This window comes from Segetibacter sp. 3557_3 (assembly GCF_004354985.1).
In the GTDB taxonomy this organism is placed as follows: Bacteria; Bacteroidota; Bacteroidia; order Chitinophagales; family Chitinophagaceae; genus Segetibacter.
In genome coordinates this window covers 346029-403699 of the sequence record NZ_SMSK01000003.1, presented here as the reverse complement: position 1 = coordinate 403699, position 57671 = coordinate 346029, and the positions used below count along the sequence as shown (strand labels likewise).

Genomic DNA, 57671 nt, shown 5'->3' with positions numbered 1-57671 from the left:
ACTCATACAAGGCTTTCCTCTTTGATACTCCATAATCGTGACCTTCCTGCGGGAGGTGAACATTCTTAACTACCGCACCGCTACCGTAAAAACCATAGGTGCGCTGTAAGAAAGGAAATTCATTTTGCGGTACATGCTGGGTCCAGTCTTTTCCATCTGAGATCACGAGTTGCGGTCTTGGAGCCGCCATTGCTGCAATCTCTACATTATTGGTTCCGTTTCCGCAAAGGTGAACCCCCATCCCACTTTCACATGGGCATCCACCGCTATGATACGATGAGGTCATCACAACCGGAACGCTAAGGGTAATACGATCGTCAATTGCGGTAACCAACATGGTTTGGCTGCCGCCACCTGAGCCCCCGGAAATGGCAACCCTTTGCGGGTCGGCTTCTTTTAGGCTGAGCATATAATCGAGAATTCGCATGCCATTCAGCGCCTGTATAGTTTGTGCGAGCGCACGTCGATGGTCCTCCGGTTTAAACTGAAGCAGCGATTCGCCCCAGGCAAAAAGGTCGTAACTGAAGGCCATTGCACCCATACGTGCAAGCCCCGCACAACGGTATTGGGCATCCGCACGATAGCGACCATCACCAAAATGCCCATCGGGATTGAGCACAACAGGCACCTTACCCTTAATGGTTGCCGGCTTATACAGTGAGCCGCAGATATATAACCCTGGCAGTGTTTCTATGGCAATGTTCTGAACGGTATAGCCGTCCATTTTGCGAACAGGCGTAACGATCGGTTTAGTGGCCGGAGCAGCCGGTAATGGTGATAAACGCAAGGCATTGCTCAAACAACGCCTTAGTTCGGATTTGCGTTTTTCCCAGGCAGTCTTATCGGCATACAATGTTGCGAGGTAATCAAGCTGTTCCTTACCCTGCTCAGGCGTTTTAAGGTGGTATTGAAAATGCTGCAACTTATATTTACGTTCTCCATCGGGTGCGAAAGTGATGTCCTGCGATCCCAGCACATTCGACATCGTACTTTCAACGTCGTTGCGAAAGCGCCATCCGGCATACGTTACAACCTTGTCTTTCACCAGGTCTTCACTGTACCGGATCTTTACGTCGTACCTTTTTTCAATGTCGGCAAGCACTTCTTTTAAGGGCTTCTTAAACGCATCATCTGAGGTTTGCGCGCGTACCGGCAGACCAGTAGCCAGGAGAGAGGTAAAGGCCAGAACACCAAAAAATCGTTTATTAAAATTCATGATCCGAAGCCAATTAAAAATGTAAAAAGTAAAAAACGTCGACGATAAGACTGTCATTCCCGACCTCCAACATGCTCAGTGTTATTCAACAGTGCAATGGTTCAACGTAAACTCCATTTATATCGCAGATGAAGTATTCATCGTGTTGGCAGTGTTGCAAGTAATTGTCTTTGGCTGTCGTTTAAGTACTAACCCCTAACCTATTTGGTACTTGCTTCTGTTAATTGCCAGTCTCAATTGCTTACTATTAAGACATTGCTTTTTAATTCCTTAAGAAGCAATAGCATGTTTTCATTGGTACATGCTCAGCTCATCATGGTTAATGCTGTACAAGTGAGTGACACAACCGGAGTTGAAAAGCGGCTAGAAGCGGGCGACCAAAAAAAAACAATGTACGCTGGCTTAGCGTTTTTTTGGTAGCGAACGGAATATCTTCTTTCGACATCGTTGTGTCACTCCCTTGTACAATCGGTAATTCTAGTGAGCGCATTTGAAAGGTAGATATCAACTAAATGTCCTTCCCAATACCCAATACCCAATTACCCAACCCCCAATCACGTCTCATATCTCATCTCTCATAACTCATCACCCTAACTAACGCTCAACACAAAAACTAGTATCCCGGATTTTGACCAAACTCAGCCTTATTTAGTAATGCGTCCAGCTCCTGCTGCGGGATAGGCCTTAACCGATGGGTAGGCAGAACCGCAGTAATGTCGGGATTGAGGGTCTTTATGCGTTGTACCCACTGGTCAGGGGTTAAAGAACGCTTGAGATCGAACCACCTGATTTGCTCGCCTGCAAACTCTCTCGCCCTTTCATCGAGGATAAACTGGATATTGATGTCGGCGGCCCTTACCTGCATTGCAGCAGTCTGGTTTACCGGCGCTTTCTTGGCTGCTCTTGTGCGGATAACATTGATGAAGTTAGCAGCCGCCTGGCTATTGCCAAGCCGGAATTCTGCTTCTGCAGCTATCAGATACATTTCTGCAAACCGGATCATGAAGATGTCGTTGAAACCGGGTTGGGAATTGGGTGCGGTTCTGTTTGGATAAGCGAACTTGATCAGCGCAGGCCATGCATTCACACCTGCTATCGTTCCGTTTGCATTGTACATGGTATCGCGATCGAAAACGAGGTATGGCAAGGCAGACTCACCCGAAATGCCGCGCTTGGTAATATAAAGTGCAGTGTCTAAGCCGGGACGCAGAATACGACCTGCGATGTTTGCGTTCTTGCGATGTGTTGCCACATCAGCCGCGCTCCAGATATAGTTGGCAGCCGAATTCGTCAGCCAAACCTCCTGGAAAGAACCCTCATACCTGGCGTCTATGTCTTCGTTGTACATGTCCAACAATGCGCGTGTAGGTTGAAGCCTCCTTTGGTCCGCGCCATATTGCAGACTCTGCACCAATGCACCTATGCGGCTTGCATATTGTGGCAGGTACCACATGTGCATCCGGTTAGCATTATTATCATAGTTGCTGGCAGTATTGCTGGCGGAGTTACTGATGGTGTATAGGGACTCTCCACCGGCCGCACCGACCTTTTTGTTATTGGCGGGCAACCAGAGGTCTGCATAGTTTGGCCAGAGTGCTATTTTAAATTCGGCTGCCCTGTTGATTACTTCCTGTGCTGCATCGCGTGCGCGGGTGAAGTAGGTAGTGGCCTCTGCACCGGTAGAATAATAGGCCCTGGTTAGCAGCACCCTCGCCAACAGACCTGCAGCAGATTTTTTTGACGCACGACTATACTCCAGTCCCCAGTCGTCCTGCAGGGGAAGGTTTTGTTTTGCAAACTCAAGGTCTTCGATTATGACCTTGTAAAAATCTTCGGGTGTACTTCTCGTTGCGGTCATTACTGCACCCTGTGTTTCAGTCGTTCTCAGGCTGGCTCCACCATAAAACTCTACGATGTGCCATAGGTACCATCCCCGCAGGAAACGCAATTCGCCCAAGCGCCTGTTCTTTTCTTCAGCGGAAGGATAAGCGATTGCCTGAATTCTTCCTATGCCCGCATTTGCAAGATTTAGTGCTTTGTAAAATGTAGTAAAAGTATTGGTGTTTGTGCCACTGGAACTTGCAGTTAAGCCCTCGTACCTGGTTATCTGGTTAGCATAACTCGCCTTATTCTGGTTAAACCATAAGTCGGTACCGCCTTCGGTTAACAGTACCGCATCTTCTTTCCCATAAAAGTTTCGCTGATCATTGTAAGCGCCGTTAATTAGGGTTATCATGCCCTCAGGGGTACTCCAGACCGCTTCGGCAGTTGCACCGGATGGGTTGATTTCATCGAGCTTTCTGCATGATGATATGAGTACGGTTGAAGCAATTAAACTTAGTGGGATTATATATTTTTTCATACAGCCTGAATATTAATAATTGAAATAAAACTTCGTAAACCTAAAAACCGAGGTTTAAGCCAAATACAAATTGGCGGCTCAATGGAGAGGATTCTGCGCCACCTCTTTCAGGATCGTAATCTTTAACCAGGTGGCTCTTTGCCCTGGTAAAAACGTTGTTGCCCGTAACATAAAGCCGGATGTTTTCAGCTGCAATCTTGCCTGATATTCTTTTCGGGAAAGTATAACCAAGCGTAATGTTTTTTACTTTGAAATAAGAGCCCTCTACAAACCAGAGTGCCTGGTATGCAGGAATGTCGATAAACCGTTGTCCCTGCCGCGGCCTTGGAAAGTCATTGGTCGGGTTCTCCGGTGTCCAGTAATCCAGGTTTGCCGGACCACTTCCTTCACCGGAAGGGTTATACCGTCCTAAAAATTCAGCATTGATCATTTGTCCATACCTCCAGAAAAGGAAGATACCAAGGTCGAAATTTTTGTAAGTAAAGTTATTCTGGAAGCCAAGTACGAAGTCAGGTACAGTAGAACCAAGATAAGTCCGGTCCTGGTCATTAATTATTGAGTCGCCGTTTACATCTTCGATCATCATTTGTCCGGGCGTGAACCGGTTAGCACCCCACCTGTATCTTGAAGCAAGGTCGGCTTTGTCGGTTTGCCAGATACCCATTTTATTATAAGAGTAAAACGAATTCACCGGGCGACCCAATAACAACGATTGTGTTTCAGGAACGGGGCCGATAATGATCTTTGATGTGTCGGGAAGTTTAGTGATCTCCTCCTTATTTTTTGTGAACGTAATTGTTGAGTTCCACTTGAAATCAGTTCTCACGATGTTCCTGGTATTGAGCGAAAGCTCTACTCCTTTATTTTGAGTTTCACCGATGTTCTGGAGAATTGAACCCTGGGGTCCCAGTCCTGCAGAACGTGGAAGCGGCCTGGTGAAAAGAATACCATTTGTAACGGTGTTATACCATTCGAATGACCCGCTGACACGATTGCTGAATATGCCAAAATCAGCCCCGACGTTTGTGGTTGTAGAAACTTCCCATCCCAGTTCCTTACTACCGGTTAAAGGACGGAATTGATACAGGTTACCACCCACATCACCAAAGCCAATATTTATGCCTGGCGTAATCACACTCTGTGTTCCGTAGACCCGGATGTTGTAGTTACCAGCTTTACCCCAGCTACCCCTAAGCTTCAGGTTTGTCAGCCAATCGGCTTTGCCAATAAATGATTCTTCTGCAAGGTTCCAGCCAACCGCAACAGATGGAAAATAATCCCACTTGTTGCCCGGCGCGAGTCTTGATGCACCATCAGCACGTTGGGTGAGGGTAAGTAAGTATTTGCTCTTGTAACTATAATTAAGCCGACCTGCTACTGCCAGGTTGTTCCATCCCGAATACTCTGAACCTTGCGACCTGTTTTGCTGAGCCGCATTAAGGTTGAAATACCCCTGTGAAGAAAGCAACTGACCTTCACCGGTTGCAAATGAATTATCAGACTCACTTTGAATATAACTTACTATACCGGTTAGCGTAAAGGAGTGGTCAGATACTTGCCTGGTGTAAGTAAGAATATTATCCCAGTTGAAGTACCTGTTGAATTCGTTACGTACTTCGGCGTAGTTGATCCGGCGATCCCGCTGGGTTAAAGAAGTAGCAGAATTAAAAATACCACGCCTGCCGTAGTTAAGTGTTGTTCCCAGGTTGGAGCGTAAAGACAATCCTTTGAGTGGGGTGAGTTCTACGTAAGCATTGGCCATAACGTTTGTTCTAAGCTCATTATCCAGTGCAACCAGGTCGCCCCTTTCATCGGTTAATGGACTTAGTACTTGTGGAACCAGTGGGTATACATTGATATTACCCGCAGAATCGTAAGGGGCACCTAATGGGGCAATGGACAAAGCTGTTGAAAGCGGATCCCTTCTGCGGTTCAAATCAGTATAGGTTACCTGGCTGAGTATACCTGCCTTTGCCCATTTAAATATATTCTGGTCGAGGTTAAAGCGCATGGTAAAACGCTGAAAATCGTTTCGTTTTAGCATACCTTCTTCGTTAAAATAACCCAGTGATAAAAAGGCTTTGGTACGCTCTGAACCACTTCTTATTGAAACAGTATGGCTTTGCTGGGTACCATTGCGGTTGATGAGATCAAACCAGTCGACCCATTGTCCGCGCTGAACTGCATTCCACTCCTCGGCTATAGGGAACAGCTTTGGATCGTCGGCAGGACCGTTCCATATTGGCGCACCTGATGCCGGGTTGCGATACGCTTCTCTTCTAAGCTGGATATAGTCGTCGCCAATTCGTGGCTTTGGAAAAGAGGTATAACCATTGGTTCCATAAAATCCATCATAAGAAACCCGCATTCTGCCGGTAGTACCTTTTTTTGTAGTTACGATAATTACACCATTCGCACCCTGAGCACCGTAGATAGCGGTAGAGGAGGCATCTTTTAAAATGTCGATTGACTCAATATCGTTTGGGTTGATATCGGAGAGGCTACCTCCCTGGAAACCATCGATAACGACCAACGGAGCATTCGGGTTGTTGTCGGTATTATTAGGATCGGGTATAGACCGGGTTCCGCGAACCAGGATATTTGATCCCGCACCGGCACTGCCCGACGACCTGGTAATATCGACACCTGAAACCCTGCCCTGCATTGCTTCGACAGCATTGTGTGTGGGTGTCAGCACAATCTCCTCATTTTTGATCGTGGATACCGCCCCGGTCAGATCGCGTCGTTTTACCGCACCATAACCGATGACCACCACTTCTTCGAGCCTGTTTGCCCCTGCAACCATAAGCACATCGATGGTGTTAAGCGTGCCAATCTTTACTTCCTGTGGTGCATAACCAACATAAGAAAAGGTGATCACGGCATCATTCGATGGCACCTGTATGGAAAAACTTCCATCCGGGGTTGAGGTCACTGAACTGCTCCCGCCTTTCAGGGATACCGTAACACCCGCCAGTGGCTGATGAGTAGTTTGATCCGAAATTTTTCCGATTACCCTTCGTGATTGGCCGTACGAGAAAACTGAAACTAACATGAGCAGTACAAAAAGCGGATACTTTTTGGATAGTGTAGATTTCATAAGTGTAAAGGTATTAAGCATCGTATATCGTGATTGTTCAGGGCCGGGTTAAAGAAGACGAAAATTGTTGAACATGGATTAAAGCCTGTGCTGAAAAAACCAGTCCGTTTTAGGCGGTTGGGGTATTATCTGATCTGGCTGAGCCTGCGTAACTGGTTTAGCGTTGAGGAACTCCGGGCAAGCAGAAATGTACAGGGGCCTATTTGATCTTACGCTCCGGAGCTGTTTTTCTGAAGCATATAATCTGGCCTTATCCATGGTATCGCCGGCAACCACCCGGGCACGTTTGGTCGATGAGCAATTGCGTGCCGTGGCAGCTGGCCGAGCCTGCGAAAGTGCAGATTCTACGGACGATTTTTGTAAATCGTGTATGGTGAGGTTTCGCTGTTGGTCAACAGCCGGAGGAATAGCGGGAACAAGGAAGAAACCCAATGGATAGTTGAGTAAACTTTTCGGTTTCATATGGCGATGTTTTGTAAGCGTTCGCATAGCAACTGCACCGTGCATTACATGCAGGCACATATGGCGATACTATCTTGGGTGCTGCAACCACAATCGTTTTGTACCAGGAAATGTTACAGCATTACCAGCAGTAAAACTAAGAGAACGTGCATCCGTAAAGAATGCATTAAATGACTAAAATAATGGACTATTTTACTGTAGGAGGGTATTGGGTGTTGAGGTATTGGGTATTGAGGTATTCGGTATTGAGGTATTGGGGTATTGGGTGTTGAGGGGTTGAGGTATTGAGGTATTGGGTATTGAGGTGTTGTGTAAGCGGAGAAAGTTGAAGGGTTGGTTGGTAACGAGTTGAAGGGGAAATGGCACGCTGCCCTCACAATTTTAGCGCACAAGCATTACCTGGATCGCGAACGAATTTTTCATTTTGCATTTTACATTTTGCATTCTGGTCTTTACATTTTGCATTTTGCATTCTTGTCTTCGAGTTTATCATTCTACAACCCAGCACGGGCATTTGCTTTTTCAAGCCTATGCGATTCCAGCCAGCCGCTGTACAAGAGATTTTTGTCGATTACAGGTTTTGGAAAAAACAGGCTTGCAACATAACCAACACCAATAACGATCAGGTGGCTGTAAACCCCGAGCATTAATTTATGGTGCGTGAAATTATACTCGCCCATATTTAGCAGTAAGGTTTTGTTGTCGTCAAGTCCAATCCTGGTTGAGGTAAGAAATGCATAGGCGGTAAACAGGATGCAAACGATGATCCCAATGGTCACCCCCTGGCGATTAGCCCGTGCACTAAATAGCCCAAGCAGGAAGATGCCGACAATACCCCCGGAAAAGATCGCGTAAAGGGTGAACACTATTCCCAATACCCCTTCGTCGCCGGTGTTCAGGTAGAGGCCGCCGATGCCTATTGCCAGCAAGCCCGAGAATACGACGATCCATCGGCTGGCACGCAGGTATTCTTTGTCTGAACGGTTAGGGCGCATTTTCTTGTAATAATCCTCAACCCCAACGGCAGCAAGTGAATTGAGATCGGCACTCAGGCTACAGATGGCAGCCGAAATCATGGCCGACAAAATGAAGCCGATTACACCGGTGGGCAACTTGGTCATAATAAAGTAGGGGAAAACGGCATCTGCCCGCATGCCTTCGGGTATAGGCTGTCTCAAATAGTAGACAAACAAAGCTGTTCCGATCAGCATAAACATGGTCCAGATCGGCACCGTCAACAGGATACCAAGCATTGAAGCCCGGATAGCTGCCTTATCGCTTCTCGCCGTTAGATAGCGCTGTACCACGGTTTGGTCGGTACCATATTTTTGTATGGCATAAAAAGCTCCGTTTATCGCCATTACAACAAAGGTGAGCCGGGTAAAGTCCCAGTCGTATGGGCCGAAGCCGGTACGCCCGTTTTCCGATGCAACCCGCCAGACTTCCGCCGGACCGCCATCTATCGAAAACAAGAGTACACAGAAGCAGATGATCCCGCTGGCAAAAAGCATGAAACCCTGGAACACATCCAACCATATGACCGCTTCAATCCCTCCCAACAGGTTTACAATAATAATGACCGCTCCCACAACCGATATGATGACAAAAGTATTTCCACCGGTCATATCCGTTAGGGCGAGGGCGAGTAGGAAAAACACCGTTCCCATACCGGAGAACTGGCGCAATACAAAAGCAAGTGAACTATAGTATCGGGCAAAACTGCCAAAGCGCCGTTCAAAATATTCATACGTGCTTAACCGGATAACCTTCCGGTATAAGGGCACGATGAACCAGATTGTTCCCATAAGCACGATCGGCACCATCAATCCCTGCACGAGTAGTATCCAGTTGGAAGAATAGCCGGTACCGGGGTAACCGAGAAAAGTCACACTGCTAATCAAGGTTGCAAGGAGAGAAATACCCAATGCCCATGATGGCACCCGGTTTTTCGCCAGGAAGTATGTTTCGGTTGTTTTCTGTTGCCGGGCAAACCTGAAACCAAAGGCCAGGGTCACCAGCAAGAGCACTATGATAATGGCGTAGTCGAGAACATGAAGTGTAGGCGTCATATGGCGGAAGAGAAAATGGACGTATGTTGAATGTTAAGTTGTAAATGGAAGCGCAATTTGTCCTATGGAACAGGGCTAAGTCTGCCGGACTACGTTTACCGGGTACAAACGAGTGATTAGATGTTCACTGTATTCAGGGATGAGCTCATGATTGTCGTCGCCTGCACGTTAGGATTTTGGTGGGCGCCACCCCAAGCTGCGCAAGGGGTTGGGCTTTTCGCTATTACTCCGCCACAGGCTAAACCGCATGCCCGCCCGACAAGCCATCCCGGCGGGCCTTCAGCGGGGTAGCCGCTTCAATCCCTGGCGCTTACTCCCCCAAGGCGAATATGAATGATGAACTATAACGATGAACTATGAAATTGATCATAGCGAAGTGAATTCGAAATGAACGAGGACATCACCAGGATAAAGAATGATGAGACATTATGCGGTAATTCGATTGCTATCTAGCTAAGCTTATGAGTTTTGAGTTTTGGCTTTTGACTTCTAACTTTTGACTTCAGACCTCTAAGTCTTGACATTTTACGCCGTTTCTTTTTCCATCTCCCACACCCCTTCCGGCCACTGGTAGCTTCCGGGTTTTACCGTCATATGCATGTCGGTATCACCAATCCGCATGCGTACCACCCCGGGTGCAAGTTCGTTAACCGGGAAAAAGCTGGCATACCCCATCTCGTCGATAATTGCAGCAGCGGTGGCTCCACCTTCAATAATGAGCTCCTTAACCCGTACGAGTTTTAGCACGCGTGCAATGGCCTGCGCTTTTTTTGTTCTGAGGTTTGCTGCAGCGAGGGGTATTCCGCCGGGCAAGGATTCAATGGCGACAATTGCGTAGCCACTCGTTTCGACCAGGTAACGGATGTCGTTGGCCCAGCTTTCAACCATGCCTGGGGTGAAATCCGTACTATTCAGCAGGTCGTCCGGCATATAGCTTACGGGTTTGCCTTTACTGCGCAAGCCTTGTAAAGCATCTCGACTTTTCTGAAATGTTGTTCCTGAAACATACAACCGCGGATTGGCAAACCGTACTGTCGCTGGTTTAACCGCGGCTGGAGTTTGAAGGCGTTTATGCAATATCGCATTGAAGAAACCGGACGCGCCTGCAGCGAAGGTCATCCCAGCCGCGTATTCCGCCCAGCCCGCAAGGTCATGCTCCCCTTCCACCTCGCCAATGATGATCCCGGAGCCGGGGATATCTTCCGCTACACTTTTTACATAAACCTGGTGATCGTCGGCACGCAGCATATCTGTAATCCGCGAGCTCCGGATCGGGAACTCAGGATCGTGCGCGAAACTACTCTGGTGAATAGGTTGGCTTTGAAAATAGTATTCGCCGTTTTTTATGGTCCGGCCCAACAGGGGATTTGCGGCAACTACAACTACCTTCTCCTGACCCAATACATTTAACTGTGCCTCCAGTTCTGCAAGCACGTGCCCGCGTAACACCGAGTCGATCTTTTTGTAAATAAATGTTGGCCTGAGCGCCGCCAGTTGGCGGGTTAAGTTGTGCATGATCTCAACCGCACTTTGCTCATCTGTTGACCGGCTGTCGGTACTGACCACGAAGAGTTCCGTTTCCGGCGATGGGTTGATCAATGTACTCATTTCCACTTTCAAGCCATAACGCAAGCCTATTCCGGCTAACTCTGCCGCACCGGTTAAGTCATCGGCAATTACTGCAATCATCAGGCGGGCGCTTTTGTTTTAGTTCGAAATTTACTTAGTTGAACAGCCGACTCAATGGCGAGCACCATCGCATCAGGGCTTGCAACACCTTTACCCGCTATTTCAAAGGCTGTACCATGGTCTACCGAAGTACGAATGATTGGCAGCCCCATGGTAATATTTACACCTTTTACACTATCCATTTGTTGCTTTTCGGCGTTCCACTTAAAACCGGAAAGCTTAAAGGGTATATGTCCCTGGTCGTGGTACATTGCCACTACTCCACCATAAGCCCCGGTAGAAGCTTTTGCAAAAAGGGTATCTGGTGGAACGGGACCCTCAACATCGTATCCTCGCCGCCTGGCTTCTTCTACTGCCGGCAATATTTCTTCATCGTCTTCGGTACCAAACAGCCCGCTGTCACCCGCGTGTGGATTGAGCCCGGCAATACCGATCTTCAGGTTCGTTTCACCAAGTTGGATCAACCCGTTGCGCAACAGGTGCACCACTTCCAGGATGCGATCCTTTTTCACCAGGTCGCATGCCTGCCTGAGGGACACATGGGTAGAAACATGAATGACCTTTATGTGTTCCTCTACCAGCAACATGGCATACTTACGCGTTCCGGTATAATGCGCATAGATTTCGGTGTGGCCGGCATAGTGGTGACCCGCTTCATTGATCGACTTTTTGTTTATCGGCCCGGTTACTGTAGCGTCAAGTTCGCCATCGAGCGCCAACTCGATAACTTTCTTCACCGCTTCAAACGCGGCATTTCCAGCCATAGCTGAAATTTCTCCAAATACGAGCTGATCTAGATCCACGTTAGCCAAATCGAATACGTCTATAATTCCGTATTCAAATGCGGCATCCCCGACTGCTTTAATCGGGTTGATGGTTGCCTGTAACTGCAACCGGTCGATTATATGCCTGAAAACGCCGGCGTCGCCCACCAACAGGGGACGACAACTATCATAAATTTCACTTCGTAATAACGCTTTAATGGCTATTTCGGGGCCAATCGACGCCGGATCGCCCATTGTTATTCCAATGACTGGTTTTGACATAGTTGGTATTTAAAACTGCACCCCTTCTTTCTGAAGTGTCAGTTGAAGTTCATTAATCAGCAAGCTGCCCTGTTCGGTTGTACCCGGCTGAAGTGGCGGCATCACATGGGTTTCACATAAGCCCTTTTCGTGCATGAGCACCTTTAGTGCCCATAAGGACTCTCCCAATGACCGGCCTTTCTGGTAGAGATCACCAAATACATCGGACAGTCTTTGTAGTTCCATGGCCCTTTTCTCGTCAGCCAATCGTGAAACTTTGGCAAGTTCCTCATAAAGCCCGGGGAACACATTACCGGTACTTGGGATCAGGCCATCACTGCCTTTTAGCAAGGCTACGGCCGACCGACCTGCCCAGCCCACGAAATGGCTAAAGTCCTGGCGGGAGGACCAAAGGTTAATCGACGCTTGTAGCCGTTCGTCGCTACGTTCGGAGTCTTTGGTGCCAACGATGTTGTCATGATAACTAAGCTCATCGATCAATTGCAGGGGAATGGACATATGGGTGGTTGCCGGAATATTGTAGATAATCAGCGGCCCACCTATGGCGTCGGCCAACTGCTCAAAGTACTGCTGCATTTGGTACTCCGACAATGCGAAGTACGATGGCAGTGTAGCAGCAACCACGTCGGCCCCAAGATCAAAGCTTGCTTTTGCCAAGTCTACTGCTTCGTTAAAAACGTTAGCCGATATACCAGCATATAAGATCGTCCCGGGTTTCTTCAACTTTCCCGCCTTTTGCAGATAGTCCTTTTTGACAGGAAGCGGCAATGAGGGTCCTTCACCTGTAGTGCCCAATATAAAAGGGAGCACATTATGTGCGTAAAAATTTTCAAACATGGATTCCACAGCACCGTGATCAAGCGAAAACTCCGACGTTAGGGGTGTAACCGCCGGAATGACAATACCCTGGTATTTTTTGGTGTTCATACTTCCTTGTCACATTTAAGGATGGCAAATCTAGAGAAATTGATTTTCGCTCGTATACCGGACTACGAATAAGTAATTTCCGGCGAATGACGGATCATTCCCAAATTATTACTCAAAGTGAGGTCGGAATATCTGTTGCGCCTGGTACCGTTTCATGCACTTGCGCCTTCACCAAATACGTGTGCTATATACCCCTTGAGACAGCAACTAAAATGCTGACTCATAAATCATTATAGCATCTGCCTCCGTAATTACGCGAGGATTGTTCCGGAGCAAACGTTGTATTTTCAAGGCATCTACAGCCATAGCCTGGATTGCTTCCCGGGGAACCCCGACTTCGCTTAGCCTTGCAGGCATACCGCACTCCCGGATGAAATCATGGATTTTTTCGATGCCTTTTCGTGCTGTTTTTTCGGGGGTTTCATCAGGTGAACAGCCCAGGGCGATAGCAACCTCCGCATATTTCTTTGGCGAAGCCAGCAGGTTAAACTCCATAACATAAGGTAGCAGGAGCGCATTTGAAAGGCCATGCGCGAGGTGAAAAGTGCTACCCAGTGGATACGAAAGGGCATGAACCCCGGCGGTATTCACCGGGCCAAGGCAGAAACCCCCCAGCAAACTTCCCATGGCCACCCCTGTACGTGCCTCTTCGTCGCTGCCATCTTTTACGGCTTTAACCAGGTTACCCCCAATCAACCGCATTCCCTCATATGCATAAAGGTCGATAAAGGGGTGTGCAAAATTATTTGTATATGCCTCAAGGCAGTGTGTAAGTGCATCTAACCCGGTAGTAGCGGTAATCCCCGGGGGAACAGTAAGCGTCAGCAAAGGATCTACATATACCACGTCTGGAACAAGAAACGGACTTATGATCCCCTTTTTCTGGTTGTCGGTTTCATCAACCAGTATTGCATTTGGCGAAACTTCGCTACCCGTTCCTGATGTGGTGGGCATACAGATCAACTTTTTCCCCCGGCTTTTGAGCAAACCAATACCAACGATGTCGCGCAGCGTTTGGGGGTTGCCGATTTGGGCAGCGAGTAGCTTAGCAATATCAAGCACACTGCCGCCACCAATACCAACAACAACATCGGGGTTAAATCCGGAATACTTTTCCAGCAATTCGTTGAATTCGGCAAATGAAGGTTCCTGAACAATCGAGGTATTTACCTCTACTGTCATTCCTGAACTTTCAAGTGCGTTGAACAGGCTTTTTAGCTCATTTAGCAGTGGATCGATCGTGACGACCAGGATGCTGGTAGCGCCAAAAGAGATGATTTCATCCGGGATCCTTTGCAGGCAACCCCGGTCAAAAACGAGCTTACCGGGAAAATGGATACTTAAAGGAAGCATTTAGAAGATTGGTTTCGATTTAGTTAACAAAACAGTCCGGGTTACCCGGCAGGCTCAGCGGCAAACATAGGTACACGTACTGAAAACCTTGCCCGCTTCCATGATGATAATGGAGGTACACAGGTTTGGGTAATAAGGTATTGGGGTATTGGGGTATTGGGTAGGGAGGTATTAGGTATTGGGTAGGGAGCCTATTTGCTTGAATTCTATTTTGTGTCGTTTATGTTTCTGGTATTTAGTAACCAGGGTTTTGGACCAGCTTCGGATCTACCTGGATCTCCTGGAAAGGAATGGGAAAGAGCAGCCGGTTAGGTGTAATGTTATAGGTACTTGCTACAAGGTTTGGATATTGACCACTTGCCTTTAGTGCTGCGCCATATGCTGTCATCACCGGGATTGCGCGTTCGGTCCTCACCAGGTCGAGCCAACGCTTGTTTTCAAAAGCAAGTTCTACTCTTCTCTCCTGCAGGATGATATCGCGTAATTGCGCCTGGTTGGTTGTTGCCACCTGGCCTAACCCCGCACCAAAGGCACGGGTACGCACCAGGTTCAGGAAAGGAAGGGCTTCAGCAGATTTGCCTTGTTCATTTAACGCTTCAGCGAGGAAAAGCAATACTTCCGCATAACGGTACACCGGCCAGTTTTCGTTGGTATTTGCTGCTGAGCCATTTGGCGCAGGCAGGGGCAGGTGAAAATACTTTTTTACAAATGGCTGTGGTACAAAGGTGTTGTTTGCGGTATAGCCATCTGCAATTGATGCCGCCTTTCTTCGGTCTCCCGGCTCAAAGGCTGCTATTAAATTCTGGGTAGGTATGTTCCAGCCACCTATACTTTGGTTGTTGAAAGTAAATCCGGTAATTGGGGACAGGTTGGTGAGATTGGGCATAAACGTATAGGCAAAATTGCTTTGTAATCCAAGATTGCCCGCCTGGTACTGCACCTCGAAAATGGACTCTGCATTGTTCTTATTTGCCGGGTCGAACACCGCATTATAGTCAGGCAGCAATGAATACTCGTTTGACGAAACAATCTCCCTCAACAGGGTTTCAGCAGCAGCCCATTGTTTCTGAACCATGTAAACGTTAGCGAGCAACGTTTTAGCGGCCCCGGAAGTGGCCCTGCCTTTTTCCTGTTGTGCCTTGTTCAGCAGCAGGGGAATGGCATCTTTGGCATCCTGGATGATCTGAGCATATACTTCAGCCTTTGGTGTACGTGCAACTGTTGATCTCACATTGATGATCTCATCAGCACTACCCGCAACAGGAGTAAGCATCAACGGAACGTCGCCGAAGTACTGTACCAGGTCGAAGTAACACAACGCCCTGAGAAAGAGTTCCTGCCCCTTTAGGTTTTTCTTTATGTTTTCATCAAACGTCGCCGCATCAATGCGTGCAAGCACCTCGTTTGCGTAAGCAATAACCCGATAGTTGAAGGTCCATTTGTTTGCGGTTGGCTCAGCGGTAGGGTTATCGATAAAGTCAGCTATTTCTTCCCGAACAAGATTTCCCCGGTTGGTATTGTTGTAAATATAGTGGGTGTTATCTGACCGCATTTCGCCCATGATATACGCCGTATTATAGATATTTCTAAGTGGTGCATAGGTAGCATTTACGGCCTGGGTAAAGTCGGCCTGTGTTTTAAAGAAGTTCGTGGAGCTGATAAAGTTCTCAGGGGCAATGTCGAGAAAACTTTTCTTGCATGCACCCATCGATATGATGAGCAAGCAAGCTATGGCAATAAGTCTCATTTTTTAATGATTTATGTGTTTGGAAAAAAGGGGAACAGGACCTGTTCCTTCAGCAGGAGATATCCCCTAGAAACCCACGTTTAATCCCAGGGTAAATGTCCGTGGTACCGGGTAAGCGCCCTGGTCAAGACCTTGTTGTAAGGGGTCGGAACCGCCGGTGTTGACTTCGGGATTGGAACCCTGGTATTTGGTAATCACCCAGGCCTGCTGGATACTTGTATACAGCCGCAAGCTTTGAAGATACTTTTTGGAAGTAAGCGGGACATTGTAACCGAGTGATATGTTCTTGATGGTTAAAAAGCTGCCATCGGTTACCCATGTTGTATTGGAATTGCGGAAGAGGCCCGTTGTTCCAGCCCGTGTGCTGGGGTAACGTCCATTGCCTGGATTTGCTTCCGATTTCCAGCGATTGGCAACGTCGCGGGTTACATTGAAAACTCCATCAAGGTTGTTGGTATATTCCAGTGCCGTGTTCATAATGTCGTTCCCATACGAACCGGTAGCGACAATAGAAAGATCGAAACGTTTATAACCAAAGCTATTGGTGATCCCAAAAATGAAATCCGGATTAGGATTACCGATTATGGCGCGGTCATCCACTGTAATGACTTTGTCGCCATTCACATCCCGCATTTTCGCTGATCCAACAGCCGAGGTCTGAAACTTAGGTGATGCATCAAAATCAGCCTTGTTTAAATAGATGCCGTCGAATACGTACCCCCACAACATACCAATGGGCTGTCCAACCATGGTGATGTTACGGTTGGTACCGCCGCCGAGGAAGGCGTTAGCCGTACCAAGCTGTTGCACGAGGTTTTTGTTAAACGAAATATTGAAGTCGGTGTTCCAGGTAAATTGGTTCACAAGGTTTTGAGTGCTAAGCTGGAACTCATGGCCCCAGAACTTGATCTTGCCAATATTTGCCTGGAAGCTTGAAAAGCCGGTGAAAGTCGGGACCGGCACATTAAACAGCAGCCCATCGGTGGTTTTTGTATAGTAGTCGTAGCTGAAGTTAATCCTGTTTTTAAATAAGCCGAGGTCAATGCCAAAGTCGAACTGCCTGGTTTTCTCCCATCCCAATGTGGTGTTGGCGAGTGTTGACACCATATTGCCTGGGGCCAGGGTATTATTAAAAACGTAGTTGTTTGTGCTTCCGCTATTGCTGGAACTTACATTAGCGAAGTAGGTATAGTTACCAATATTATTGTTCCCGGTTACCCCATAACTGGTCCGGAACTTTAATAAGGAAACGGATCTAACACCCGCCATAAAACCTTCGTCAGAAATCACCCAACCGGCGGAGACCGATGGAAAGTTCCCCCATTTGTTGTCTGATCCAAAACGTGAAGAGCCATCCCTGCGAATGGATGCACTGAGCAGGTACCGCCCCTTATAGTTGTAGTTAACACGGGCGAGGTAAGACAATAAACTCCACTCCTGTACTTCGCTGGTGGGCGTAAAAGTTGTGGCGGCAGTAAGGGTTCGAACAACATCGTTAGGGAAGTTGGTTGCTGTTACATTGCTGATGTCGTTGTAATACCGTTGCGAAGTAAAGCCCACCAGGGCGTCGAGATTGTGGTCACCAATTGCCCGGCGGTAGTTCAGCGTGTTTTCACTTAGCCAGGTCTGGAACTGGTTGTTGTTAATCGTAAGATCACCCGATGCACGGGGAACCGCCTGGTTAACGGCTGCTGATGTGGACGGGACGAAGTTGTTAAACAGTCGTTGTCCGATCTCGGCATTTATGGACGTTTTAAAGGCAAGGCCCTTTAAGAATTCATATTCGAGAAAGGCGGAGGAAAGCAGCCGGCTGTTTTTTGTGCTCGCATCTGCTTCCTTAGCTACACGATACCAGTTGGGATTTGGTAATGATCCCGGGGACATGGCAGTTACAGGAAGGCTACCATCCGGATTGATTGCAGGTGCCAGTGGCGAAGATACCAGTGCACTTGTAAATAAACTTCCGCTGGCGAATGGACCACCATCGGTTGGCCGGCCGTCGGTAATGGAAAGTACGGGGGCAAGATTTACACCTATCCGAAGTTTATCATTGAAGCGGTAGTCAGAATTTATCCGCGCCGTAAAGCGCTTGTAACTGGAATTGATCAACACCCCTTCCTGGCTAAAGAAGCCGAGGACGGCCGATGTACTAAACTTGTCGCGCCCTGCATTAAGAGTAATGCTATAGTTCTGTATGGGTGCGGTACGGGTAATAAGTTTATACCAGTTGGTGCCCTCACCATATTGATCCGGGTTTTGGTATTCGGCCGGGATTGGAAGGTTGTTTTCCTGCAGCCGCTCTTTCTGAAAAGTGGCGAATTCGCGCGCATTCATTACTTCGGGCACCCCTTTGCCTGGAATTTGCTGGACCCCGTAGAATGCGTTTACACTAATGGTTGACTGTCCTGATTTCGCCCGCTTAGTGGTAATGATTACGACACCGTTGCTGGCGCGCGATCCATAGAGGGAAGTGGACGCAGCATCTTTTAATACGCTGATGCTTTCAATTTCATCCGGGTTGAGGGTGCTAAGGTCTCCCGATATCGGGAAACCGTCAACCACATACAGGGGCTGGTTTCCAGCTGAGATGGAAGCCTGACCACGTATGCGAACGCTCATGCCTTCACCCAGGCGTCCCGTGGTTTGCAAAATTTGGACACCTGCCAGGCGACCCTGCAGCTTTTGGGTGATTTGGGCCACGGGAATGTCCTGGAGTTCCCGGTTGTTGATGGTCTGCACGGCGCCGGTGGATGTTTTTCGCGTGGTATTGCCGTAGGCAACGACCACCACATTACCAACATCCTGCGAGGTGGTGGCAAGTTGAACGTTGATGTTGGTGCGTCCATTTACCGGGATCTCCTGGGTGGCAAAGCCAACAACGCTCACCTGTAGGGTGGCATTTGCAGGGGCGTTAATGGAAAACAAGCCATTTGCATCTGAACTGGTGCCGGAGGTTGAACCTTTGATGACGATGGTTGCGCCTGATACGGGCTGACCTTTGTCGTCGCGTACGGTTCCGGTAACCACAGCAGATTGGGCAATTGCCGAAGTACAGCAAATCAGCCAGGCGATGAGCAGGCAGGTACTTCTGAATACCATGTGGGATTTGAGTTGAACGTTAAATTGTTTCATATAGCGGGATTAATGTTGAAAGAGGAAGGCAATTAAAACGATTATTAGAGGCTTACCCGGTGAACCCGATTCGCGACTCGGATAGCAGTTTCGTGTTTATAGCAATGTAAAAAGCCAAGGCAGGTGAATTTTTATAGTTGACAGATTAGCAAACCCGTTTTCAGGGCTATTAAGGACCCTGCATACATCAAAATCGTGTAAGAGCGATGGACAAACAGGACGCATCTTTCCCAATCCGCAATCCGCTCATTCGTAATTCGCTAATCGGTTTTCTTCAGAGCGGTGGACTAATAGGCTAGGCATCTTTCCCGATCCGTAATCCGTTCATTCGTAATTCGCTAATCGGCTTTCTTCAGAGCGGTCGGCAAATAGGCTACGCACCTTTCAAATCCGCAATCCGCTCATTCGTAATTCGCTAATCGGTTTTCCTCCATACCCAATACCATATACCCATTACCCAAATCCAACCCTGATCAACAGAGATTTATGGCTGAAGGGCTGCGGGATACGGAGGGTTTAGCCACGGCGCCTTCGCGCCGGGGCCGGAGCGAAGCGCAGCCCGGAGAAGCCCGGACCAATGCCGGAACCTGATTCCGAAAGCTGAATGCCCCAACCCATAACTCAGGTGATTTCGGGTAATACCAGTACGTCTTTATCCTTTACCTTATCACTTTCTTTTACCGGGTGCCGGCGCCAGTAGTTGGCCAGTATGGACCCGGAGATATTCATCCATGGACTGAAAACTGCCGCTGCGAGTCCGACGGTGCCGAGCTTGCCCATGCTGCCCGCAAGACCGGAGGCCATTCCGCCATTTTGGAGGCCGACTTCGAAGGCAATGGTGCGTGCTGAATTTTTATCGATTTTGAAGGCGCGACTTAGCCAGTAGCCGAAAAAGTAGCCAGCGGCATTGTGGATGACGGAGGCAAGAAATAGCAGCACCCCGACTTTCATGAGGTTCTCCCGACCCGCGGCAGTGGTAACTGTAGTAAAATAGATGATACCAAACATGGAAATATAAGGCATGAGCTCGTCCAGCTTTGAGAAGCGTTTTGACAACTGGTGGTACAATACGCCGACGAGGATTGCGCCGGCAAAAAAGCCGAGCAGTTCGGCGGATTGGATTGCCGCCGCGCTCAGGTTGGCCTGGAGGAGAGCCCAAAGGCCAAAAGGCAGGGCGAGTAACCAAACCATTGAGGCTATGGTGAAGCCCGCAACAACCCGGTTGCCGCGCGGTGATGCGGTTTTCAGGTAGTCGTGCAACAGCGCAGCGCCAATGGGGACAATCACAATCTTTATGATCTCCATCATCATATCGAGAAAGTGGATTTGTATAAGGGTGCCGGCAAGCAACTTCATGAGCAGCGGTGTAAGGAAGGGTGCCGCAAGGGTTGCCATGGCGGTTACGGTAACGGAAAGTACCAGGTTGGCCCGGGCAATATAGACCATAACGTTGGAGGCAAGACCACTGGAACAGGAGCCGATGAGGATGATGCCAGCGGCAATTTCGCTATCAAACGGGAAGATGCGGGTAAGTAAGTAACCCATTAGCGGCATAATGGAGAAGTGACACAGGAGGCCAATGAACACGCCGCGGCCGGTTTTGGCAAGGCCGGAAAAATCGTGCAGGCTCATTTGAATGCCCATGCCAAACATCACCAGCTGAATGACAATCAGGATGAGCCATTTATTCCGGAGGTCGAAGTCACCCCAGCGGAGGAAAGCGGACGGGAAGAGCATGCCCGCGACAACCGCGGCAATGATCCATGCGGTATACTGGTAGCCTTTTAGCGATGAAATTGCACCGATACCGATGGCTGTGCCGATGGCAAGGACAAGGCCAGCGGTTTTGGATAAAGCGGGCTGCGCTGTGATTAGGCCGGCTAATAATAAGATTAGGGCAAGTGCGGCAATGGCAAGGCAAAGCTTTCTTAAGTTATTCATTGTTTTTAAAGTCGGTTGACGAGGCGTTTAATTCCGTCTTTTAGAACTAGCACATTAAAGTTGATGAGTAAGCCGAGTTTATAATCTCCTAAGCGCATATACGTTAGTGTTTGCGCAGTATGTATGGGGGCGAGTTGGTCGATGCTTTTTGTTTCTATTACCAGTTTGTTTTCGACTAATATATCAATCCGGTAGCCGCACTCAAGTTTTACCTCTTCGAAGGTGATTGGCATAGGCCTTTCTTTCGTTGCGTTCAACCCGGCTTTGAGGATGTTATAATAAAGACATTCTTTGTAAACGCTTTCGAGTAGGCCCGGACCCAGCACTTTGTGTACCTTAATTGCAAGTCCAATTAAGGTATGGGAGAGCTCATTTTCAGTCATTGTTTTTATTTACAATGAAGGGAATGTTGCGGGTAATTGCAACAGTTTTGCTGGTTTAATTTTCCATTCAGCGCTGTGCAGAAAGGCTCCCTTCATTGTTTAAGATATTTACCTAACAGTTTTCGCGGGTATTGTTGAAACTTCTAATAATTGTTTTCTTAGCGGCTTTTGCGGGTCTTTGCTTAGCGTGCCTTTGCGTTTGAAAACCTTTGCAGAGGGAAACGCTAAGGTTGCTAAAACGAGCTCTTTTCTAACGCAAAGGACACCGAGATTTTCGCGAAGAACGCTGAGGTTATATCGTGAGTATGGCCGGGCAAGCAGGCACGCAGAGGAAGCAAGCTTCTGCAAAGCACGCCGAGAACCAGCCCTGCCATTAGGGAAAGTAGAAACCTCTACTTGACTGTTTTCTTAGCGGTCTTTGCGTGTATTTCCTTAACGTTCCTCTGCGTTTAAAACCTTTGTAGGGGGAAACGCTACGGTTGCTAAAACGAGCTTCTTTTCTAACGCAAAGGACACCGAGATTTTCGCGAAGAACGCTAAGCATTTTTGACCAAATTGTTTACAGGATGCAATCTCTTTCATTCAGGAGAGAAACGCAAATGAAGCAACCTTCCACAAAGCAAGCCAACCACTAGCCCCCTTATTGAAAAGTAGAACTTGGAAATGAACCTGTTCTTCTTAGCGGTCTTTGCGTGTATTCCTTTCGCGTCTCTTTGCGTTTAAAAAGCTTTGCAGTGGAAAACGCTACGGTTGCTAAAACGAGCTTTTCTTAAACGCAAAGGACACCGAGATTCTCGCGAAGAACACTGAGGTTATATCGTGAGTATGGCCGGGCAAGCAGCCACGCAGAGGAAGCAAGCTTCTGCAAAGCACGCCGAGAACCAGCCCTGCCATTAGGGAAAGTAGAAACCTCTACTTGACTGTTTTCTTAGCAGTCTTTGCGTGTATTCCTTTCGCGTCTTTTTGCGTTTAAAAATCTTGCAGAGGGAAACGCTACGGTTGCTAAAACAAGCTTCTTTTCTAACGCAAAGGACGCCGAGATTACCGCCAAGAACGCTGAGGTTATGTCGTCGAGCTTGTCGAAGTATGGCCGGGCAAGCAGGCACGCAGAGGAAGCAAGCTTCAACAAAGCACGCCGACAAACAGCCCTGCCACTAGAAAAAGTAGAGACCTCTACTTGACTGTTTTTTTAGCACTCTTTGCGTGTATTCCTTTCGCGTCTCTTTGCGTTTAAAAACCTTGCAGAGGGAAACGCTACGGTTGCTAAAACAAGCTTTTTTTCTAACGCAAAGGACACCGAGATCCGCTACGGCCACTAAGCACTATAATTGACGAAGTTGTTGATAAGTTATGGTTGGGTTCTCTTGTAAGGGACACAGAAATTAGAGGCAAACGAGACTCAGTACTGCTATAATATTCCCGCAAGGTGTTGCACCGCAAGAGGCGGACTTGCAAGAATGGGTACGCGTTTGTCTTCCGGGTTGAGGGTATCAACAACACGGGCCATTGAGGCTTGTGCCAACACAATGACATCCACTTTGCCCGAGAGGTCCTTCAATGCTGCAGCAACCTTGCTGTCGTGGGTTGCAGCATCGCCGCTCATAAGTGCTTCGAAAGCACCCTCGCAGAGTACCGCAGTAAGTTCAATCTCTTTTCCGGCATGGGCTGCACGCCGCTTAACGAGGTCACCCGTAGGACCAAGCGTGGTGGGCAACGTAGCGATGACACCAATCTTTTTACCGGTTTGTACCGCAAGGTCCGCCATAGGCTGATCCACCCTCAAAACGGGTACGTTGGTGAGCGCTGCAGAAGCCTCGACAGCTGCACCAATCGAGGAACAGGTGACCATGATAAAGTCCGCTCCGGCAGCTTCAGCTGAGCCCACATAGTCGACCACCCTTCTTGAAGTTGCAGCCGTGAGCTCTCCCCGATTAATTACGTCTTTGATCAGGCTGTCGTCGACAATGTTAAACACGTTAACGCCGGGTAGCGCGTCTTTACACAGTTGCTGAAATACGGGAACAAGGGTTGCAGAGGTATGTATGAGTCCGAGTGTTTTTGACATGGGAGTTGAGGTATTAGGTATTGGGTAATGGGAAGTAAGTTGATAGGTTGATTGGTTGACTGGTTGATTGGTGAAGAAGTGATAGGGTAAAAGGATGTTTACTGATCAAGTGAAATGGTAATTATTATTGCGTTGATGTGTGGCTTGGTGAACCGGAAACTATACAAAGGCGCCGCGGGCGACCATTTCGAAATAGTCTTCTTTGCCGACTTGTCCGCCTTTGAAATTTACCTCTACCCCATCGCTGGGGGAACCCGGTGCATATGCCCTGCACAAAGGAGCGCCCGGTGACAATGGCGCCGTCATCTCTACCGACTCTATGCCCATTGCACGTGCGGCATAACTGGAGGTATCGCCTCCCGCAAGCACGACGCGCTTTACAGCAGTATTTGTTGCCACCTCCCGAACGATCCGGCCGAGGGCGGTACCAAAAACATAGCCCGTGTCAAAGGCGGGTGTTTGCTGGTTCGAGATCACCTCACTCCCACCAGTATGCACAATAACGCTGATACCCTGTAAGATAAAAGCAGTGGCTTCCTCAACGTATGCGCTAAGGTCCAAATCCGTTTCGTCACCATTAAACAAGCTCGTGTCGATAACCACTTCTTCAAAGCCTTTTGATAGCGCATAGCGTATCTGTGCCCCGCTTACCGGTGAGCAGCTACCTGATGCCACGAGGATCGGTGAAACCACTTCCGGGGTCTCCCATTCATTAGTAGTAGCCAGGAGGTTTTCCGTTGACCAATATGCACCAAGTGCCATTTCCACCCCTGATGAACCCACCGAAAACAGCGCACTTGTTTCATCAGCAAAGGAGTCGATTAGCTTACCGATTGCCGGCATTTGCCGGGGATAAAGTGCATCAACCAGCAGAACTTCGGCACCATTTCCAACGTGATCATTCACCAATTCCCGGAGCTCAGGCAACGTTCGTTCAACATCAAGGATATCTATCAACGCAACGTTTTTGTCGGTCTGCCGGGCAAGGTGTAAGCGAATATCACTTTCATCTGCGGGCGTTACAGGATGTTTGCTCATCGAAGGATGCCGGTCGAGCCGGTGTATCCTTCCAAGGCTGCCAATGCCCATGCGCGCAAACAGGTTTCCAAACACGCAATACCTTCCGAGCGCAGGCGCACCAACGAGCAGGGGTATAAAGCTGCCCGCAAATACGCCGGCTCCTATGTCGATTGCTTTACCGATACTACCGATTGAAGGAGAAGAGTCGAACGTTGAGCAAACTTTGTAGTGCACATGCCGGGTATTGAGTGCTTTCAACGCCTTAAATGCCGGCATCAGCACCTGCTCCATTTCTGCCGGTGCCATCGAGCGTGTTTTTCCTGCAACCCCAACCGCCTGCAAGCCTTTATGCCGGGCCAGCTGTTCGGGGGTTGGGGGTTCAATAAATAGCACGGTTTTTACCCCAGCCCTGCTGAGAAACTCCAATGCATCTGTAGAGCCCGTGAAGTCGTCGCCGTAAAAGGCCAACAATAAAGAATTATCTATCATTTTTCGCCACCAAATTTTTCAACCGATTTGCCAAATTCCGGATATTGCTGCGCAGCCTCTTCGATGCTCAGGCCATCTACCGCAGCCTGCCAGGCCTGCTGCAATGCCACTACCCCACCAGTAGGACCATCGGGGTGTGCAAGTATGCCGCCGCCGGCCATGTACAACAGGTCTGTAGTATTTGTTCGCCGATAAGTTTCTGGCGCCTGGCCGCCCCATTGCCCCGAAGAAACGACGGGCAGGACCGGCACTCCCGGTTGCGGTTGCAGGCAGGATTTTATCGAGCGTACCACCGAGTCGTCGGACTCCCAGAACTTGTTTTTGATTCCATTTACGTGTAACTGGTCCACTCCTGCGAGCCGCCAGATCGTTTGATAAGCCGGGAATTCTATTCCGAGCAACGGATGGCGGTTGAGCATACCCCATCCATTCCGATGGGCATGAATGGCGAGTACGCCCTGGTCGATAATTTTTTTAGCCGCAGAGAGCCCTACACTATTGATGCTGATCATTGCACAGGTACCACCTGAGTTAACAATCTTGTCGTAATGACTCAGCATGGCATCCACCTCATCGCTCAGGTTGAATGCATACATTACTTTTTTACCCGTTTTATCTGCGTGTTCGTTGATCACCCGCATGATCCTGTCAACCCGGTCGTCGAACCCGGAATTTGCCGCAGAGCCCAACAACTCATCATCTTTTATGAAATCTATTCCTGCTTCAACAAGTGTTTTCACGAGCGTGGCAGTTTGTTCAGGCGACATGCCGATGCTTGGTTTGATGATTGTTCCGATAAGCGGCCGGTTATATACCCCGGTCAGTTTACGACAACCGTCTACGCCAAACCTGGGCCCTGCAAAGTTGTTGGCATAGCTTGAGGGCAGGTCAATATCCATCAGCTTCAAACCGGTAAACTGCCTGATCTCGTACAGGTTCCCCTGCAGGGTTGACACCATCACGGGCAAGTTGGTCCCAAAGTTTTCAGTCGACCATGAAACAGCCACCTTTGCCCGGTGGTATAAACCTGTTTTTGAAACAGCACCCGGTATCGCAGGTTCTTTTACCGACTCCATCAGCTCAACAGCTTCGACCCTTGCGGCAAAGCGTTCCTTCAACTCAGCGGTTTCGCCGGGTACCGCAACAAAGGTTCCCGACGACTGTTCGCCGGCAAGCACCTGTGCTGCCGACTCCGGATCAAATGGGGTTTCAATATAGTAGTGGGCTGTAATTCTTTCCATCATGGATGTTTATGCAGAAACTGCCGGGTTGTAATTGTGTTTACCGAACATTTCAAAAGTTCATCAAGTTATGCCGAAGCTGTGCGCCGGATTACCTCTTGCCATCCCTGGTAGTCTAAAAACACCTGTTCGTTAGGCTGTGGCGAAATAAAGGTTTTATCGGTATTAAGTTTCTGAAGGTGTTCGAGGTTTTTATAAACCCCTGATTTCAACCCGGCCATATAGGCGGCACCTAACGCGGAAACATCAGGAATGCCAATGTTTACAATCGTTCTGTTGAGGAGGTCACACAAAAACTGCATAACAAAATTGTTTGCAGTAAGTCCACCGTCCACCATCAGTTGCGCCAGTTCAATTCCTGAGTCGTGTTCCATGGCAACAATCACGTCCTTCACCTGGTAGGCCACCGACTCAAGCGCGGCACGAACCACGTGATTTTTGTTGCAATCAAACGTAAGTCCGTTGACAGATGCTTTCCTGCTCATGTCCCAATGCGGTGCGCCTAGCCCGCTAAAGGCAGGAACAATGTAAACACCATTATTTCCCGTTACCGCGGTTGCCATTGCTTCGGTCTCCCGGCTGTCCTTAAAAAGTCCAAGGTCATTTTTTAACCACTCGATGGTTGCACCACAGGTAACGATCACGCCTTCCATCGCGTAGTCTACCCGCTCCTCTGTGCTCCAGCAAATTGTTGAGATCATGCCGGTTTTCGATGCTTTTGGTTCACTGCCGATGTTCATCATAATGGACGAACCGGTACCCAGCGTGGCTTTCGCGCTTCCGGGGGTAAAACAACCTTCACCAAAAGCTGCAGCATGAGAGTCACCGATCATACCCATTATGGCAATCTCTTTGTCGAGTAGGCCCTCAAAGTCCGAATGCCCAAAGTATGCCGATGAGGGTTTTACTTTTGGCAGGTTTAATTTAGAAAAGTTGAAACGGGCGAGCAGCGCCCGGTCCCAGTTGAGGTCACTCAAATTAAAGAATAAGGTTCGCGATGCATTGGTGTAGTCGGTATAGTATTGTAAGCCGCTGGTAAGTTTAAACAACAGCCAGGTGTCTACGGTTCCAAAGTAAGCTTCGCCCTTGTCGATTGCTGCACGAACCCGATCATCGTTTTCGTACAGCCAAATGAGCTTGGTGCCTGAAAAGTATGGATCGGCAATAAGACCCGTTTTCTCGCGGATCACTTCTTCCAAACCCTGCTGTCGCAGCCGTTCGCAAACCTGCACCGAACGTTTGCATTGCCAAACCACCGCGTTATGTAGTGGATTACCATCTTTGTCCCACACCACAAAGGTCTCCCGCTGGTTTGAAATGCCACAGGCTTTCAATTGCGAAAGGTCTCCTCCGCGAGCCTTGAAGTCGCTCGTACAGGCCGCGACTGAGTCCAGTACGTTTTCATAAATCGCCATGGGATCCTGCTCAACAAAACCACCTTCGAGAAAATGTGTTTTCAGGGGTACACTCCCGCGTGCAACAACTTTTGCAGCCGCATCAAAAATGAGGGTTTTTGTACTGCTGGTGCCCTGGTCGATAGCGAGGATGTAGCTCATTTATTAGTTAAGGGTTAAGAGTTAGGAGTTGAGAGTCGGGTTAGATTATTTTGAATGTTGTATGTTAAATGTTGAATGAGGACGAGGGTGAAGAGTTATGAATTATGAGTGGATGTTAGCTGGGTTTGATACTTATTGGAACGCTTAATGTTTCGGGAATTAATTAATGGGTTGATTTAATAATGATGGGTTATAATAGATAGTGATGAATTATGAACAATAGTGTTGCGTCATGAACGATTGTGATGAATGATAAGACAATGTCGTTTACTTAAGGGCATTTTTTTGGTGACCAGCTGAAGGAATACTAATCTCCATCGTTGTGTCACTCACTTGTACAACATCGCTTTACTTACCGCAATCGTACCACTAAACTTAAGTAAACGACATTGAATAATAGAGATGAGGTATGAGACAAGATTTTTGTTCAGGTCGCCCACATGAAATCTTTTTTGACTTTTGACTTTTGACTTTCTTTACATTTTGCATTTTACATTTTGCATTTGCCTTTCTATTCTTTCGAATTCGCTTTATCAATGATCACGGCTACCAGGATGACAAGTCCCTTTACCACTTGCTGCCAAAAGGGCGATACGTTCAACAGCACCAGTCCATTGTTTAGCACCCCAATGATAATGGCGCCCAGTACGGTGCCCAGGATGCTGCCACGACCACCTGAAAGTGATGTTCCGCCAATCACCACAGCGGCTATGGCATCAAGTTCGTAGGTGATACCCGCGTTCGGTTGTGCGGAGTCAAGTCTGGAGGTTACGATGATGCCACCAATTGCAGCAAGTGCACCCGCAATAGCATACACCGACATCTTAACCCGATTGATTCGTATACCCGATAAACGTGCTGCGCTTTCATTTCCGCCGATGGCATAGATATACCTGCCCAGCGGGGTCTTACGCGTGAGCATATGTGCAAGCAACACAATAACTGCCGAAATCCACACCGGCACGGGTATACCCAACAGCCAACCGGTTCCAACATAAGCAAAGTTGGAGCCCAGCCCCGAGATCGGGAACCCTTTTGTCCAAAGCATGGTTAAGCCACGCGCTATTGTCAACACCGCCAGGGTTGCTACAAACGGTGGAACCTTAAAGCGGGTAATGGTAAAGCCATTGAACCATCCCAGCAATGTGCCGAGTACAATGCCCGATATGATGCTGCCAAATACGGTAAAGCCGATAAACAAATTCGCCGAGGGCAGTTCAATGCCATTTTTCAACAGCCCGGCTGTAACAGCACCACACAATGCGAGCACCGAGCCAACAGAAAGGTCTATTCCTGCTGTAAGCACAACCAGCGTCATTCCTGTTGAGATACAAATGTTCACCGAGATTTGTCGCAAAACATTCCAGCCATTGGCAACCGTCAGGAACTTATCGGAAAGTAAACTGATCACCAGGCAAAGAAAAAAAAGTGCAATCAGCGATTGAAACTTTGCAAGTTGTTTTGGGGCGTTAGCCAGGGTTAGGGCCTGCATATTTGTTGGTCGGATTAGTTGTAAAAACGAAGGCTGTTACGTTGATCAGATGGTTTTGGGAATGGCACATTTAAGTATCCTGTCTTCGGTGGCCTCATTGATGGGCAAGGATGCGGTTAAACAACCCTCCGCCATTACTAGCACCCGGTCGGAAACCGCAAGTATTTCGGGCAACTCGGAGGATACCATGATGATACCCAGGCCTGCCGCTGCCAGCTTAAGGATGAGTTTATAGATCTCGTTTTTGGCATTGATATCAATGCCCCGCGTAGGCTCATCAAGCATCAGCAACACTGGGTTTGTTGCAAGCCACTTTGCCAATACAATTTTCTGCTGGTTGCCTCCACTAAGCGTACCGGCTAATTGCCGGTCGGATGAGCTTTTGATCCGGAGCTCGTCTATGTATTTACCTGATAAAGAGCATTCCTTTTTGTTATCCAGGAAACCCATATTGCTTAGTGCTTCAAGGGTTGTTATGCTGATGTTCTTTCGAACATTAAGGCCGAGCATCAATCCATCTTTCTTCCGATCCTCCGGCACCAATGCAAGCCCGGCGGCAATGGCTGCACACGGCGACTTGAAAGCAAGCGCATTCCCGTTAACCGTTAAGCTCCCCGAACAAAGGTTAGGGTGCAATCCAAATACGGTTTCCAGCAATTCAGTACGTCCTGCACCCATTAAGCCAAAAACGCCCACGATCTCGCCGCGGTTTACCGTGAAAGAGATGTCTTTTAAACGTAAGCCCTGTTCTTTAATCCTGTGTTGCAGGTTCAACCCACGTACCGCCAGGATAGTCTCGGAATTGCCGATCCCATCTGCTTTACGTACCATGTTCACCGATCTGCCAACCATCTTGCTGATGATCCCATCATGGTCAGTGCCGTTCATCCGCCCGTCTTCAATCACCTGCCCATCTCTCATGATAATGTAACGGTCGGCAATCTTAAACAACTCATCAAGTTTGTGGGATATGTATGCGATTGCCTTACCTTCTTTGCGCAGGTCTTCAATTATCGAAAACAGCACGTCAACTTCGCTTTCACTAATCGCAGAGGTCGGTTCGTCCATGATGATCAGGTCCGACTCGAGCAGCAAGGCTTTTGCAATTTCAACCACCTGCTGCTGGCCCACCTTCAATGCATAAACCATTGTATCCGGCGAGATGGTCAACCGCAACCTGTCGAGCAATGTTTTGGTTTTTGCTGCCATCGCTTTTTTGTCGAGGGTGCCCCAGCGTGTCAATATCTCACGACCAAGAAATATATTTTCTGTTACGGTAAGAAAAGGCACAAGGTTAAGTTCCTGGTGTATGATGGTGATGCCTTTTTCCTGGGCTTCTTTTGGATTTGAAAAACGTACTACCTGATCCTTGAAACTGATGGTGCCCTCATAGTCGGGATAAACACCCGAAAGGATTTTCATCAATGTGGATTTACCCGCGCCGTTTTCACCAATAATTGCGGTTACCTCGCCGGCATTTAGCACAAGCGAAACGTTGTTGAGGGCCGTTACGCCGGAAAACTTCTTGGTTATGTTTTTTACAGCAAGCACAGGCAGACTTTTATTTATCCTTTATCAGGTTCAGCGCTACAGGTATAATTTCCAGGTCGTCAAGTTTCAGGTGTTGCCTGTTGAGTTCGATTGCGCCAACAAAGTGAACCCGGTCGCCTTTTTTTGCGGTTGATTTAAAAGCGGGCAAAACTTCGTTACGAACAATCTTATTCACTTCAGCTGATACGTTATTAAAATCGGCGGTACTCGAAAATTCGTTTAGGTTAATCAGTCCGGAGGCATCGCGTATGGCATTGCCAAAAACGAATTCCGTTGCGATCTTCAACGCACTTTGTGTACTATCGTTTTTGCTGATCACGGCAACATCATTTTCATTTATCCCTGTTATTTCTCCTGTGCCCTGCACCAGGAAGTAACGGATATTGCCAATACCAAGCGCATGTGAATGCCTGTTAAACGCGGCTTCTTTATCAACCCTGGCTAGTGCAAGCAATTGGTTGATCTCAACAGCATTTTTCAATGCAGGTTTCAACCGGGTATCGTAATACTTCCGGGCATAAGCAGAAGCATCAAACTGTTTGTGGGCTGAGGCCCTTACGGCGTCAAGCTTTTTGAAGTACACCGAATTATAAGCGACAAATACAAGGGCCGCAAGGCCGAGTATGTATTTCAAGGTTTTCTTCAAAGCAGGAGTTTTTGGGTGTGAAGGGCTGTGCTGAATCAATCACAAGTTGTGTGCGTCTAAAATTCGAGCTTATACAGCTGATAGCAGTAAGTCTTAGCAGTGGCATTTGTTTACGGGTCAGGATAAGGAAGGGGCACTAACCTGCACGCATTCAACCGCCTTTTACAGGACGTACGCAGCACTAAAACATGCAGACCTTTTCAGTGCAAAACAAGCTAGTCCTTTTTACCATAAGCTATATAATCCTTGATGTTTTCTTTGGTAACCAGTTCTACCGCAACAGGCATCTTTTTGGGAAATTCACGTTTTCCTTTCAGGTATTCGTCGGCATAAACGGCAGCCGTTTCTGCCATCACTTTCGGGAATTGCATGGCGGTTGCAGCTATCTTTCCTTCGCCAATACCGGTGATTGCATCTTCAGCACCATCGAAGCCAAATACTTTTACATTAGGCTTGCCCGCCGATACCAGTGCCTGGTATGCACCCATGGCCATCGCGTCATTCCCACAAAATACCGCGTCGATATTTGGATGGGCCTGGAGTATAGATTCGAGTACTTCCATCCCCTTGTTGCGATCGAAATCTGCGCTTTGCTGGGCAACCATCTTTAACTCAGGGTAGTAATCAACCAGGCTGTGAAAACCCTTTGATCGTTGCCAGGTATTGTTGTCGCCGACAAGTCCAAGCAGTTCTACGTAATTGCCTTTTTTGTTTAATTGTTGCACAAAGTATTTACCCATTGCTACGCAACCGGAATAGCTATCGGAAAGAATCTGTGAAGTCGCAGCGTCTGAATTCACTTCCCGGTCCATACAAAAAACGGGCACACCTGCCTCCTTTGCTTTTAACACATTCACTACGGAACCATCCGCATCGGTAGGGTTAAAAAGTACGGCACTATAGCCGGATGCCAGCGCATTTTCGAAGTGGTCGGTTTCAAGCGCCGTATTGTTTTGCGAGTCAAAAATTTTTGCTTCGTAGCCAAGTTCTTTTGCCTTTGCTGCTGCATTTTCCGCCAGGAAAACAAACCATGGATTGTTTAAGGTGGATACAATTACCGCCATTTTCTTAGGGCCATCGCTGCGCTTACTTTTACAACCGAAGCCGAAGGCCGCGGTAAGCATTAGCAGCAGGAGAAATGATGGAGCGCGAAAAAAGAATTGTTTCATATGAAGTCGTTAGGCGTTGGGTATTTGCTATTGGGTATTGAGGTATTCAGGGGAAAGTTTATCAGTTGATAGGTTGATAAGTTGAAGATTTGAGCAATCAATAAATCTCTTTTAAAGATGAATTCACTGCCGGCACTGCTCCAACTCAAAACTCATCATTCATAACTCAATGTCGTTTACTTAAGCTTGTTGTTGCATATTCGGTCAATATAGTTATTCAGTACAAGGGAGTGACACAACGATGGCAAATAGAATTCTTGTAGCCGGTCACCAACTAAAGCTCTTAAATAAACGACATTGATTCATAACTCATCATTCATAACCTTAACTCATCAATCATAACACTTAACTCATAATGCTTAATTCATAACTCTTAACTGTCTTCCTCCCCTTCGTTTTGATCAGGGCAATCAATGTGATACGCCCAACAACTCCATAACGGTAGCTGCTATCCCCTCACCTGAAATACCATAGTGATTAAGTATCTCAACTTGAGAACCGGTGACAGTGTATTCATCAGGAATACCGACAATCTTGAATTTATTGTGGTAGCCACTCTCCAGTAAAAATGAGGCGCATGCTTCGCCGAGTCCGCCATATACGCTGTGTTCTTCTATCGTTATGATGGGACTACCGGAAGCAGCAACTTTTGCAAGCAATTCATAATCCAGGGGCTTGATGGTATGCATACTGATCACGGTTGCGTGAACATCATCGTCGGACAAAAGTTTTTCAGCGGCTTGCAATGCCGGGTAAACTGCTTCACCAGTTGCAATCAATATAACATCTCCACCTTCACGAATGATCCGTCCTTTGCCAAATTCAAACGACGTATTGTTTGCATCCAGTAAAGGCATTACCTTTTTTCCAAACCTTATGTAAAACGGATGCGGTGAACCAGCAGCCAGGGTGATGGCTCTTTCGGTTTCGAAGTTGTCGGCAGGTGCAACAACTGTTATATTGTTGACTGCCCGAAGCACGGCATAGTCGTGAAGGCTATGGTGGGTAGAGCCAAGTGCGCCATAACTTACCCCGGCACTAATGCCAATCACCTTCACCGGGTTATCGGAATAAGCAACGTCGTTTTTGATCTGTTCAAGTGCACGAGCAGTAAGAAAACAAGCTGGCGATACGGCAAACACTTTTTTACCTGTTGATGCAAGTCCGGCAGCAACACCAATAAGGTTTTGCTCGGCAATGCCTACCTCCACCAACTGTGCAGGAAACTTATTTGCAAATGGTGTTAGCTTGCCTGAACCCCGCGAGTCACTGGTTACCACCACGATCTGTTTGTCGGTTTTTGCGAGTTGCTGCAGTGTGCTGGAAAATACATCCAGGTTGGCTTTATCGGTTCCGGTTTGTTGTTCGATCGCTCCCAATTTGATTATTTTTTATACTAGGTTCTTTAATAAGTTGATCCATTCTGATCTTCAGGGTATACGGCAGGTTATCGCTGTCATTCGGTGGCATGTTAATGGTTAAAAGACCAGCCAACCATTTCCAGTCAACTTTTTTACCTGTCGCAAGTACGGTAACATCAGCAACCCGCATTGTTTGGGGAAACAAGGACTGATTAAAAGCTGTTAGTGATTTAGATTGGCCTGCCTCAGGCGTGCTTAAAAAGGTTGCATATACAAAGTTGCCTTTGCTCGTATACCTGATGTCGTCGGCAGTATAGCCCACTTCAAAATACTTCCTTCGGTCTTTCAACAAGGGCCTGTTTTTCTCGATTCCAGGACCCTCACCGAATACCACCCAGGGGCGGGTATCATAGATTGCCTCACCATTCAGGTGTAGCCAGTTACCTATCGCTTCCAGTACTTGTTGTTGTGCTTCCGGAATGGCTCCGTCGGCATCGGGCGAAACGTTCAGCAGGTAAACCCCGTTTTTACTAACGGCATCTACCAAAACCTGCAGGATGTTTTGTGCAGACCGTAGCTGCATATCGGGAGTGTACGACCAGCTGTAAGTGCTGATCGGCTCCTCGGTTAGCCATGTTTCCGGCATACTGCTATCGGGACGGGTTTTTTCATACGTCCGCAAGCCTACGTGTTCGGGCAATTCGGCCGATTTATAAAGGATCAATTGGTGCTTTGGACCCCGGCGCATATAATCTTTCACGATCTGTTTACGGTATTGCTCCGGGATGTGGTTTAACCTGGAGTCAAAATAAAGCAGATCGGGTTTATACTTGCCGGTAACCTCGAGCACCTTTGCCGTCCACTGTTCACAAAAGGCTTTATCGGGGCGGTCCGCTAATGGCTTGTGTTCCCATGCTGCAACAGACACCACCGGACCATAAAGCGAGGCATATTGCGGATTGCCGGCGTCGACAGTGCTGTCGAATGTTGGATACCATCCCCATTGCCATTGGTGATGAAAGGTGGCCATAAAGGGCAAATCCTTTTTATGCGCGGATTTCGATAGTTCACCAATCACATCACCGGGACCGAGCCGTTTCGCATTCCACGGGTTCACCTTGCTGTTCCACATCGAATAACCATCGGCGTGTTCGGCTGTACAACCAATAAACCGGGCACCTGCCCTGCTAAAAAGGGCCACCCAATCTTTTGCGTTGAAAGCTTTTCCCCTGAACTGGTTTACAAAGTCTTTGTAGCCAAAGGTTTTTTGTGAACCATAGGTAGCAAGCTGGTGGCGGTACGATTCTGTTCCTGGAACATACATGCTACGTGAATACCACTCGCTGTTGTACGCGGGTACGGTGTATGGGCCCCAATGTACGTAGATGCCAAACTTGGCAGCCGGAAACCACGACGGTACAGGATTTTGAAGTCCGGCCCAGGAGCTGTCGTATGTTTCCTGCGCAGTTGATTGCTGCAAAAGCAGGACGACCAGTGATATGGTTAAGCAAACTTTATACATGTTGTCCCCCTAGCAGGCTTATCAATCCATATTGCACTGCTGGCCGCGTACCTTAAAAGGCGGCAAGTGCAAGATCCAATTCCTGTTCGGCAGTGGCATATTCTTCTTTGGTTGGTACACCATGGTGCCACTTCAACTGGTTTTCCATATAGCTGATGCCTTTGCCTTTGATGGTATGCGCAATAACCAGGTTGGGCTTACCCGATGCAAAGGGTATGGATTGAAATGTGTCGTTTAGAACATTAAAGTCATGGCCATCCACATGCCTGACTTCCCAGCCAAAGCTTTTGAATTTTTCATCTATCGGGTCAGTATTACAAACATCGGCAGTGGTTCCGCTGATCTGGAGTTTGTTGTGGTCGATAATGGCGCAGAGGTTATCCAGTTTGTAGTGCGATGCCGTAAGCGCAGCTTCCCAATTGGAACCTTCAGGAAGTTCGCCATCACCCAATAATGTAAACACGCGATAACTTTTACCGTCGAGTTTGGCTGCAAGTGCAGTACCTACACTAATGGGTAAACCATGCCCGAGTGCACCGGTGTTTTGTTCAACCCCATACACTTTACGGGTGGGGTGTCCGATATAATGCGACTTGTATTGGCAAAGTGTTTCAAGGTCGGTCTCGGGAAAAAATCCCCGGTCGGCCAATACCACAAATAAGGCTTCTACTGAATGACCTTTACTTTGTATATAACGGTCGCGGTCAGGGTCGGAAAAGTTATCGGCACTTACGTTTAGTATATTGTTGTAAAGCACCGCAAGTATGTCTACGCAGGATAGGCTTCCACCGGTATGACCGGCTTTTGCTTTATAGATATAGTGCAATATTCTTTTGCGATACTCCAGTGATTTTTGTTGCAGGTCTTTTTCTGAAATCATGGCGATAATAAGTAAAAATTAAAAAGTCAAAAGTCAAAAATGCGAGACGATACCAGCAGGCAAACACGACTCATTTATAACAATGGTAACTCAGGATTAAAACGACATCTAGCAAGCTTGCGTGGATTTGGTTAACGAAACATCCGAGAATAAACTTCTTCCTGCAAGCTTTTGGGTTTACCAACAACTGGTTTATTGAAAATGATGTGCGAAGTTATTCAGGAGCAATTCTTTTTGGGCCAGAATCCAGGAATTCTATGAAGCATCGTTGCGTCGCACTCTTGTATTTGTGGCAAACTCTTCAGCTGAATTATCGGGTAGGTTGAAGTTCCTGCCAAGGCACCGTGATGCCTAATCAACAACGCATAATCAAATTAAAATGCCCAATTCAACATTCAAAATTCAATGTCGTTTATTTAAGAAAAGTGGCAGAAAAAGGTGAATAAAGGCATGCGGTACAAGGGAGTGACACAACGATGGCAAATAGAATTCACACAGCTGGTCACCAAAAGATTTCTCTTAAGTAAACGACATTGATTCAAAATTCAACATTAAAATAATGCTAACCTCCGTGTTGATACACCTCCCAATCCATGTAGTTCTCAAAAGCTTCTTTGAGTATTGTTCCTGTTTTGGAAGCATTCATCACTACGTGGTGCTCAAAACCTGTTTTGCAAACAAACTTCATCAGCCCCTGCAGGTCGTTGATCTGGGCTACCGCACGGGTACCAAAAGTATTGAGCGCATCATCGGTAAGTTTCCCTTCACCAAAGTAAGCCTTTATAATACCCTTATTATCGTCGGTACTAATGCGACCATAGGTAAGTGCAGAAGCGGGTGTGCGACCTGCAAGTGCACCATAGGTGTTTTCCTCACCTACTGTTGTTCCAAGTATCGGGGCTGTGCTGATTTCAATATCCGGTAAAAACGATTTTGCCCAGTTACCGCAATGAAACAAAACACATTTTTCGTCGTCGTTTGCATAGTTGTTGTTCCAATCGACAAGTGCACTGGGTGATCCTGAAGCAAGCTGCATGGCATACATGGTGAGGGTTCCGGTTACGTCCACTTCACAGGCACTTGGCAACATGTTTTCACTCATCATACTCATGCTCGTACATACGTTGCAACCATAGTTTTGTTGTATTGATGTCCAGCATTGAATGGCGGTAGCGTCCAGTGCATGTTCCTGCATAAATTCCCTTAATACCACATCGAGTTTGGCGATCTGCACCAGGCGATCTTCAGGGGTACGGCCGGTAGATGTGTATGCGCGGATTTCATCCATGCGCAGTTTTACGCTACCGTCATCTTTGGTGAGCTTGTTGGCGGCACCAAGAATGTGCGACAGGTCCACTGTAACCACGGATATACCGTGGCGCTGCAAAATCTTCTCACTATACCGAACGGTATTGAAAGCACCGGGTCTTGCTCCTACCGCACCTATTCGAACCTTTCTGAGTCCGCGTACCACACGGCAAACGGCAACAAATTCACGCAGGTCGTTTGCGAACGATTCGTCTGAAGGATGTACCACGTGCTTGGTGGTGAGCGAGAATTTTATCCCGTATTGGTAAAGGTTATTGCAAACGGAAATTTTACCGCACCATGCGTCGCGACGGCGCGCGACGTCCATTTTATCCAGGTCGTCGGGATATGCCTGCACGAGCACGGGTACATTCAGACCCGCGAGCTTGAGGGTTTCGGCAACACCTTTTTCATCGCCGAAATTTGGCAGCACCACCAATACGCCAACAATGTCGTGTGCATGTAACTTAAATAGTTCGGCACACTTATGCGCTTCCTGGAAAGTTTCTACACCACCCAGTTTGGTGGCGCTTTCTTCCAGCATCACCGGGCGAATGTTTGCTTTTTCCAATGCGGTTAAAAGGTCAGCACGGCATTCACCTACGAGTTTATCAGGAAAAAAATCGCGGTTACCAATGATTACACCAAGGGTTAGTTTTTCAGTCATGTTGTCTTAAAAATTTGCGGATTACGGATTAGCGGATTAAACCGCAGAGAACGAGAGTGGCAGAGAAAAGCCGATTAACGGATGACGGATTAGCGAATGACGGATTCATGTAGTCCCGACTTCATCAAACTTCTGCAGCAAAGGGGCTTCTTTTTATTTTTGAATTTGACTTTTGAATTTTTTACCGCAGAGAACAGGAGAAGCGAATCACGGATTAGCGAATGACGGATTAAACCGTAGAGAAATGAGAGCAGAGACTTCGCAGAATCCGTTCTTTTTACTTTTTGATTTTGACCTTTGAATTTTGTACGTAGAGAGTTAAAATGGCTAAGGCTGCGCTGAGAAATAATCCCAGGACATAACCCGAAAGCTAAATCCGACTTCTACATGACCTACATAACTCTGCACGCGAACCCTTCAACAATTAACATACAACATTCAACATAAGCTGCTCAAGTCATAACTCTCAATTCATAACTCATCACTAAATCGGTGGATCCAGGTGTATTAACGGCTTCATGAGTTCCTCGACATTCACCGGAGTAATATCCAGCTTGTCGCACCAGCCTGTGAAGCGATCATAGATTTCGTCGAGGGTTTGTTTTTGTTGGGGTGTAAGCTCAAGCGCATGGGCGCGGCTGATGGTACGCACGGGTAAGCCGCGTTTACGCAGGAAGTATTTTGCACTCATTGGATAAGCCACGTGGATGGCGGGATCAACAGCGGAAAGTTCAGCTTGCAACCATTTTACTTCCTCCTGCTTATCCGGATTAGAAGCGTTATTGCACATCCAGACCAAAATCTCAGGGTAAAAGTTTCCCGAGATCGACGACATACCTCTAGCACCCATTTGAAGCGAATGCATCGCGTTTGGTGTGTGCGCGTCATAAAACTCCAGGTTGGGATCGTTCTTCGCAATTGCAAGTTTTGCTTTTACCTGCTCCAGCTCAATTGACGTGTCTTTGTGATACACAAAGCGGTTGGTAGCAACCAGCTTTTCAAATACGGGTGCCGACAATATGCGTTTGTATGGCGCAGGGCATTCGTATAGTCCCAATGGAATATCACCGGTAAGTTTGAGCATCCTGTCGAAGTTGCGCATCAATACATCGTCATCATCGTCGACGTTGGCATAGTGCCCGGTAATAAGGATAACCGCGTCGATGCCCGTATCGTATATCCTTTGGGTAAAATCTGCTTTGTCTTCGATGGTAAGTCCGAATGAGCCCGTAGCTACAATTGGTGCCCGGCCTTTTACATAGCGCACAATATGCCGGGTAAGGTCAAGCCTTTCGTCTTCGCTGATGCTGTACATTTCGCTGCTCAGGCAATTGGCGAAAAACCCTTTCACCCCGGCGGCCAGGTAAAAATCAACCAGCCTTGAAACCGCATCCAGGTCAACCTTTGCTTTAAGGTTAAACGGGGTGATCATTACAGGAACAAATTTCTTATCAGGTAATTGCATAAACGATCATTTAAAATATGGAGTGTAAAACTGCAGGCAAGTGCATAATCTGAAATATGCTATCGTTTCATTTTTGCTGCAAATAAGGTGACACCTGGGTTCATTCTACAATGTTCACCATTGTGCCAATACCGGTTATCCAAATGGTGATTTCGTCGCCTTGCAGCAAAGTAAAATCATTACCGGGAACAACGCAGGTTCCGGTTGATTAAATAATAGTCCATCTAAAACTACCTTTCGTTTGCTGTTGCCTTTTCGTGTACATATTACCGCTAAGGCTGCAGCTGCACAATGGTTTGCCGACGAACGCAATGCGACGCCCGTCCGACTGGCGCGCCCGGGCGGGCAACGACGATCCGTCAATGAACAAATGCCGGTACCAAAACTTTTTTGCACTACGGTTCAATCGTGGATACGGGCTCCTCTGTCGGCAAGGTTAATTTGACCTTTGTTTTTGCTGCGGTTAACAGCAGGCCCGCAAGAAAAATTGTTAAGGTACCTACGATGATTACCATACTCTTGTGCAATGGATTGCGCAGGAAGGCATACCGGTCGGGGAGGTAAACCGAAAAGGTCATCCATAAGATTACGACAATGCCAATTGCGGTTGCGGTAAATGCTTCATGGCTCCTGGTTTGCCGGCTGATGATACCCAACAAAAACAATCCCAGCATACCCCCGGCAAATATGCCGGAGAGTTCCCACCAGATATCGAGCAGGCTTTTGATGCCTATCATCGCGATGCCCGTGGCGAGCCCTAGTAAACCAAATACAACAGTAGCCACGTGCAAGGTGTACAACTTGCCTTTTTCGCCGATGTTGGGGCGGAAGTATCGTTTATAGATGTCCATTGTGAACACCGTGGCGGAGGAGTTCATTCCCGAACTGATGGTGCTCATGGCTGCCGAAAGTATAGCGGATACAATGAGCCCGACAAGCCCGGTAGGGATCTTCGTGACCATGAAATGCGGCATCACTTTATCGCCATAATCAGCAGGTGTTAATGATGCAGCCATTCCGGAAACCTGGTTTGCTGTCGCCCCACCGCCGAGGCGTTCGGCCGCAACATTCAGCTTCACCGTTTCGATCATCTCGGGATGAACCTGGTAGTAAGCAAACAGGCTCGCGCCAATGATGAAGAACAACAATGAAGCGGGAACATATAATGCGACGCACAACCATATTGAACGGGAGGCTTGCTTTGATGACGTAGCTGTATGATAACGCTGCACATAATTCTGGTCCATTCCAAAATTATTCAGGTTGATAAAGAACCCGTAAAAAAGCACCACCCAAAAAGTTGACTGGGTTAAATCCGGACTCAAGCTGCCGAGGCTGAATTTATTCTCCTGCATACCGATATCGATAATGCCGGAAACCCCGCCCGGCATTTCGGAAACGATAAGGTACAGGATAAGCAGGGCACCAAGTGTTTTAATTACCCCTTGTACGACCTCTGTCCAGATTACCGCTTCCATACCACCCATTACGGTATAGAGGATTATGCAAATACCCATGACGATCATAATCGTTGCCATAGGGTAACCCAGCAGCGCCTGCAGGCTAAGGGCAATTCCAAAAAAGATGGAACCCATGCGGGCAAGTTGGGTTAGGAGGAAACAAACAACAGTGTACGTTCGCGCCCAGGGACCAAACCGGTTTTCGAGGTGGGTATAAGCGGAAATTTCACCCGTTTGCCGGTAAAAGGGCACAAAATATTTTGATGCGATCCAGGCGGCGAAAGGCATGGATATGCTGAAAACAAAAGCATTCCAGTTAGAGCCAAATGCTTTTCCGGGAACACCCAGGAAAGTATTACTGCTCAGGAATGTCGCGTATATGGATAGGCCAATTGCCCACCCGGGTATAGAGCCGGAAGCTTTGGTGAACTGGTCGGAATTTCGGTTTTTGCGCGAGAAATAATAACCCACAAACACCATCGTCAGGAGGTAGATGATGATGATGGCGAGGTCAAATATGGGTAGATTTTTCATGGCTGTTTTGCAATCGAACAAGAACAACTGGGTAGCGCCGGTGGGGCATGGAACCCGATTAACAAATTTTGAAAACAAATGGCTGGTAGCGCCGGAACATGAACATCCGATCAATCAATTCAAGCAGATGGGTTGCCCTGATGGCGTTTGGACCCGATCGTGATACACAGGGTTTGTCGCGCGACGTGGTAACAACATGTTGCCCCGCTGGGGCATGAACGGCATTGTGTTACCGGGTAGGTTTCGCCGCTGGGGCATGCTCCTATACGGATTACCCAGTGGATTGTTGCGCTGGGGCATGCTCATCCAATTTGTCGATTGATTTTGCAATTGCGTAGCCTCTATCGGGGATAGACCCCATCGTGTTACACATAGGTGGTCGCGGTTTGATGAAATGTAGCATTGATTATGTTCAATATCCCGCACAAATGGGTTGCCCCTCTGGGGCATGGACATTCGATTTATGAACCGTGTCTAATGATATGTTGCCCCGCTGGGGCATGGAACCGGATCTATGAATCGTGTCTAACGATATGTTGCTCCGCTGGGGCATAAACATTCGATTTATGAACCGTGTCTAATGATATGTTGCCCCTCTGGGGCATGGACGGCATGGTGTTACAGGGTAGGTTTCGCCGCTGGGGCGTGCACCTATACGGGTTACCCAGTGTATTATCGCGACGGGGCGTGATCATCCAATTTGTCGATTGATTTTGCAATTGCGTAGCCTCTATCGGGCATAGACCCCATCGTGTTACACAGAGGTGGTCGCGGTTTGATGAAATGCAGCATTGATTATGTTCAATATCCCGCACCAATGGGTTGCCCCGCTGGGGCATGGACGGCATGGTGTTACAGGGTAGGTTTCGCCCTGGGGCGTGCACCTATACGGGTTACCCAGTGGATTGTTGCGCTGGGGCATGTTTATCCAATTTGTCGATTGATTTTGCAATTGCGTAGCCGCTATCGGGTATAGACCCCATCATATTACACAGAGGTTGTCGCGGTTTGATGAAATGCAGCATTGATTATGTTCAATATCCCGCACCAATGGGTTGCCCCGCTGGGGCATGGACGGCATGGTGTGACAGGGTAGGTTTCGCCGCTGGGGCGTGCACCTATAGGGGTTACCCAGTGTATTATCGCGACGGGGCGTGATCATCCATTTTGTCGATTGATTTTCCAATTGGGTAGCCCCTATCGGGCATAGGCCCCATCGTGTTACACAGAGGTGGTCGCGGTTTGACGAAATGCACCATTTATTACGTTCAACCTCCCGCACAAATGGGTTGCCCCGCTGGGGCATGGACATTGGATTTATGAACCGTGTCTAAGGATATGTTGCCCCGCTCGGGCATGGACGGCATTGGATTATAGGGTAGGTTTCGCCCCTGGGGCGTGCACCTATACGGGTTACCCAGTGTATTATCGCGACGGGGCGTGATCATCCAATTTGTCGATTGATTTTGCAATTGCGTAGCCTCTATCGGGCATAGACCCCATCGTGTTACACAGAGGTGGTCGCGGTTTGATGAAATGTAGCATTGATTATGTTCAATATCCCGCACAAATGGGTTGCCCCTCTGGGGCATGGACATTTGATTTATGAACCGTGTCTAAGGATATGTTGCCCCGCTGGGGCATGGACGGCATGGTGTTACAGGGTAGGTTTCGTCGCTGGGGCATGCTCCTATACGGGTTACCCAGGGGATTATCGCGCTGGGACATGCTCATCAATTTGTCGATTGATTTTGCAATTGGGTACCCGCTATCGGGCACAGACCCCATCATGTTACACAGAGGTTGTCGCGGTTTGATGAAATGCAGCATTGATTATGTTCAATATCCCGCACCATTGGGTTGCCCCGCTGGGGCATGGATTGCATTGTGTGACAAATGGGGTGACTGATGGGATGCTCCGCTGGGGCATGAAACCCGATCAACAAATTTTGAAAACAAATGGGTTGTAGCGCGCGATCATGGACATCGGATCCATGCCCCTGCGGGGCAACATGTTGTTACCACGGTATGGGAATGCATTGCCGTGATGAGGGAGGACTCAATGCCCCAGCGGGGCTACCCACTTGCTAACCTAACAACCACCCTCAGCAAGCGATGCCCCAGCGGGGCTAGCCATTTATTCAGTACGCCAGCAATGGAGTTTGAGACGGTTCCGATATACACAAAATCAACGGGGGGAACATTAATCATCCGCAAGATCCTGGAAGATATATTGCTCATTATAATCAACCTGGTTATCGACAAGCATCTTGACGTACTCTTGCTTAAACGTGCTTACCTGGTGGTGTTGCTTTTGGTTCAGTATATACTTTATAACTCGGTCGACGTGCGAATAGCTTACACTGAATGCTCCAAAACCGCTTTGCCAATAAAACTTCCTGGCGGTAAACTGTTCCTTATTGACAAACTCGGAACTATCGCCCTTGACCAGCTCCATCATCTTCGAAATGGATTGTGTCGGGTTGATGCCGGCGATGAAATGAAGATGGTCCGGGACAGTATTTATGCAGAGCATTTTATGCCCGTTGTTTTGAACGATCCCGGTGATGTATTTGTGCAAATGATCCTCCCATTGTTGATCAATAACGGCGGCCCTGAACTTTACCGCAAAAACAAAATGAATGTGCAACCTGGTGTACGTGTTTGATTTCTTCATGTAGTGAAGAATTTAGTTTGCGATAAACTAATATTCTTTTCCGGACTTTCAAACGGTTTAGCCAGGGGAACAGCTATTGCTCATCGGTAACCTCACCAGCTTTTGGCGCGGTATAGCCGGGTAGGTCCGGCCATTTTCCATTTACGATCGGAATCATCTTCAATTTTGAGGGATCAAGTTTTGCATACCTGATTTTTTGACGTCTCCAGGTATACGCCACGTGTACCATACCATCTCTCGACTGGATAACCGCAGGGTAAGAATACTGGCTGATCGGCGAGTCCTCCAACAACATGGAAGCAAACCAGTTTTTACCATCTTTTGAAACCGCAATATGCAGCGGGGTACGAGCGCCCTTTGGTTCATCACCCGGCGCAAGTACGTGGTTGTATACCAAAAGGTGACGCCCATCTTTCAGGGTGACACCATCAAATCCTGACGCATTGTTTGGCAGCGACGACTTCGCCAGTGGTGACCAGGTTTCGCCTTTGTCCTTCGACCACGACTCAAGAATGGCGCGATTGCGACTACGTGCAAATATCTGGAGCTTACCATCCTTATGAACGAAAATGGTGGGCTGTATGGCATTGAATTCTTCACCATTAATCGGGCCCACTTTCCGCCACGTTTTTCCGAAATCGTCCGATATCTCGAAATGCAGTTTTCCACCTGAGCCTTCGGTGCTTGATGGGGAAATCAGTCTTTTACCCACGAGCACCGGCTTGTTTTTTACAGGTCCGATTATGTCTTCCGGTAGTGCCTTTGGCTGTGACCAGGTGATACCCGCATCCTTCGATGAGATCATCCATCCTTTCCATTCGGAAGGCTTGGGACCAATCTTGTAAAACAACAGGAGCTCACCATTAGGAACCTGGTACAAAACAGGGTTCCATGTGGGATATCGAAGGGTATCGTTTTGTATACCATTTGCAACGGACACCGGTGCTGTCCATTTACCGTTTACCCGGCGACTTACGCGGATCTCCACATCGGGGTTGCGTTCTTTGGTTCCGCCAAACCATGCTGCAACCAAACCCTTTGGTGTCTCTTCAATGGTGGCACTATGGCTTTCGGGAAAAGGCGCTTTATCGAAAATGAACTCCTGTGCTACAAGCCCCTGTTGCCAAAGTTTTAGCTGGGCAAATGCCCGGGGAGCCAACATAGTTGCTAAAAACAACATCAACAGATTTCTTCTCATCATACCGTTTAGATTTTTTGCCCTTTTATGTCGTAAAGGTGATTACCTGATCTTTTATAAAGATCGTTTTTGAATTTACAGTAATCATCTCAGTGAGACTGTGACGCTTACGACTTATGCGGTGTATCCGATCCCAAAACTCCACCCCCTTCCCTATTATTGGGTGGGTTTTGCAGCTGCAGCCGCAGCTTTTTTCGCTTTAACCGCATCGGTATATTCCTTGTACATCTGGCGCCAGTTGCGGCCATTGTTGTTGAGGTATTGTTCCGACTTTGTTTTATAGATCTCGAATATTGCAGAGATCTGGTTCATGTTTTTATAATCCACCGCCTGCTCGCGCGCCTGTTTTAAAAAGGCGAGGATTGTAGATTCCTCCTTTTCGGTCATGTTGGGAACGATGGACTTGTACCCATTCATCGTGAACGCCACTTTACCAATGGTGTATTTATCCAACACCAGTTCCACCTGGTCTTCAGTGAGGTCCTTTCTTAAACCCGACATGAGGTTTTCATGAACTGACTTCGGCATTGCCGAGTTGGCAATGACCTGCCTCTCAAGGTCGCTCAGTTTGTTGCCGGTTACCGGGTTGATGCCTGCTGGCACAGTTGAAGGGGGATGTTCGTTGTGCCAGTCGCGAATGGTTTTTAAGTGTGTAACAACGACAGTCCGTAGGCGGGCTTCTTTACCGGCATCGTTCAGGTTAAGTGAACCGATCCATTCAGCGGCCCGTTTTTCCTGGTCCTCGTCGGACTTTGCTTTGTTGTCGGAGGAGGCTGCAGGTGTTGCAACGCTCTGGGTTTGGCTATAGGCTGAAGATGACAGCAGGAGGCCACTAATAATTGCGGCAGTGATTATGTTTGATTTCATGATATGATTAGTGAATTAACGGATTAGCGAACCGCGGATTGAATACAGAACCGCAGAGAACGAGAGAGGCAGAGTTGGCGCAGAGTTCCGTTTTACATTTTACATTTTACATTTTTGAACCGTAGAGAACGGGAGAAGCAGAGACCTCGCAGAGTCCTTTTTTGACTTATTAATTTTTACTTTTGACTTTTTACCGCAGAGAACGAGAGAAGCAGAGACTTCGCAGAGAGAATGTGATTATCGGATTCCGAATTAGCGGATGGCGGATTAAAACCCACCGCAGAGATCGGGATTATCTGATGCCGAATAGACAATTTGCGGATCCAATTTGGTGCAATAATCATGTCCCCGGGCAGAAATGAATTTTACATTTTACATTTTTTATTTTACATTTTTGAACCGCAGAGAACGGGAGAAGCAGAGACTTCGCAGAGTCCTTTTTTTACTTCTTAATTTTGACTTTTGACTTTTTTACCGCAGAGATCGGGCGAAGAAGATTTACGGATTTGCGGATTCCGGATTAACGAATGGAGGATTCAATCTATGCAATGATCTTGTTCCGAAGCAGAAATGAACTTTTTCATTTTTCATTATTTGCCAGTCGAAAACGAATAACTCCCCGATCCTACTTCGTACACCGCATTGCCGGCTTCCATACGCAGGAACTTTACGGTTTCGGTATCCGGAATAGCCTTCCCACTCTCCATGACTGCAGCAGAGGATGAAGCTGGTATAAACACGATTGCTTTTGCGTTGCCGGGAACACTGATGTCCCACTTCAATGATGATCCGGTCTTATTCCATTCACTTTTAATAAGGCCATGTACCGATTGGTACGAGGCATGAACTTTCGTGAGGCCCTCAACAAAAGAAGGCTTCATTTCAATGACTTTAAATCCGGGGTTTTCCGTGCTTGTTTTGATGCCGCCTAGGTTTTCATAATACCATACCACCAGGTCGCCGAGCAGCATGACATGATTTTGCGAATTCATACTTGGGTTTGCCGTATTGCCGTTCCACAATTCCCAAATAGTAGTGGCGCCGTTTTCGGCCATATAGCCCCAGCTTGGATAATCCCTGATGGAAGCGAGCCGAAATGCAATGTCGGCTCTTCCATATTTTGTTAGCCAACGCATCAACCACTGGGTGCCAATTACACCGGTACTGATGTGTCCCTTATTTTCAATCATCGTCTTATCAACGATGTGTTGAAACACGGCTTCATCAGCACCCTCAGGCACCATCTTAAATGCCAGTGGAAGAATGTTTGCGGTTACCGTATTGTTGCTGTAATTCTTCGTTTCCGGATTGTAGAACTTTTTTTGAAAAGCAGCTTTCACCTTTTCTGCCAGCGCCGCATAGCCGGGCACGTCAGCGGTTTGTCCGCTGAGGGTCGCGAAACGTTGCATGAGCTGTAACATATGGTAATAGGTTGCTGTAGCAAGCAGCTGCGGGTCGGTAATACGCGATGAATCTTTGGAGTGAATCAGCTCCGGTGATTCCGGAGGAACGCACCAATCACCATAACTGTCTTTTGTTACGATGTAGTTCGTCATGTATTTACCCTGCATATATTTCATCCACTTTTTCATGGATGCATAGTGATCGATGATGGGTTGTTTATCGCCGTACTGATTGTACAGCATATTCGCGATCATCAGGTAGGTACCAGGCCAGGTTACATTGTCTTTATAGTAAAACCAAAAGCTGGGCGCTACATCCGGAATGCTGCCTTCAGCAGTTTGAGATTGCTGGATATCCTTCAGCCATTTGGCATACAACTTTCCATTGTCGAAAATGAAACTCTCGCCATAAGCGCCGGTGGCTCGATCGCCAAGCCAGGGCTGACGTTCGTTTCGCTGTGGGCAATCAATCGGCATGCCTTTGTAATTGCCACGGATACCCCAATAAGCATTTTTATGGATCTGGTTAATCGTCCGGTCCGAGGTTTCAAACGTTCCGGTAGTTTGCATTTGATCATATACGACCTCTCCTACAAAGTCCCCCACGCCTGCTTTGCCAGGGTAGTTGGTAATTTCCACATAACGAAACCCGTGGTAAACGAAGCTGGGTGCCCAGGTTTCTTCACCTATGCCGCGTAAGGTGTAAACATCAGTTACAAGGGCGTCCCGGAGGTTTGCCGTATACAGGCCACCATCAGGGGTAAGGCTTTCTGCAAACCGCAGGGTTACTTTTCTTCCACGATCGCCTTTAACTTTCATCCGCACCCATCCTGCCATGTTCTGGCCCATGTCCATGATCACCGTGTCGCCCCGCAACTGTTTTACCGAAACCGGCTTTAAGGTTTCCATCACTTTCATGGGTGGGGTCATCTGTGAAACAACCCTGCCACCAGGAGCCTTTACCAGTTGTGCATCTAACCATTTGCGGTCGTCGAAGATGGGGTAGTTCCAGTTGGGGATCTCTTTAGTGGCGTCGTATTCTTCGCCATCATATTCATTGTTGGTTCGTATTGGCCCGTCAGCCGTAACCTTCCATGAGCCATCACTGATGACGGTTTGTTTACTGCCATCGGTAAATACCATCTCCAATTGCAGGAGCATTTTGGGATAACCGAAGGTGTGCCACTTTTGCGGTTTATAATTTTGGCGCATGGCGAAGAAGCGGCCATTGCCCAAAACAGTGGCAATTGCATTTGTTCCGGTCTTGATGTTGTTGGTGACATCAAAAGTGTTGTACAACAGCGATTGCGAATAGTCAGTGGGTGCCGGTGCCAGTACCTGGTCGCCGATTTTCTGACCGTTGATATAAAGTTCATAAAGACCTAATCCACTAATGTAGACGGTAGCCTTTTGCAACTGTTTTGGTGCAGTAAAGTTCTTTCGAAAATACCTCGCAGAAAGCCTCGACATTTTAGTTACGCTATCCCACGGAAAAGCTTTATCCAGGCCCGTCCACTTAGCTTGCCAATCTGTTTTTTCCAGCAGGCCCATGCTCCAGTGTTGGGCACTGCTCCATTCGTTCTCACCGGTTTTGGTCCAGGTTTTTACTTTCCAGTAGCACTCAGCCCTGCTGTGTAAAGGTTTTCCATTATAGCTGATGTGAATAGATTGATTGGAACTTACTTTTCCCGAGTTCCACAGGTCGCCTTCATTCGCCGCCAGCTTTGAGGGAGACGATGCAACGAGTACGTTGTAGGCAACCTGTTCAACACCCCGCTGATCACTGGCAAGCTCCCAGCTCAACCTTGGTTTACGCGTATCAATACCAAGCGGGTTGGTCAGCATTTCGGTGCGAAGGTTCACGAGCTGGACAGCTGTGGAAGGCTTGTCGCGAAACGAGGTGAACGTTATTGCAACGACGCAAAGCGCGATAATCGGGGAAGTAAATTTCATATGCAAAAAGTCAAAAGTCAAAAGTAAAAAATCAGAATAGGGCCTGCGAAATATGTGCAGCTATTGGTCTCTGCGGTAAAAAATGAAAAATGTAAAATGTAAAAAATTACCTCTGCCGGGGAACATGATCATCGCATTAATTTATTCGCCATTCGCTAATTCGGAATCAGATAATCACATTCTCTCTGCGAAGTCTCTGCTGCTCTTGTTCTCCGCGGTTTAATAATGTAAAATGAAAAATGTAAAATGTAAAATTCATTTTTGCCCGCGGACATGATTATTGCACCAAATTGGATCCGCAAATCGTCTATTCGGCATCAGATAATCCCGATCTCTGCGGTGGGTTTTAATCCGCCATCCGCTAATTCGGGATCCGATAATCCCGTTCTCTGGGGTGGGTTTTAATCCGCCATACGCTAATTCGGAATCCGATAATCACATTCTCTCTGCGTAGTCTCTGCTTCTCTTGTTCTCCGCGGTGAGATTTATTTCGTGACCCGGAAATCAAAGTAAAGGTTGATGTTCAGCGCACGTTGAGGATCTTTTTCGTAATCGTAAAAAATGTTTTTTGCACCCATCGGCCCTGTTGTTTCATTGCGTTGCGTTTTCGACCCAATGCTCGGGATGCCCTGCATAAACGAGATGTCACCACCAGGGAACAAGGGTTCATAATTGTGCCACTGGTCGGTTTTCCATGCTGGTGTAAACAACCTGAAAAACAGGTCCTCCTTATCGGTATAAACCGTGAATGGCTGTGTGCTGGTGATAAACTTACACCAGTACATATTTGAATGATAACCCTTAAACTCAGGGTACACCCATGTTTCCCCTGTTTCGGTATTGTTGTAATCCTTTTTCCAAATGCCAAAGCTGTTCCCTTTCAGCCGGTTCTTCCAAACCCGGTAGGGACCATTCCCCATATACTCCACACTTTTCATCTCCTTTTCGGGAAAAGAAAAATTAACGCCATTAAACCAGGTGAAGTATTCTGCCGGAAAATACTGGACCTGCATGTTGATGATACCAGAAGGGTATACCAACCAGCGCAAAATATTGTAGCTTTTTTTCCGGTCAAAAGAAGACTCAATCACAAGGGTATCACCGGCAAAGCGATGGGTGAAGTTTTGAAAGTTGTTTACGCCCTCCTGCAGTACCGGACCTTTTGTAAACGGGATGAGCCCTTTTGTATTCGACACCTTTTCCAGTTTACCGCTGTTGCGATTGATGCTGATGTTTACCCCGGCGGTGTTGATGTTGTATAACGAGTCCTGCTCGGTAACCTGTACTTTTCCCGGGTTTGCAACAGGCATTCGCTTTTTTAACACCATGGCCGGCGAGATGATGGGAAAGCTCCAGGTAAACAGTTCTTTTTTATCGGGGCCGTAGGCGGTAACATACAATGCCTGGTAAGTGTTCCAGTTAGCAGGCAAGCGCAAAAGCAGTGAGCCTTTCTGTAAGGGCAGCAAATCTGGTGATGCAATAGTGCCCGTGAGATCTGAAGCGCCCTTGCCATCTACATTGCGGAGCTTCCAGGTAAACCTGCACGAACTAAGGTTGGTGAAGTGGTAACGGTTTTCAATGTTGAGTCTGCCATCGAAGTCATCGGTAAGGTTTCTGCGTTCAAAATACACGGGGCTCCATATTTCTTTTATCGCGTAGTAGCTGCCTTCCTTTTCATGGTATGGACCAACAATACCATCTGCACCACGGCTGCCATCGGTATCGAGCATGCCATCTTTATCGGTGCGAACCACGGCCTGGTCGGCAAAGTCCCAGAGGTAACCACCTGCACTAAGGGGGTCGTGCCACATGTGTTCCCAATAATCCTGTAGACCGGCACCATGGCCACCGTCATAATTACCGTGCAGGAATTCGGTTGGCATTACAATTTCGCGACCATTGTTGTAGTTCCCAATGCCATAGTTAAATTCGCGGTAGTGCTGGGTCTCTATGCCGCCAAACAACTGCCATGGATGCACAACGGGACGTTTCTGAATATCGTATGCGGTAAACAGGTGATCAAGGTCAAAGTTGTGACCGCCTTCGTTGCCATTTGACCAGATGATGATGGAGGGATGGTTCACGTCGTGGGTAATCATCTCTTTTAACAGCTTTGTGCCGGTTGGAGTATTATAGTGACCATGCCAGCCCGCCAGTTCGTCCATCACGTATAAGCCTAATGAGTCACATACATCCAGGAAGTGACCGTCGGGAGGATAATGCGACATACGGACGGCGTTCATGTTCATGTCTTTCATCAAAAGTGCATCCTTGAGGCTTATTGCTTTGCTCGTGGTGCGACCGCTCGTTGGCCAGAACGAATGCCGGTTAACGCCCTTCATTTTCACTTTAACACCGTTTACATAGATACCGTCGCGTTGCTTTACTTCAACAGTGCGAAAGCCAATTTTCTTTGCGATGGTATGTACAGGTTTACCCTTGCTGTATAGGGTGAAGACTGCATTGTATAAATAGGGCGACTCCGAGGTCCACTGGTTTACCCGGGGAAAAGTACGGGATAATGTTGTTGTACCAGAGCCACTTACCGGGCTCGTAATAGTACCCACTTTTGCGCCTTGTGAATTAAACAAGTTTATGTCCACCCGGTCTGCTGCACCTTTAGTTTCAACGCTGGTGGTAAAGGCTCCATTTGCTTTTGCGTCAACAGCCACCTGACTAATGTGTTGAACTGGCAACATCTCGAGATAAACCGGTCTGAAGATGCCACCAAATATCCAGAAGTCGGCTTTGCGTTCAGCTTCGTTTACCGACTGGTTTGCCGAGTGTTTCGCAACTGTGACTTCCAACAGGTTTTCACTTCCGTAGTTTAGTAATTGACTGATGTTGTACCGGAATACGTAAAAGGCACCCTGGTGAATTTCCCCGGCAGCCTGGCCATTTATTTTTACCTCCGTGTCCGTCATCGAACCTTCGAAAACGATGTTTACGGTTTTGCCCTTCCATGCTGCAGGTACCGTAAAGCGATGTTTGTACATCCCTTTTTCTTTGCCGCGAACACTATCCTTTGCAAAACCATAATCGTATTTACCAAATCCCTGCAACTCCCAGTTGGAGGGTACCGGTATGGTTGTCCATTTACCGGAGTTTCGACCATCGGTGCAGTAAAAATCCCATTGTACGGTATTGTCTTCGCCCGTACCCGACAAATACTGTATTTGGGTTTTTTGCGCGGTGCCGGTAATAACGACAAATAGAAAAAGTATAAGTAGTTGTGATTTCAAATCAGAATAGGTTATTGTAAAGCGTACACCTGCCAGTAGCACAGATTTAGCTTATTTGAAACTAGCCGTAGGTACCCCATCAGTGCGGAAAGGCATTGCCGGTAAACCATCTTTGTTGGAGAAATTTGGATCGGCTGTTTCGTCCCATGCAAAACGAACTTCCATCGGCCGTGACACACCTTCTGCGGAAACAATTACTTTATCTCCTTTGATGAAGGCCGTTGCCGGAACAAACCTTTTGTCGGCACCTGCAACAACAAAGTGGGTTAAGGGTAATCGATCTTTAGAAACCAGGCCCTGGCCAACATAGTCAAATGAAAGCTCAAGGGTATTGCCTGCAAGCTTTTTGCTCCTGAATATGGGTCCTGAAGGGACGACGTTTATATTGTAATCTTTTGCTAGCGGCCATTGTGCAAGTCTTCGCCCCACCTCCCACTTGGTTCCGGGATGAAGATCTTCAGGATTTTTTACAGTACCGGTGATGACAGCCATTCCTGTATTTGGTAGCTGCATTACCAGGGCCTGGGCCTCCCAAAACTTTGGAAGGGTTTCTTTTGTAAGCGGGTATTTGCCTGCGCTTTTCGAGTAATAAAATGGCGCTATCTGTACGTAATAAAAAGGCAACTTTTCATCTGTCCATTGCTTGCGCCAACCCCAAATCAGTGCTGCTAACTTCTGCCTGTATTCGGTAGTTTCGTTTTGAAAACAATTGGTTTCACCCTGGTACCACAGGAACCCCTTGATGGCATAAGGCGCCAAGGGACCAACCATTGTAGTATAGAATTTACCGGGATTACTTTCATCAAGTTGGATGGCTTTACTTCCGTAAGTTTGAGGTGTTCCCGGTAACCATGGCTCTATCGCACTGCCTGGTATTGCCGAAGAAATCATGCCAATTGGCACATGCAGCTTGTCGTACAGTTCTTTGGCGAAAAAGTAAGCAACAGCGGAAAAAGATCTCAGCGCCGAGTCACGTGCAGTACTCCAGCCACTGTGTGTGGAGTCGGGCTTCCGCAGATTTTTACTGGTGACCAGGAATATGCGGATGGATGCATTATTCGCCCGTTGTAATTCATTTACTGGTGAGTTTAAGTTCGCGCTATCAGTAGTAACCACCTTGCTGTTTTTCCGCATCGTGTATTCCATATTCGACTGACCTGAAGCCAACCAAACTTCCCCTACCAATACATTCTTTAGCGTGATGGTATTGTTGCCTTTGATGATGAATTCGCGAGGTTGTTCGGATGCGGTTAATGGATCAAGTGTAACAAGCCATTTGCCTGTTCCACCAGTAATCACAGACCTGGATTGATTGGCAAAGCTGACCGATACCTTTTCTCCCGGTTGGGCATTTCCCCAAATTGGTAGCGGTTTGTTTTGCTGGAGCACCATGTTGTGCCCAAGTACTTTTGGTAATATTACCTCAGCAAATGCGGGTAATGTTAAACAATGAACGATAACGATCAGGCACACCACTTGCCTAAATAATGGGTGAGGCAAGTATCTGGAAACAGCCAGGGAACACAAGTTATCGAAGTGGAACATAGCACAGGATCAGGAGGATAAGCTGCAATGAAAAGATGTTGTACAAGAGTGCGACGCCCGTCCGACTGGCGCAGCCGGGCGGGCAAGGATGTTAAATAGAGTCACTTCGGCTGGGTCCAAAAAGAATCTTTGAAATAAACGGGATTAACGAACCCGTAGGACTAGTGAAAACGGCCAGGCCAATACTTATTGCGATTTTGTTTTCAACGAGGTGATGTAATAACCCGCTTTCTTTGCCTGTTCACCGCCCTTTGGCAGGTCGTAATTCTGGTCGGTTGGGGTATCGGCATCAGGAAAGCGACGCACCTCGCCAGTACGAAATACAATGCGTTCAATTTTATCAAGCGGGGCAAAAAACAGCCCTGCCGGTAGTGCCTTTCCGTTAACCGTAATGTTATAAAAACGAGTCTCGGTATTCAGGTCGATCCTGAAGTTGTATTGCTCACCCGCAGTATACTTCATCAGGTTGCGATTGCGATAACCTGCTTTGGTATGCAGGTTTCCGGCAGAGTCGAAAGTAAGTCTTACGCCCGCAGTTCCTTTAGCGTCCTGGAACTCGATAGCGAGTTGGCCGTGATCATTTTGCTGTGGTATAAGCGTAAACTCGGCACTCATTGTTTTTGCCGCAGGAATAACCCTTTCGGCCTTTGCATAATCAAAGGGGTCCCAATCCTGCAACGTAAGCGCCTTTGTGCCGGCGTTGGTTTGGCCGATTGCAACAGGTGTCCATAAACCACTGTTATAGTTCCAGTATCGTAATTCGTTGCCTGCAGGCATTGTATTAAAATCTTCCTGTACATCTGCCGTCACTTTTTCAGTTACCGGGATGGGTATCTTCGATACCCACATGTCTTCTTTATTCATGCTATAGGTTACCCACATATTGCCATCGGGTGGTGTTCCGTTTCCTTCGTTGATTCCACGAACATATTGCGGACCGTATGACTTATATGCACCACCATAACGCATGGTAGAGATCTCGCCGTTTACCAATAACAGCCGATCGAAATTGAGCCCGTTGCTGCTTATTGACAATGCAAGCGGCCACCTGAATTCCGACGGGTTGTAAACTGTTGCAAACTTGCCGTCAGATGTTTTCTGTCCCCAGATCTTTGCATTGCTGTTAACAAATTTTGGCGCCCGAACGGCATTTGCCGGCCAGGTTTTACCATTGTCGCTACTTATTGCAGTGAGTGCATTTTTCCACAGGCCCACAACCCTTCCGTCGTTCAGGTGATAGTAGCTGAGCGCCTTATAATCTTTTTTCAAACTGATTAACGGATCATCGCGATCAGCTTCCTCAACCCACTGTTGGGTCATGAGCGGATTAGCAAGTAGCTCTTCGCAGGCTTCGACAAAACCTTTGTCTTTGCTGGACTTGTAAAATGGATGGGAAGTATTTTTTTCTGTCCAGCCTTTATTGTGGCGGATGAAGTGGATGGGACCATAAGTACCATCTTTGTACACTTCGCGGATGACCCTTCCTACACCCTTACCATCGTTTGGATCATCACCTGGTCCGAGTACGACGCCATGGTATGCAAGCACCATCAACCTGTTCTTTTTAGAAACATAAAAACCCATACGCTGGTGGTTTACCGAATAAAGGTCTTTTGCCACTTCGGTACGACCTTCCTTTCGTGTACCGTCGGGAATTTTGTAGGGTGGAAATACCGCACTTGGCTTTGACCAGGTGTAACCGTCTTTTGACGTGAGCAAAAACGTTTGACCGGGTGGCTGGTGTTCGCCGATCGGGTTGCTTAAGAACTCCAGGTAAAATTGGTTGTTCCAATAAGCGAGCATTGGTGCGTGGTTATAGGTCCAGTTAAAACCACCGGCCCATTCGGGGTGCTCGCGGTTGGCGCGAAAAACCTGTATGTTGTGTACACCAACAACCGGCGCGAGTTGGCCATGGTGGTAATCGACATTTACTAACGTATTGCCAACATAACGTACGGTGTCCTGTGCCATGACTTTCGAAAGGCAGCAAAAAACTAACAAGGATATTCGGGATATATTCATAATGATATACGAATTCGCGGATTACGGATTGGCGGATTAAAACCATTCACCGCAGAGAACGAGAGAAGCCAAGATTGCGCAGAGAGAACGGCGAATTCGTGGATTACGGATTAGCGAATTACGAATGGCGGATTAGCGGATCTCAGCTGAAATTAGAAAGGCAGTTTTCAGGGAGGCTTTAATTTTGCATTTTACATTTTGCATTTTGCATTACTTGACCGCTTCCAGCCAGGCATGTGCCATCAGGTGTGAGCCCGCGAGTGTAGGATGAACACCATCACCGGTCCAGTAAACGCCCGGAGCTGTTCTTTGTGCCTTATCGAATATGCTTTGGTATGGCACCCATACTGCTCCAAATTTGGTGGCGACTTCCTTTGCTGAGGCACGGTAATCGTTGAACGCCGGAAACCATTTGTCGTCAACTGCTTTTACTCCTGTAACTGCGAATGGCTCGCCGATGATCAGTTTCAGGTCGGGTAATTTTTGTTTTGTGCTGTCGAGCAGTTTCGTCAGATCATCTGAGTACGTTTTAACCGTGCCCTTATAATTGTTGGTTAGTGTATGCCAAAAATCGTTCACGCCAATCATTATGCTGAGTACATCAGGGTTCAGTGCAAGGCAGTCTTTTTCCCAACGTTCGGCGAGCTGGTACACTTTATTTCCGCTGATGCCTTTGTTGAAAACTTTAAGGTTTTTTCCGGCATGCTGAAACAAAAGGGTTGAACCGGCAATCATTGCATAGCCGGAACCCAAAGCGCCGGGATTGTTGGGGTTTAGCTCATCTTTTTTTCTGCCGGCGTCGGTGATCGAGTCGCCCTGGAAAAGAATAATGTCGTCTTGCGCAATGGTGACTTTTTTCTTAAGTCCCTGCGCGGCAAAAACCGATGATACCAGTGCAGGAATGGCGAGCA

35 protein-coding genes (2 of these 35 cut by a window edge) are annotated in these 57671 nt (G+C 47.7%); all 35 read right to left on the bottom strand.

The genetic code is table 11. The features are described 5' to 3' along the window. Positions 1-1216 carry the 5' portion of a DUF4974 domain-containing protein gene (locus EXU57_RS07835; RefSeq protein ID WP_133267628.1) on the bottom strand. 209 nt of this gene lie to the left of the window's left edge, so the window shows 1216 of its 1425 coding nt (coding positions 1-1216); it begins with the start codon at positions 1214-1216; its stop codon lies off the left edge, out of view. A gap of 613 nt (positions 1217-1829) precedes the next feature. Continuing rightward, positions 1830-3578, bottom strand: a complete 1749-nt coding sequence (locus EXU57_RS07830) for a RagB/SusD family nutrient uptake outer membrane protein (protein ID WP_133267627.1) — start codon at positions 3576-3578, stop codon at positions 1830-1832. A 40-nt stretch (positions 3579-3618) separates the two neighbouring features. Next, the gene (locus tag EXU57_RS07825; protein ID WP_165958071.1) at positions 3619-6678 is read right to left on the bottom strand and encodes a SusC/RagA family TonB-linked outer membrane protein; all 3060 of its coding nucleotides are present in this window, start codon (positions 6676-6678) and stop codon (positions 3619-3621) included. Positions 6679-6756: 78 nt separating this feature from the next. Beyond that, positions 6757-7140, bottom strand: coding sequence for a hypothetical protein (locus EXU57_RS07820; protein WP_133267625.1), 384 nt, complete (start codon positions 7138-7140; stop codon positions 6757-6759). 494 nt (positions 7141-7634) lie between these two features. Continuing rightward, complete coding sequence (locus tag EXU57_RS07815; protein ID WP_133267624.1) at positions 7635-9209, bottom strand: sodium:solute symporter; 1575 nt, start codon at positions 9207-9209, stop codon at positions 7635-7637. Between the two features lie 525 nt (positions 9210-9734). After that, positions 9735-10898 carry a four-carbon acid sugar kinase family protein gene (locus EXU57_RS07810; protein WP_133267623.1) on the bottom strand — a complete coding sequence of 388 codons (1164 nt, stop codon included), beginning with the start codon at positions 10896-10898 and terminating at the stop codon, positions 9735-9737. Next, on the bottom strand, positions 10898-11944 hold the full coding sequence (pdxA, locus tag EXU57_RS07805; protein WP_133267622.1) for a 4-hydroxythreonine-4-phosphate dehydrogenase PdxA: 1047 nt from the start codon (positions 11942-11944) through the stop codon (positions 10898-10900). The genes EXU57_RS07810 and pdxA overlap by 1 nt, the downstream gene beginning before the upstream one ends. A 9-nt stretch (positions 11945-11953) precedes the next feature. Beyond that, entirely contained in the window at positions 11954-12871 is a 918-nt protein-coding gene (locus EXU57_RS07800; protein WP_133267621.1) for a dihydrodipicolinate synthase family protein, read from the bottom strand. 207 nt (positions 12872-13078) lie between these two features. Continuing rightward, positions 13079-14224 (bottom strand): iron-containing alcohol dehydrogenase, encoded by a 1146-nt coding sequence (locus EXU57_RS07795; protein WP_133267620.1) that lies wholly within the window; start codon positions 14222-14224, stop codon positions 13079-13081. A 235-nt stretch (positions 14225-14459) separates the two neighbouring features. Beyond that, positions 14460-15971, bottom strand: coding sequence for a RagB/SusD family nutrient uptake outer membrane protein (locus EXU57_RS07790; protein WP_133267619.1), 1512 nt, complete (start codon positions 15969-15971; stop codon positions 14460-14462). A gap of 66 nt (positions 15972-16037) precedes the next feature. Beyond that, positions 16038-19103, bottom strand: coding sequence for a SusC/RagA family TonB-linked outer membrane protein (locus tag EXU57_RS07785; protein ID WP_207955419.1), 3066 nt, complete (start codon positions 19101-19103; stop codon positions 16038-16040). Between the two features lie 621 nt (positions 19104-19724). After that, positions 19725-21044, bottom strand: coding sequence for a bile acid:sodium symporter family protein (locus tag EXU57_RS07780; RefSeq protein WP_133267618.1), 1320 nt, complete (start codon positions 21042-21044; stop codon positions 19725-19727). Between the two features lie 5 nt (positions 21045-21049). Further along, positions 21050-21427: a GxxExxY protein gene (locus EXU57_RS07775; protein WP_133267617.1), complete on the bottom strand. Its 378-nt coding sequence runs from the start codon at positions 21425-21427 to the stop codon at positions 21050-21052. Positions 21428-22835: 1408 nt separating this feature from the next. Continuing rightward, on the bottom strand, positions 22836-23492 hold the full coding sequence (locus EXU57_RS07770; RefSeq protein WP_133267616.1) for an aspartate/glutamate racemase family protein: 657 nt from the start codon (positions 23490-23492) through the stop codon (positions 22836-22838). A gap of 159 nt (positions 23493-23651) precedes the next feature. After that, positions 23652-25001: a four-carbon acid sugar kinase family protein gene (locus EXU57_RS07765; RefSeq protein ID WP_133267615.1), complete on the bottom strand. Its 1350-nt coding sequence runs from the start codon at positions 24999-25001 to the stop codon at positions 23652-23654. Beyond that, on the bottom strand, positions 24998-26242 hold the full coding sequence (locus EXU57_RS07760) for a ribulose-bisphosphate carboxylase large subunit family protein (protein ID WP_133267614.1): 1245 nt from the start codon (positions 26240-26242) through the stop codon (positions 24998-25000). Before EXU57_RS07760 ends, EXU57_RS07765 begins: the two co-directional genes overlap by 4 nt. Positions 26243-26310: 68 nt before the next feature. Next, positions 26311-27798 (bottom strand): FGGY family carbohydrate kinase, encoded by a 1488-nt coding sequence (locus EXU57_RS07755; RefSeq protein WP_133267613.1) that lies wholly within the window; start codon positions 27796-27798, stop codon positions 26311-26313. Positions 27799-28309: 511 nt separating this feature from the next. Further along, positions 28310-29290, bottom strand: coding sequence for an ABC transporter permease (locus EXU57_RS07750; protein WP_133267612.1), 981 nt, complete (start codon positions 29288-29290; stop codon positions 28310-28312). Positions 29291-29335: 45 nt separating this feature from the next. Further along, a complete protein-coding gene (locus tag EXU57_RS07745; RefSeq protein ID WP_133267611.1) occupies positions 29336-30841 on the bottom strand; it encodes a sugar ABC transporter ATP-binding protein in 1506 nt (501 codons plus the stop codon). A gap of 10 nt (positions 30842-30851) precedes the next feature. Further along, entirely contained in the window at positions 30852-31487 is a 636-nt protein-coding gene (locus EXU57_RS07740; protein WP_133267610.1) for a DUF2291 domain-containing protein, read from the bottom strand. A gap of 215 nt (positions 31488-31702) precedes the next feature. Beyond that, positions 31703-32656: a D-ribose ABC transporter substrate-binding protein gene (locus EXU57_RS07735; RefSeq protein ID WP_133267609.1), complete on the bottom strand. Its 954-nt coding sequence runs from the start codon at positions 32654-32656 to the stop codon at positions 31703-31705. A gap of 410 nt (positions 32657-33066) precedes the next feature. Further along, complete coding sequence (locus EXU57_RS07730; protein ID WP_133267608.1) at positions 33067-34035, bottom strand: transketolase family protein; 969 nt, start codon at positions 34033-34035, stop codon at positions 33067-33069. Next, complete coding sequence (locus EXU57_RS07725; RefSeq protein ID WP_133267607.1) at positions 34001-35539, bottom strand: alpha-L-fucosidase; 1539 nt, start codon at positions 35537-35539, stop codon at positions 34001-34003. Before EXU57_RS07725 ends, EXU57_RS07730 begins: the two co-directional genes overlap by 35 nt. Positions 35540-35591: 52 nt before the next feature. Then, positions 35592-36419 (bottom strand): transketolase, encoded by an 828-nt coding sequence (locus EXU57_RS07720; protein ID WP_243745541.1) that lies wholly within the window; start codon positions 36417-36419, stop codon positions 35592-35594. 562 nt (positions 36420-36981) lie between these two features. Next, positions 36982-38394 (bottom strand): L-fucose/L-arabinose isomerase family protein, encoded by a 1413-nt coding sequence (locus tag EXU57_RS07715; protein WP_133267606.1) that lies wholly within the window; start codon positions 38392-38394, stop codon positions 36982-36984. 484 nt (positions 38395-38878) lie between these two features. Then, entirely contained in the window at positions 38879-39859 is a 981-nt protein-coding gene (locus tag EXU57_RS07710) for a dihydrodipicolinate synthase family protein (RefSeq protein ID WP_133267605.1), read from the bottom strand. 395 nt (positions 39860-40254) lie between these two features. Beyond that, complete coding sequence (locus EXU57_RS07705) at positions 40255-41853, bottom strand: sodium:solute symporter (protein ID WP_133267604.1); 1599 nt, start codon at positions 41851-41853, stop codon at positions 40255-40257. Between the two features lie 2203 nt (positions 41854-44056). Then, a complete protein-coding gene (gene tnpA / locus EXU57_RS07700) occupies positions 44057-44530 on the bottom strand; it encodes an IS200/IS605 family transposase (protein ID WP_133267603.1) in 474 nt (157 codons plus the stop codon). A 73-nt stretch (positions 44531-44603) separates the two neighbouring features. Beyond that, a complete protein-coding gene (locus EXU57_RS07695) occupies positions 44604-45731 on the bottom strand; it encodes a sialidase family protein (RefSeq protein WP_133267602.1) in 1128 nt (375 codons plus the stop codon). Between the two features lie 153 nt (positions 45732-45884). Then, the gene (locus tag EXU57_RS07690) at positions 45885-46595 is read right to left on the bottom strand and encodes a DUF3826 domain-containing protein (protein ID WP_133267601.1); all 711 of its coding nucleotides are present in this window, start codon (positions 46593-46595) and stop codon (positions 45885-45887) included. A gap of 590 nt (positions 46596-47185) precedes the next feature. After that, complete coding sequence (locus EXU57_RS07685; protein ID WP_133267600.1) at positions 47186-49951, bottom strand: alpha-L-rhamnosidase; 2766 nt, start codon at positions 49949-49951, stop codon at positions 47186-47188. 485 nt (positions 49952-50436) lie between these two features. Continuing rightward, positions 50437-53193 (bottom strand): glycoside hydrolase family 2 protein, encoded by a 2757-nt coding sequence (locus EXU57_RS07680; protein WP_133267599.1) that lies wholly within the window; start codon positions 53191-53193, stop codon positions 50437-50439. 51 nt (positions 53194-53244) lie between these two features. Further along, the gene (locus EXU57_RS07675) at positions 53245-54585 is read right to left on the bottom strand and encodes a sialate O-acetylesterase (RefSeq protein ID WP_133267598.1); all 1341 of its coding nucleotides are present in this window, start codon (positions 54583-54585) and stop codon (positions 53245-53247) included. 339 nt (positions 54586-54924) lie between these two features. After that, complete coding sequence (locus EXU57_RS07670) at positions 54925-56709, bottom strand: exo-alpha-sialidase (protein WP_243745540.1); 1785 nt, start codon at positions 56707-56709, stop codon at positions 54925-54927. 261 nt (positions 56710-56970) lie between these two features. Then, positions 56971-57671, bottom strand: partial view of an SGNH/GDSL hydrolase family protein gene (locus EXU57_RS07665; protein ID WP_133267596.1) — the 3' portion only. The gene runs 64 nt beyond the window's last position; only the last 701 of its 765 coding nucleotides appear in the window; the start codon falls outside the window, past its right edge; the stop codon is at positions 56971-56973.

Excerpts from the sequence above, each read along its gene's own strand:
- EXU57_RS07705 (WP_133267604.1), bottom strand. The coding sequence starts at position 41,853 with ATGAAAAATCTACCCATATTTGACCTCGCCATCATCATCATCTACCTC.
- EXU57_RS07820 (WP_133267625.1), bottom strand. The coding sequence starts at position 7,140 with ATGAAACCGAAAAGTTTACTCAACTATCCATTGGGTTTCTTCCTTGTT.
- EXU57_RS07690 (WP_133267601.1), bottom strand. The coding sequence starts at position 46,595 with ATGAAATCAAACATAATCACTGCCGCAATTATTAGTGGCCTCCTGCTG.
- EXU57_RS07780 (WP_133267618.1), bottom strand. The coding sequence starts at position 21,044 with ATGAATAACTTAAGAAAGCTTTGCCTTGCCATTGCCGCACTTGCCCTA.
- EXU57_RS07815 (WP_133267624.1), bottom strand. The coding sequence starts at position 9,209 with ATGACGCCTACACTTCATGTTCTCGACTACGCCATTATCATAGTGCTC.
- EXU57_RS07790 (WP_133267619.1), bottom strand. The coding sequence starts at position 15,971 with ATGAGACTTATTGCCATAGCTTGCTTGCTCATCATATCGATGGGTGCA.
- EXU57_RS07735 (WP_133267609.1), bottom strand. The coding sequence starts at position 32,656 with ATGAAACAATTCTTTTTTCGCGCTCCATCATTTCTCCTGCTGCTAATG.
- EXU57_RS07760 (WP_133267614.1), bottom strand. The coding sequence starts at position 26,242 with ATGGAAAGAATTACAGCCCACTACTATATTGAAACCCCATTTGATCCG.
- EXU57_RS07725 (WP_133267607.1), bottom strand. The coding sequence starts at position 35,539 with ATGTATAAAGTTTGCTTAACCATATCACTGGTCGTCCTGCTTTTGCAG.
- EXU57_RS07800 (WP_133267621.1), bottom strand. The coding sequence starts at position 12,871 with ATGAACACCAAAAAATACCAGGGTATTGTCATTCCGGCGGTTACACCC.
- EXU57_RS07830 (WP_133267627.1), bottom strand. The coding sequence starts at position 3,578 with ATGAAAAAATATATAATCCCACTAAGTTTAATTGCTTCAACCGTACTC.
- tnpA (WP_133267603.1), bottom strand. The coding sequence starts at position 44,530 with ATGAAGAAATCAAACACGTACACCAGGTTGCACATTCATTTTGTTTTT.
- EXU57_RS07770 (WP_133267616.1), bottom strand. The coding sequence starts at position 23,492 with ATGTCAAAAACACTCGGACTCATACATACCTCTGCAACCCTTGTTCCC.
- EXU57_RS07750 (WP_133267612.1), bottom strand. The coding sequence starts at position 29,290 with ATGCAGGCCCTAACCCTGGCTAACGCCCCAAAACAACTTGCAAAGTTT.
- EXU57_RS07720 (WP_243745541.1), bottom strand. The coding sequence starts at position 36,419 with ATGATTTCAGAAAAAGACCTGCAACAAAAATCACTGGAGTATCGCAAA.
- EXU57_RS07755 (WP_133267613.1), bottom strand. The coding sequence starts at position 27,798 with ATGAGCTACATCCTCGCTATCGACCAGGGCACCAGCAGTACAAAAACC.
- EXU57_RS07785 (WP_207955419.1), bottom strand. The coding sequence starts at position 19,103 with ATGAAACAATTTAACGTTCAACTCAAATCCCACATGGTATTCAGAAGT.
- EXU57_RS07825 (WP_165958071.1), bottom strand. The coding sequence starts at position 6,678 with ATGAAATCTACACTATCCAAAAAGTATCCGCTTTTTGTACTGCTCATG.
- EXU57_RS07695 (WP_133267602.1), bottom strand. The coding sequence starts at position 45,731 with ATGATGAGAAGAAATCTGTTGATGTTGTTTTTAGCAACTATGTTGGCT.
- EXU57_RS07670 (WP_243745540.1), bottom strand. The coding sequence starts at position 56,709 with ATGGCACAGGACACCGTACGTTATGTTGGCAATACGTTAGTAAATGTC.
- EXU57_RS07795 (WP_133267620.1), bottom strand. The coding sequence starts at position 14,224 with ATGCTTCCTTTAAGTATCCATTTTCCCGGTAAGCTCGTTTTTGACCGG.
- EXU57_RS07765 (WP_133267615.1), bottom strand. The coding sequence starts at position 25,001 with ATGATAGATAATTCTTTATTGTTGGCCTTTTACGGCGACGACTTCACG.
- EXU57_RS07810 (WP_133267623.1), bottom strand. The coding sequence starts at position 10,898 with ATGATTGCAGTAATTGCCGATGACTTAACCGGTGCGGCAGAGTTAGCC.
- pdxA (WP_133267622.1), bottom strand. The coding sequence starts at position 11,944 with ATGTCAAAACCAGTCATTGGAATAACAATGGGCGATCCGGCGTCGATT.
- EXU57_RS07710 (WP_133267605.1), bottom strand. The coding sequence starts at position 39,859 with ATGCAATTACCTGATAAGAAATTTGTTCCTGTAATGATCACCCCGTTT.
- EXU57_RS07775 (WP_133267617.1), bottom strand. The coding sequence starts at position 21,427 with ATGACTGAAAATGAGCTCTCCCATACCTTAATTGGACTTGCAATTAAG.
- EXU57_RS07675 (WP_133267598.1), bottom strand. The coding sequence starts at position 54,585 with ATGGTGCTCCAGCAAAACAAACCGCTACCAATTTGGGGAAATGCCCAA.
- EXU57_RS07685 (WP_133267600.1), bottom strand. The coding sequence starts at position 49,951 with ATGAAATTTACTTCCCCGATTATCGCGCTTTGCGTCGTTGCAATAACG.
- EXU57_RS07715 (WP_133267606.1), bottom strand. The coding sequence starts at position 38,394 with ATGACTGAAAAACTAACCCTTGGTGTAATCATTGGTAACCGCGATTTT.